At 44.7% G+C, this 57671-nt stretch carries 39 protein-coding genes, 1 tRNA gene and 2 pseudogenes (2 of these 42 running past the window's edge); 25 read left to right on the top strand and 17 right to left on the bottom strand.

The window, feature by feature from the left end:
* The 3 genes in view from ONT19_RS10315 to ONT19_RS10305 are tightly spaced (at most 14 nt apart) and all read left to right on the top strand, a layout consistent with a single transcriptional unit that may run on beyond the window.
* Positions 1-161: the final stretch of a RagB/SusD family nutrient uptake outer membrane protein gene (locus ONT19_RS10315; protein WP_264952509.1), read on the top strand. The gene continues 1429 nt to the left of window position 1, outside the view; 161 of the gene's 1590 nt are visible here — the last part of the coding sequence; its start codon lies beyond the left edge, outside the window; the stop codon is at positions 159-161.
* 14 nt (positions 162-175) lie between these two features.
* A complete protein-coding gene (locus ONT19_RS10310) occupies positions 176-1159 on the top strand; it encodes a zinc-binding metallopeptidase (protein ID WP_117693391.1) in 984 nt (327 codons plus the stop codon).
* 7 nt (positions 1160-1166) lie between these two features.
* Entirely contained in the window at positions 1167-2477 is a 1311-nt protein-coding gene (locus tag ONT19_RS10305; RefSeq protein WP_264952510.1) for a DUF4302 domain-containing protein, read from the top strand.
* A gap of 1179 nt (positions 2478-3656) precedes the next feature.
* Here the strand turns inward: ONT19_RS10305 and ONT19_RS10300 are convergent.
* Entirely contained in the window at positions 3657-4190 is a 534-nt protein-coding gene (locus tag ONT19_RS10300) for a porin family protein (protein ID WP_264952511.1), read from the bottom strand.
* Between the two features lie 367 nt (positions 4191-4557).
* Here ONT19_RS10300 and ONT19_RS10295 point away from each other — a divergent pair, with 367 nt between their 5' ends.
* Both ONT19_RS10295 and ONT19_RS10290 read left to right on the top strand, forming a co-directional pair.
* A complete protein-coding gene (locus tag ONT19_RS10295) occupies positions 4558-6690 on the top strand; it encodes a Tex family protein (protein ID WP_264952512.1) in 2133 nt (710 codons plus the stop codon).
* Between the two features lie 14 nt (positions 6691-6704).
* Complete coding sequence (locus ONT19_RS10290) at positions 6705-6989, top strand: hypothetical protein (RefSeq protein ID WP_119236557.1); 285 nt, start codon at positions 6705-6707, stop codon at positions 6987-6989.
* A 543-nt stretch (positions 6990-7532) separates the two neighbouring features.
* Here ONT19_RS10290 and ONT19_RS10285 read toward each other — a convergent pair.
* Positions 7533-7757: pseudogene (locus tag ONT19_RS10285) on the bottom strand (cell filamentation protein Fic); the annotation flags it as partial.
* A 457-nt stretch (positions 7758-8214) separates the two neighbouring features.
* On the opposite strand from ONT19_RS10285, the gene ONT19_RS10280 reads away from it, so the two are divergent.
* From ONT19_RS10280 to ONT19_RS10265, 4 genes are all read left to right on the top strand, one after another.
* Positions 8215-9753 carry a hypothetical protein gene (locus ONT19_RS10280; protein WP_264952513.1) on the top strand — a complete coding sequence of 513 codons (1539 nt, stop codon included), beginning with the start codon at positions 8215-8217 and terminating at the stop codon, positions 9751-9753.
* Positions 9754-9973: 220 nt separating this feature from the next.
* Positions 9974-10258, top strand: coding sequence for a helix-turn-helix domain-containing protein (locus tag ONT19_RS10275; RefSeq protein WP_006848509.1), 285 nt, complete (start codon positions 9974-9976; stop codon positions 10256-10258).
* 4 nt (positions 10259-10262) lie between these two features.
* On the top strand, positions 10263-11513 hold the full coding sequence (locus ONT19_RS10270; protein WP_006848508.1) for a DUF3987 domain-containing protein: 1251 nt from the start codon (positions 10263-10265) through the stop codon (positions 11511-11513).
* 98 nt (positions 11514-11611) lie between these two features.
* A complete protein-coding gene (locus tag ONT19_RS10265) occupies positions 11612-12493 on the top strand; it encodes a BT4734/BF3469 family protein (protein ID WP_264952515.1) in 882 nt (293 codons plus the stop codon).
* A 443-nt stretch (positions 12494-12936) separates the two neighbouring features.
* On the opposite strand, the gene ONT19_RS10260 is transcribed toward ONT19_RS10265, so the two are convergent.
* Both ONT19_RS10260 and ONT19_RS10255 read right to left on the bottom strand, forming a co-directional pair.
* Positions 12937-13290: a hypothetical protein gene (locus ONT19_RS10260; RefSeq protein WP_264952516.1), complete on the bottom strand. Its 354-nt coding sequence runs from the start codon at positions 13288-13290 to the stop codon at positions 12937-12939.
* Positions 13291-13630: 340 nt separating this feature from the next.
* A tRNA-Leu gene (locus ONT19_RS10255) sits at positions 13631-13715 on the bottom strand.
* A 183-nt stretch (positions 13716-13898) separates the two neighbouring features.
* Here ONT19_RS10255 and ONT19_RS10250 point away from each other — a divergent pair.
* Together ONT19_RS10250 and ONT19_RS10245 are read left to right on the top strand one after the other, a co-directional pair.
* Positions 13899-15014, top strand: a complete 1116-nt coding sequence (locus ONT19_RS10250; protein ID WP_264952518.1) for an SGNH/GDSL hydrolase family protein — start codon at positions 13899-13901, stop codon at positions 15012-15014.
* A 40-nt stretch (positions 15015-15054) separates the two neighbouring features.
* Entirely contained in the window at positions 15055-16332 is a 1278-nt protein-coding gene (locus ONT19_RS10245) for a histidine phosphatase family protein (RefSeq protein ID WP_264952519.1), read from the top strand.
* Between the two features lie 416 nt (positions 16333-16748).
* On the opposite strand, the gene ONT19_RS10240 is transcribed toward ONT19_RS10245, so the two are convergent.
* Positions 16749-19610, bottom strand: a complete 2862-nt coding sequence (locus tag ONT19_RS10240) for a DNA gyrase/topoisomerase IV subunit A (RefSeq protein WP_264952521.1) — start codon at positions 19608-19610, stop codon at positions 16749-16751.
* Positions 19611-19715: 105 nt separating this feature from the next.
* Here ONT19_RS10240 and ONT19_RS10235 point away from each other — a divergent pair, with 105 nt between their 5' ends.
* From ONT19_RS10235 to ONT19_RS10215, 5 genes are all read left to right on the top strand, one after another.
* Positions 19716-21278, top strand: coding sequence for a glycine--tRNA ligase (locus tag ONT19_RS10235; RefSeq protein ID WP_117693376.1), 1563 nt, complete (start codon positions 19716-19718; stop codon positions 21276-21278).
* Between the two features lie 18 nt (positions 21279-21296).
* On the top strand, positions 21297-21944 hold the full coding sequence (locus ONT19_RS10230; RefSeq protein WP_264952522.1) for an FKBP-type peptidyl-prolyl cis-trans isomerase: 648 nt from the start codon (positions 21297-21299) through the stop codon (positions 21942-21944).
* Between the two features lie 93 nt (positions 21945-22037).
* Positions 22038-23420: an MATE family efflux transporter gene (locus ONT19_RS10225; protein WP_264952523.1), complete on the top strand. Its 1383-nt coding sequence runs from the start codon at positions 22038-22040 to the stop codon at positions 23418-23420.
* A 227-nt stretch (positions 23421-23647) separates the two neighbouring features.
* Positions 23648-26470, top strand: coding sequence for a M16 family metallopeptidase (locus ONT19_RS10220; RefSeq protein ID WP_264952524.1), 2823 nt, complete (start codon positions 23648-23650; stop codon positions 26468-26470).
* A gap of 721 nt (positions 26471-27191) precedes the next feature.
* On the top strand, positions 27192-28067 hold the full coding sequence (locus ONT19_RS10215; RefSeq protein ID WP_264952525.1) for a DUF4923 family protein: 876 nt from the start codon (positions 27192-27194) through the stop codon (positions 28065-28067).
* Between the two features lie 125 nt (positions 28068-28192).
* Here ONT19_RS10215 and bglX read toward each other — a convergent pair whose 3' ends face one another.
* Complete coding sequence (gene bglX / locus ONT19_RS10210) at positions 28193-30562, bottom strand: beta-glucosidase BglX (RefSeq protein ID WP_117727499.1); 2370 nt, start codon at positions 30560-30562, stop codon at positions 28193-28195.
* Between the two features lie 254 nt (positions 30563-30816).
* On the opposite strand from bglX, the gene ONT19_RS10205 reads away from it, so the two are divergent.
* Entirely contained in the window at positions 30817-32505 is a 1689-nt protein-coding gene (locus ONT19_RS10205; protein WP_264952526.1) for a DUF6377 domain-containing protein, read from the top strand.
* A 274-nt stretch (positions 32506-32779) separates the two neighbouring features.
* On the opposite strand, the gene ONT19_RS10200 is transcribed toward ONT19_RS10205, so the two are convergent.
* The gene (locus tag ONT19_RS10200) at positions 32780-35044 is read right to left on the bottom strand and encodes a glycoside hydrolase family 3 C-terminal domain-containing protein (protein WP_264952527.1); all 2265 of its coding nucleotides are present in this window, start codon (positions 35042-35044) and stop codon (positions 32780-32782) included.
* A 554-nt stretch (positions 35045-35598) separates the two neighbouring features.
* Here ONT19_RS10200 and ONT19_RS10195 point away from each other — a divergent pair.
* The 5 genes from ONT19_RS10195 to ONT19_RS10175 all read left to right on the top strand — a co-directional run bounded on the left by ONT19_RS10195 (position 35599) and on the right by ONT19_RS10175 (position 44224).
* Complete coding sequence (locus ONT19_RS10195; protein WP_264952528.1) at positions 35599-38859, top strand: SusC/RagA family TonB-linked outer membrane protein; 3261 nt, start codon at positions 35599-35601, stop codon at positions 38857-38859.
* A 28-nt stretch (positions 38860-38887) separates the two neighbouring features.
* Positions 38888-40414: a RagB/SusD family nutrient uptake outer membrane protein gene (locus ONT19_RS10190; protein ID WP_118190271.1), complete on the top strand. Its 1527-nt coding sequence runs from the start codon at positions 38888-38890 to the stop codon at positions 40412-40414.
* A 72-nt stretch (positions 40415-40486) separates the two neighbouring features.
* On the top strand, positions 40487-41887 hold the full coding sequence (locus tag ONT19_RS10185; protein WP_200756222.1) for a hypothetical protein: 1401 nt from the start codon (positions 40487-40489) through the stop codon (positions 41885-41887).
* 93 nt (positions 41888-41980) lie between these two features.
* Positions 41981-43135, top strand: coding sequence for a family 16 glycosylhydrolase (locus tag ONT19_RS10180; RefSeq protein ID WP_264952529.1), 1155 nt, complete (start codon positions 41981-41983; stop codon positions 43133-43135).
* A 192-nt stretch (positions 43136-43327) separates the two neighbouring features.
* Positions 43328-44224, top strand: a complete 897-nt coding sequence (locus ONT19_RS10175) for a DMT family transporter (protein WP_264952530.1) — start codon at positions 43328-43330, stop codon at positions 44222-44224.
* Between the two features lie 143 nt (positions 44225-44367).
* Here ONT19_RS10175 and ONT19_RS10170 read toward each other — a convergent pair whose 3' ends face one another.
* From ONT19_RS10170 to ONT19_RS16400, 10 genes and pseudogenes are all read right to left on the bottom strand, one after another.
* Positions 44368-45114 carry a peptidylprolyl isomerase gene (locus ONT19_RS10170; RefSeq protein WP_022120299.1) on the bottom strand — a complete coding sequence of 249 codons (747 nt, stop codon included), beginning with the start codon at positions 45112-45114 and terminating at the stop codon, positions 44368-44370.
* 137 nt (positions 45115-45251) lie between these two features.
* Positions 45252-45611 (bottom strand): hypothetical protein, encoded by a 360-nt coding sequence (locus tag ONT19_RS10165; protein WP_118190275.1) that lies wholly within the window; start codon positions 45609-45611, stop codon positions 45252-45254.
* 154 nt (positions 45612-45765) lie between these two features.
* Entirely contained in the window at positions 45766-46620 is an 855-nt protein-coding gene (locus tag ONT19_RS10160; RefSeq protein ID WP_264952531.1) for an HAD family hydrolase, read from the bottom strand.
* A gap of 198 nt (positions 46621-46818) precedes the next feature.
* Entirely contained in the window at positions 46819-48714 is a 1896-nt protein-coding gene (gene dnaK / locus ONT19_RS10155) for a molecular chaperone DnaK (protein ID WP_264952532.1), read from the bottom strand.
* Positions 48715-49045: 331 nt separating this feature from the next.
* Positions 49046-50077 (bottom strand): recombinase RecA, encoded by a 1032-nt coding sequence (recA, locus tag ONT19_RS10150; RefSeq protein WP_117693342.1) that lies wholly within the window; start codon positions 50075-50077, stop codon positions 49046-49048.
* A gap of 21 nt (positions 50078-50098) precedes the next feature.
* Complete coding sequence (locus tag ONT19_RS10145) at positions 50099-51340, bottom strand: saccharopine dehydrogenase family protein (RefSeq protein WP_254970554.1); 1242 nt, start codon at positions 51338-51340, stop codon at positions 50099-50101.
* A 37-nt stretch (positions 51341-51377) separates the two neighbouring features.
* A complete protein-coding gene (locus ONT19_RS10140) occupies positions 51378-51986 on the bottom strand; it encodes a DUF6621 family protein (protein WP_117727511.1) in 609 nt (202 codons plus the stop codon).
* A 269-nt stretch (positions 51987-52255) separates the two neighbouring features.
* Positions 52256-52636 carry a fluoride efflux transporter CrcB gene (crcB, locus tag ONT19_RS10135; protein WP_264952533.1) on the bottom strand — a complete coding sequence of 127 codons (381 nt, stop codon included), beginning with the start codon at positions 52634-52636 and terminating at the stop codon, positions 52256-52258.
* Between the two features lie 57 nt (positions 52637-52693).
* Positions 52694-54283: an ATP-binding protein gene (locus ONT19_RS10130; protein WP_117693432.1), complete on the bottom strand. Its 1590-nt coding sequence runs from the start codon at positions 54281-54283 to the stop codon at positions 52694-52696.
* A 388-nt stretch (positions 54284-54671) separates the two neighbouring features.
* Positions 54672-54765, bottom strand: a pseudogene (locus ONT19_RS16400) (IS4 family transposase); the annotation flags it as partial.
* Positions 54766-54974: 209 nt separating this feature from the next.
* Here ONT19_RS16400 and ONT19_RS10120 point away from each other — a divergent pair.
* The 3 genes in view from ONT19_RS10120 to ONT19_RS10110 are tightly spaced (each overlapping or abutting the next) and all read left to right on the top strand, a layout consistent with a single transcriptional unit that may run on beyond the window.
* Positions 54975-56183, top strand: coding sequence for a site-specific integrase (locus tag ONT19_RS10120; protein ID WP_264952114.1), 1209 nt, complete (start codon positions 54975-54977; stop codon positions 56181-56183).
* Positions 56176-57180: a tyrosine-type recombinase/integrase gene (locus tag ONT19_RS10115; RefSeq protein ID WP_264952113.1), complete on the top strand. Its 1005-nt coding sequence runs from the start codon at positions 56176-56178 to the stop codon at positions 57178-57180. Before ONT19_RS10120 ends, ONT19_RS10115 begins: the two co-directional genes overlap by 8 nt.
* Positions 57164-57671: the start of a site-specific integrase gene (locus ONT19_RS10110; protein ID WP_264952112.1), read on the top strand. It continues 524 nt past the right edge of the window; the window shows 508 of its 1032 coding nt (coding positions 1-508); the start codon lies at positions 57164-57166; its stop codon lies off the right edge, out of view. The genes ONT19_RS10115 and ONT19_RS10110 overlap by 17 nt, the downstream gene beginning before the upstream one ends.

Below are 57671 nucleotides of genomic sequence, written 5' to 3'. Positions count from 1 at the left end.
TCCTTGACATCAAGCGCTATGGCATTGAGTTCAGCCATGATGTTGACGAAGAGTCTCCTATTGTATTCAAGGCTGGTGACTTGCGAGGTGCGATTCAATTGCCAGATGATGTAATTGAGGCAGGATTACCTGCAAATCCAAGAGAAGAGTCTAACAAATAAAAAATGAGTAAACTATGAAATATATAAAATTATTCATACTGATAGCGTCAGTCTCTCTGTTTGCTGCCTGCTCAGACGATAGTCTTGATTCTAAGAGTATTTTCGATACGCAGAATAAGGAAGAGCAGAATGACTTTGACAAGTGGCTCAAGACCAACTATGTGGATACCTATAATATCCGCTTTAACTATCGATATAGTGACAAGGAGACGGACAACAATTATAATCTTGCACCTGCCGATTTTAATAAGTCTAAGGCATTGGCTATTATGGTCAAGCATATTTGGCTGGATGCTTATAAGGAAGTGATGGGCGATCAGTTTATGAAGACCTATTCTCCTCGTGTGATGCAGTTGGTTGGCTCAGCAGCTTATGATTCTCAGTCTTCTATTGTGATGGGTACTGCTGAGGGTGGCTTGAAAGTAACTTTGTATAATGTAAATATTATCGATGTTGATAATCCAATCATAGATTCAGAAAATCCTTTCGTTGACAAGAAAAAAGGTACATACGATCTGAATTACTGGTTCTTCCATACAATGAATCATGAGTTCTGTCATATTCTGACTCAGAAAAAGAATTATTCTACTGAGTTCCAGACAGTTTCTGCCGGCAAGTATCAGACTTCAGGTTGGGTGAATGTAGAGGATAAAGATGCTCCATCCATGGGATTTGTATCCGGTTATGCCAGCGGTGAGTATAATGAGGACTTTGCTGAGATTTTTGCCCAATATGTAACCCATTCAGAAGCAGCATGGCAAAAAATACTGCGTGCAGGTATTGTATACGAAACAGATGAAAATGGCGAGTATGTGCTTGATGCAGACGGCAATCCTATAGTGAAGGATGCAAGTGGCTATAAAGCTATTATTCAGAAATTTAACATTCTCAAGGAATATTTTGCCAACACTTGGGGCATGGATATTACCAAGCTTCGTGAAGTTATCTTGCGTCGTACGGCAGAAGTAAAGGCAATGGATTTAGAAACATTAAAGTAAGACGGATATGAAAAAAATATATAATATATTATTTACGCTGATTGCGGTCTTGTCTTTCACATCTTGTTCCAACGACATAGATGAAGTGTTCGACAAACCTTCTGCAGAGCGAGTGAATGATGCAATAGCAGAGTATAAGACGGTTCTTACTTCTGCAGAGAATGGATGGCTGATGAAATATTATCCTAAGGCTAATACCAAGTATGGTGGATATAATCTGTTGTTGAAATTTGGAACAGATGGAAATGTTACTGCCATGAGCGATGCTTTGGGTGCAGACACGAAAGCCACATCACATTATAAATTGGAGCAGAGTGCTAGTATCGTTCTGTCTTTTGATGAGTACAATAAGGTGATTCATTTCTTCTCCGATCCAGCTAACCCTGATGGTATTGGTGATAATGGTAAGGGTATGGAAGGTGACTTGGAGTTCCGGGTGCTTACCGCCACTGCTGATTCTGTAGTCATGCTTGGCAAGAAGCGTGGTACAAAAATAGTGATGACTCCTATGGCGAAGGATGCCGATTGGGCTGAGACCATTAGTCATATAGATGATTTGGAGCAGGAGATGCAGTTCCCTAGATATACTTGCGAGGTGAATGATGTCAAGTATGTAGCTACATCAAGCTATCGTACCATTACTTTCACTAGTTCTAATGCCGAGGAAGGCTCTACAACGGAACCTTATATTGTTACAGACAAGGGGATTGAGTTTTATAAGCCAATAACTCTTAATGGCGTTACTATCAAGGGATTCAACTATAAAGGGGGCGATAACTATGAGTTTGAATCCACAGATGCCGCTGTAAAGATGTTCGGCGTAGTTCCTCCTATCAGTGAGCAGGTTATCAGTGGAGACTGGTTCTTCTCTGTAGCTAATATGGGTAGCTATACTCAGGCGTATTGGAATGCTGGTAACGAGGAGGTTTCTAAGCATTATTCTCCTTGCCTTTTTGCTGCTTTTACCACTTCTGCGTTTAATGACTATGCAGGACATTGGGGAATCTTTTTCAATGTGGCAGGCTATGCTTCGTTCATAGACATTACTCCTACTATCGTTGACGATGATCATATCTCATTTGCTTGTCCTGGCAAGTTTAATGCGAATGGTCAGTATTTCTATAGTTGGGGTCAGCTGTATATGATTTATGCACTGACTGGTGATGAGGGAAGTCATGCAGCCGGCGTGGCCAAGACTTATAAAATCGAGTTGCTGGAAGGTACATCGAAACAGCCTTCTTCTATAAAGTTGACTGATGAGAGTAATCCAAATAACTGGTTTGTCTTGACAACTAGTATGCCAGAATCTCTTTTTTAGAGTTCATCCATCATGAAATAAAATTATATACATAATGTTTAATAGGATTCTTTGTGAAAAGAATACATAAAATCTCTCGTCTGGGGGCGTGCTCATTTAAGCACGCCCCTTATTTGATTATTGCGCTCTTTAAATTTGTAGCATATGCACCTTGGAAGGTGCACATCTATGCGCAATATGCACCTTCCAAGGTGCATATTTATGTTTTTTCTTTCAAAGCTTCAAGCTTTTTGCTAAAAGTGTCCTTTACCCTTATTTCTAATAATTGCCAGAGATTTTTATCAGTATGTAGCGATTATTGTCTAGTTATGGAAGAATATTTTGCCGAGGAATAAGTTGGCTGTTAATCGGAAATAGTGTACTGGCGAATGAAGAACAGCTGACTAGCCGTACGCTCGCTAGTTGGCTGTTCTACTGCAACAGTCAGCGTAAATGCCTGTAAAAATGTTGTAAGTAAGGGATAAGGAAATACTCTTCACTCTTCACCTTTCCTTCGGAAACCCCAGTGTTTATCGGCGTTTCGAGGGGTGAAGAGTTTTTGGACACTCTTCACCCACTCTTCACCACTCTTCACCTTGGCTGGTTCGGCGGAGGGTGTGTCATAAGTTTATGATTCATCCTCTTCTTGTTGTTTGAAGAGCTAGGATATGTTGTTGGATGAGTAAGGATATGTTGTTGGAAGAGTAAGAATATGTTGTTGGAAGAGTAAGAATATGTTGTTGGAAGAGATTGGATATGTTGTTGAGGCAGTCTGTATCTTCGGTCGCACAACAGCTGTTGTGCGCTTGCATAACAGCTGATATGCGCATGCACAACAGGTGATGTGCATGCGATGGTCAACTGTTATGCGCCAAACTATTATCCAGACTTATGGCTCACCCTCCTCAGGGACGCCTGGCGGTTTTGCATCTCTCCTTAACACCTAGCGGTCTTGCGCTGCAGTTTACGCCTGTTGGTCTTTGGAATCGGTGAAGAGTGGTGAAGAGTGGGTGAAGAGTCGCTGCAAGCTCTTCACCCCTCGGAATGCCGATAAACACAGGGGGTTCCGAAGGAAAGGTGAAGAGTGAAGAGTAAAAGCGTGTTCGCTTGCAGATAAAAAATGGGGCGCAAGCTGTTTCCATGAAAGGAATCGCTTGCGCCCCTGATATTATTGCTTATGAGTAAATGAGCACCCTAAGATTAGAACTTGTAGATAGCACCAAATGAAATGTTGCTTGCATCTACGTTAAGTCCGAATGTTGATGAGTTGTCACCATGGTCAGGAGAATAACCTTTGTAACCGAGGAAACCTACCTTTGTGATGAAGTTTACGTGGTCTGAAAGCTTAACAGCCAAACCTGGCTTGATGCCTACCTCGTAATAATCGCCACCGCCTTTGCTGTAACTGCTGTAACCGATTGTACCCTCAACGAAGAGGTTAACCAACTTGGTTTCTACGGCTGTGTAACGTACGTAAGGAGCTACAGTGAATGTTGTAGATTCACCTACAGGAGAAAGCTTGCAAACATCGCCCTTCTTGATACCAATCTCGAGACCTGCTTCCCACTTGTTGTTGAATTCGTAGCCAATCTCAGGCATCAAGGTGTAAGCTGTCTTGCTGTCACCATCACCGATCTTGTTGCTGGAAATACCAGCTGTACCACCGATGTAAACCTGTGCGCTAGCGCAAACTGAAACGAGAGCCATAGCAAGGCTCAACATAATCTTCTTCATAATCAATCTTTTCTTTTAATTATTACTTTATTTTATCACTCTAATCAGGTAGCTTTTCAGCCCCTTTATTTATGATAGCAAAGCACATCCAGAATATGCTCTGCACTCTCTAATTCGGCAGCAAAGGTATAGGAAATAACTTGAAACTCAAAACGATTTCTCTGTTTTTCTTGCAAAACAAGCCGTATTGTTGATGTAAATCAATAAAAAGCAGGTGTGCTGAATGTATCTAAAGCTGTTTTTGAAGAATAGCTACGATTTTTTAGTGAAACCGCCAAATAATATGAGGGAATATTTGGGCAAACCAACTTTTTTCTCTATCTTTGCATGAACAAACAGTTTGAATCTTATTTTATAAATATCATAAATGAATCAATTTACAAAGCTGATAGCAGCCCAGCTCAATCTGAAGGAGCAGGCTGTAGAAAATACTTTGGCGCTGCTCGAAGAGGGCTGCACCATTCCGTTTATCTCGCGATACCGCAAGGAGAAAACCGGTAATATGGACGAGGTAAACATTGAAGCCATCGCACAGGCTAACGAGAAACTCTCTGAGATGGCGAAGAGAAAAGAGACTATCCTCAAAACCATCGAGGAACAGGGAAAACTCTCGGATGAACTGAAAAAACGCATCGAACAGTGCTGGGATGCCACCGAACTGGAAGACATCTATCTTCCTTATAAGCCAAAGCGCCGCACCCGTGCCCAGATAGCACGTGAGGCTGGCTTGGAGCCTCTGGCACAGCTGTTCCTCTTCCAGCGTGAGCGCAATCCGGAACAGGCTGCCAGGAAGTTTGTGGGCGATAAGGTGAAGGATGTGGAGGCTGCACTTCAGGGAGCCAAAGACATCATCGCCGAAACCGTAAGCGAAAATGAGCAGAGTCGCAATCAGATTCGCGGTGAGTTCAGACGCGGTGCCATCATCACTTCTAAGGTGGTAGCCAAGAAGAAGGATGAGGAAGAGGCGCAGCGCTTCTCCGACTATTTCGATTTCTCAGAACCATTGAAGAAATGTTCTTCGCACCGACTGCTGGCTATGCGTAGAGGCGAGGCGGCAGGATTCTTGCGTGTCAGCATCTCGGCTGATGATGAGCAGTGTCAGGATAAACTGAAGCGCCACTATGTACATGGTTTCGGTGAGTGCCAGACGCTGGTGGGTGAAGCGGTGGATGATGCCTTTAAGCGACTGCTGAAGCCTAGCATTGAAACCGAATTTGCTGCGCTCAGCAAGCAGAAGGCGGATGAGGAGGCTATTGTGGTCTTCGCCGAAAACCTGCGCCAGCTTCTGTTGGCGGCTCCTCTCGGACAGAAACGCGTGATGGCGGTTGACCCGGGTTTTGCCAATGGTTGCAAGACTTGCTGTCTTGATGCGCAGGGCAATCTGATTCATCATGAAATCGTTTATCCTCATCCTCCCCGCAACAAGAAGAGCGAGGCAACGGCTGCCATCCAGCGCATGGTTAAAATGTATCAGGTGGAGGCAATGGCTGTAGGTAACGGTACGGCAAGCCGCGAAACCAGCGACTGGCTGCATAGCATCGATTTCGTTCATCCGGTAGATATCTATGTGGTGAGCGAGGATGGCGCTTCTATCTATTCGGCTTCGAAGATTGCAAGAGATGAGTTCCCGGATGAGGATGTTACCGTGCGTGGTGCTGTGAGCATCGGACGAAGACTGATGGATCCGCTTGCAGAATTGGTGAAGATTGATCCGAAGAGCATCGGTGTGGGACAGTATCAGCATGATGTGGATCAGACTCAGCTGAAGAAGAGTCTGGATACAGTGGTAATGAGTTGTGTGAACTCGGTGGGTGTCAACCTGAATACCGCATCGCAGCATCTCCTGACCTATGTGAGCGGTTTGGGACCTACGCTTGCCAAGAATATCGTGGAATATCGCCGTGAGAATGGAGCCTTTGCTTCCCGTGCCCAGTTGAAGAAGGTGCCACGTCTGGGTCCTTCGGCCTTTGAGCAGTGTGCCGGCTTCCTCCGCATTCCAGGCGCTAAGAATCCTTTGGATAACAGTGCCGTTCATCCGGAGCGCTATGCGCTGGTAGAGCAGATGGCGAAAGATCAGGGCGTAACGGTGAAGCAGCTGGTAGAAGACAAGGCGCTGCAGAAGAAGATTGATATCAGAAAATATGTGAGTGCCGAGGTGGGTATGCCTACTTTGACCGATATCATGGCTGAGCTTGACAAGCCGGGCTTGGACCCTCGTGGTGAGGTGGAGAAGTTTGAGTTTGATGCCAGCATCAAGGAGATAGAGGATTTGCAGGTGGGCATGGTTGTGCCGGGCATTGTTACCAACATTACCAAGTTTGGTGCCTTTGTAGATATAGGTGTCCACAACGATGGTCTGGTTCATGTATCCCAGATGTCAAACCGTTACATTCAGGATCCTTCTGAGGTGGTAAAGCTTCATGAGCATGTGATGGTGAGAGTGGCAGAAGTAGATTTGAAGCGCAAGCGCATCGCCTTGTCGATGAAGGGCGTGAAATAGAAAGGATATTCAGAATGAATCAGAATAATAATGGTGATGCTCTCTCGGCAGGGGGCATCACTAGAGATTGTATAGAGTCGGCATATTGCTTTATTCATCAGAAGCTCAGGGTTTTTGAATTTTCCACCAATCCTACGCAGCGTGATGATATAGAGTATGCCATCGCCCAGTATGTAGAGGGCATGAATCCGCAGCTCTATCTTCTTCTTTCGCAAGGCAGAACGGAATTCCTTCTAGACCATGTGAATTTTGAAAAAGATATGCGCGAGGCACAGGAAAAACTGGAAGGGATGATGTAGGTATCTCTCTGTTTTAGGAGAAGGATAAACTGAGTCATGTTAATTTTAGTTGATGAGGGTGCGTCATAGACTTATGACACACTCTTTTTTTTATCCAGTTACATGCCAGTTACATGCTGGTTACATGCGTCAGGCACTGTTTTAAAGGGCTTTTGCATTGATTAAGGGCTATTTCGAGTTGCTCAGTTACATGCTTGTTACATGAGTTATGCCCAAGTAACGACCGAAAATAGCCGAATAACGACCGCAAACGACCGAAAATAGCCAAATAACGACTTAAAACGACTTAAAACGACTTAAAATAGCCGCAAACGACCGCAAACGACCGCAAATGACCACAAAAACGACCGCAAACGACCGCAATAACGACCGAAAACGACCGAGATAGTTCTGTCACTTGCCAAATTGTATTATTCATTATTAAGCAATCCTCTTATACCCTTATCAAAGTCCGAGTCTATGCGTTGTGTTTTATTAAAGATGTTATATTCTTCTTCCGCCTTCTTCTTCTTCTTGGCTTGTGCAGCCGATTTTCTCAATTGCACCATGCCGAGTGGTTATTTCCATTTTGGAAACAACCACGTCCTTATCCAACTCTCCCTCATCAAAGATGTTCTTTAAATGCTTGCTTATAGCAGGAACACCTACACCAAAGAGCTGTGCCATAGCCTTTTGCGTATACCAAAGAGTTTCGTCTTTTATGACAACTTGTACTTTGCCATCAGCATCGGGCATATTATAAAGAAGAAATTGTATCTCGTTACTCATAATTTATTACTTTAGATGCAAAGTAAGTGATTTATTTTTATAACAATGTGCCTATAGTGTAATCTTTAACAAGATATAACAAAAAGCGCTTGTGTTATAGCATGTAATAGTGTGAAAGTATGTAAAATGATGACTTGTTTTTGCCAACCGATTCAATTTAGTTTGGAATTATGTTGGCAAAATGTTGGCAATTTCTAGAATGAAAAAATCCTAACCGCTTATTATCAGGCAGTTAGGATTTTCTTTGGTGCGCCTGATAGCCACATTTTTGTGAAATCTTATGAAAATTAGAGAAATGTATAATTACCTGATTATAAGTGATATAGAAAAAATCATTGTTTCTTAATTTTACCTAAAGTTTTGTTAGAATACATAAAACTCGGCAAAAACTCGGCAAAAATGTTGGTGGGCGAATGTAAAATAATTACTTTTGCACTCGAATTTAAACAATGAGAGTATGGCAAATATAGATTTGAAACTATCTTCCAAGGAAGACAAGGTGACGCATCGCAGCGAAATCCTAATCCGTTTTTACCAAGGTCAAAAGATTGATTATCGTGTAAAGAGTGGCTTGTTTGTGGAGCCACGCCATTTCCGATATTTCGTTAATCGTAATGCAAGTAAGAAGCAAGGTGTGGTTGTTCCAGATAAGGTTACTTCTGTAACCAAGGAAGAAGCGAAAGCCAAGGGATATGCGATTACTACGAGAGGTGAAGTAGTAATCACAGATCGTCTTATTACTCCCGAAGTGAAGTTTGATAAAGAACAAGCTCGGTTGTTGGGGGAGTTGCAGACAACTATCATGGATGCTTTTGTTGCTGCAGACAAAAGTAATCTTAGTGAGGATTGGCTTGATAAGATAGTCTATCGTTTTCATCATCCTCTTGGTACAGGTAAAGTGAAAAGACAAAGAGGAAAGAAGCGAGTCTCTATGTATGAATTAGCAGAGGAGTACTTGGATAAGAAGCGTTTCTCCTATGACCATACCAAGGCTTTTCGAGTTTTAGTAAGAGACTTGGCACGATACGAAGCCTTCAAGAAGAAAGTGCTTCAAGAGAAATTTACTTGGAACATAGATAAGATGACTCGCAAGGATATTGAGGACTTTGAGGATTATCTGCGCAATGAGAAAACATTGTCAGAGAAGTATCCAAAGCAGTTTGAGAGCATCTTGGAGGAATATCCTGCAGAAATCAATGTGGTACATACAATGGTGAAGTTGCAAGACCGTGGAGAGAATACCATTGTGAAACTTAAAAAGAAATTCAAGGCGTTTATGCAATGGTTGTATGAAACGGAGAGAACAACCAATCGTCCTTTCGATGGAATTAAGATAGGCGTGGAGAAGTATGGTACACCTATTTATATAACAAAGGAAGAACGAAATCTTGTGGCTGAAACAGATATTCCTGCAATGTTTGAAAAACTGGATGATGAAGATAAGAAGGCATGTTCAAAACTTCCTTTAAGGACTTTGGAAACTCAGCGTGATATATTTGTGTTCCAGTGTTTGGTAGGTTGTCGTGTTGGTGATCTTACAAGATTGACTTCTCAGAACATCACTCAGGGAATCTTGGAGTATGTGCCGAGTAAGACGGCCGATGAGGATGCTCCGGTGAAGCCTCGTATTCCGTTAAATCCATGTGCTTTGAAATTGGTGAAGAAATATGAGGGCTTTGATAAGGATGGACGTTTATTCCCTTTCATCAGTCCACAGAAATACAATGATGCCATCAAGGCTATCCTGTTGATTTGTGGCATCACAAGAATCGTTCAGGTTCGTAACTCAACGACTGGGGAGAATGAAATGAAACGAATTTGTGATGTTGCCAGTTCTCACATGGCTCGCCGTACTTTCGTTGGTGCAGCTTATAAGGCTGTTCGTGACCCGAATATCGTTGGAAAGATGAGTGGTCATGTTGAGGGAAGTAGGGCATTCAATCGCTATCGCCAGATAGATGATGACATATTGAAGGAAACAATAAGTTGCATTTAGCCAAGGTTTTCTGAATCTTGTAGAACCGTACGATACAAAATCGTGCGGTTTTTTGTTTTTGCGAAAAATAATAAATTTTCAAATTTAACATAAAATGGGCTGTTTTGTCAGATATTTATTACGAAAGTGTTAAATATGAAGTTTAATTGTGCATCGCCCCCTTTATTCCTTTTTGTTTCGTACTTTTGCACCAGATTTCAAAAATAATTAAAGTAAAAAGATGCGTATTCAAGACATTTTAGCTACAGGCGCACCACTACAATTGGTGGTGGATGCGATGGATTTGAAGGAACTCTTCTTGAATTGGAAAGAGGAGATGGTGCAGAAACCTCAGAAGGAAGAGTCGCCTCTGTTGACACCAGCGGAGGTGACGGAGAAGTATCGTGTTTCCAAGGTCACTTTGTGGCGTTGGGACAAGATGGGATTGCTGGCTCCTATCAAGATGGGGCGCAAGTCATTCTATCGTCAGTCAGATATAGAGCGAGTATTTGATCTTAATAAATAGGTGTATGCTCAATATCAATCAACATTCGTTGGAGTCGCTGCCCAAGCAACTGCCAATATATGCCCTTCGATGGGAGGTGCAGAAGATTATCGAGCATTATGCAGAAGTGTTTCAATGTCCTAGGGACTTTATTATTTCTGCGGTGTTTGGTGTTGTTGGCACGATGTGTGGTAGGCATGTGACAATCTTTGATGGGAAGTATCGCAATCATCCCAATCTTTGGATTTGTCATGTTGCTCCAAGTGGTTCCAACAAGAGTTCGCCTATCAAGGCTCTGATGCAACCGATGAATCAAGAAGAAAGCAGACGCTATAAGGAGTTTCGGGAGAAATTCAAGGAATTCAAACGAAACACAGACGAGGAAGAACCGACTTTGAATCAGTTGACGGTTTCAGATGTGACTCCAGAAGGATTGTATAAAATCTTGGATGGCAGAGCGGAATCGAAAGATGGTCTTTTGCTCTATAGGGATGAAATCAAGGGCTTTATAGATGATATGGGACGATACCATAACAGTGGTGAGGTGAGCAATTACTTATCAATATGGGATGGAACCACTTTTCCTGTCACTCGCAAGACTCAGCCACCGATGTATATCGAGAATCCTTTCCTGTGCATCATGGGTGGAATCCAACCCGATGTATTCAGTGAGGCATTCAAGCGAGACTTGGCAGGTGTGGGCTTTGTGCAAAGATGGTTGTTCGCCTATCCCGATGAGATACAGAAGGCTCTTTATTCTGATTCAATATTGGATGCCAAGTATGAAACTGCATGGAATGAAATCTTTGAGAAGTTGTTGGCTATTAATGATATGGAACTTACGTTGAGCAATGAAGCAAAGCAAGTTTATATCGACTACTATAATGAGACAATATCTCGTACAGATGATGCTGATTCCTATTTGTCTTCGATGCTATCCAAGTTGAGAATCCATGTGTTGAAGTGGTGTGCCATTACTCACATCTTATCATGCTCGGATAATGCAGGAGGTGGGCAATACTTTGTTTTGCCAAGTTCTTTGGAGATAACTGCTGATGAGATGCGGTATAGTGTGGAGTGCATGCGCTACTTTGAGTATTGTGGAACCAGGGCTTTGAATCTTGTTGTGGGTGAAGGGCAGATAAAGAAACCTACCAAAGAACAGTTGATTAAGGATTTGGTTTCATTAGTCGGAATAGACAAAATGAATATCACGAAGTTTGCAGAAGGAATAGACGTAAGTCGTCAATATGTGAGCAAGGTGATAAAAAAGTAGACTAAGTTGCGTGGTTGCGGTAGCGATAGTATGTATCAATCTGTGAATCAGGGAGATAAATAAGAGCGCAACCGCAACCAAGAACAAATGTGATGATTATGAACATATTTCCAATAAATGTATCTGTTTATGATGGTGTGATGGATAATAAGGGAACCATCTCCTCTCTTGGAGATTTTCTGTTCTCGCAAGAACGTCAGTATGAGATTCTGATGCTTCGCCATCTGTCAAGCAAAGAAGAGCGTGATAGTTGGAAGCGAAAGTTGCCACAAGCCACGATAGGTGGAGTGTTTCAACCAACGAGGTCTATTCAGAACATCCAATATCGTTCTGGGTTGATATGTGTAGATATGGATGCCAAGGAGAATCCTGCCATATCTGATTGGAATGCAGTGAAGGAGCAACTTGCCGTGATACCTCAGATAGCTTATTGCTCATTGAGTGTTAGTGGCAACGGACTTTTTGCAGTTATTCCCTTGCGCTATCCAGAGAAGTATTTATTGCAATTCCGACAGTTGCAGCACGACTTCTATCGAATGGGGATAACCATAGATGCAGCTTGTAGTGACATCACAAGAATGAGGTGTGTCAGCTATGATGCGCATCCAATTATTAACGAGAATGCCATCCCATACGAAGGCATTTATATGGAGCCGCCAAAAGTGAGGCGGTATTTATCGTATAGGAACATCAGGGAGAACGACATCTTATCAGAAGTTGCTGCTTGTTGCAAGCAAATAGAACAGCGTGGCATTGACATAACAGATGGTTATGACCAATGGCTGAAAGTGGGTTGCTCACTTGCCACGTTGGGTGAGGATGGGCGAGACTTCTTTCATCTGTGTAGTCAACAGAGCATGGACTACAACGAATCGAAGACCGACAAGATGTTCTCTGATCTCTTGAAACGGAATTATCAAAATATCAACATCGGAACATTCTTCTGGCTATGCAAGCAGAATGGAATCCTGATGAAGTGAAAACTAAGATGAAAGAGTATGTGCCTTCATCAAACTAAACAAGTATCTGAGATTATTGCTCGAAGAAAGGCTGGATGGAACCTTATTAGATTCGAGCAATAATCTCAGGAAGTTGTGAGGCGGTCGTATGCTTGTTTATGGGATGTATTAAGGTCATTTTTTACCTTGCGCTTGCGCCGATAAAACGAAACATTTTTATAGCAGGGGGGAGCCTAATCCCCGGTTCGCACGCTAACCGGCTGAAAATTCGCATATTGCCCTAAGAAAAATGTTGCTCATTTTTGCGGCAAGCCGAGGGGATAGTTGTAGTATGATTGGTATGTATTATTAGTGATGTTTTTATATGCTAAAATCAAAGTTTAGTCTATCGCAAAGGGTGGAATGAGAAATAATCTGCATCTTCCAATGGTGGAAGTGCAGACTTTATATTTCTAAGACGGTGGTCATCCTTTTGATTTGTGGAAAATTCGGAATTCTTCTTTTCCTTTGGTTGTCTGGTAGGATAATATGTACTTCTGTTGTTGTAGCAATTTTAGTAAAGACTCATTCCAAGATGTTGCTTTTATGGTTGGTCGTTTGCCTTTATTGCTTAACTCAGCATATTGATTACCTAATGCAGTAAGAACTTTTTCTGTATTTTCTGGTTGGGCTGATATGATTAGAACTGCCAATTTTACTCTGTAAGATATTTTACAATTAGACTTTAGTAAATGAAGCAAATATTCTTCAGATAGATTGATGTCTTTGCTCTCTATAACAGCATTGATTATAATACCTTCTGATGCTGTCGCTTTCATTTTAGTTTCATCCGATACAATCTGAAGAATTACCCTCTTTTCTATTGTAGAGAATGTTGGAGAACTTAATAATGTCTCTAAGCAATGAGGGAAGGTAACCGACGATTATCTTAAAAGATGTAATATTACAAGATTCTGTCAAGCTAAAGAATATGTTTTTTCGTATAATGATAATTTTTCTTTTTAACTTAATTATCTGTAGTCAGAGTTTTTTGTCAAAATATCTGATTATCTTCGAGTTTTCTAAATAGTATAACGCTCGGAAAACTCGGCAAAAACTCGGCAATTTTTAAAACTAAAAAATCCTAACCGCTTATTATCAGGCAGTTAGGATTTTCTTTGGTGCGCCTGATAGGACTCGAACCTACACGGCCTGAACCACTAGATCCTAAGTCTAGCGCGTCTACCAATTTCGCCACAAGCGCATTCTTGGGTGCAAAGATACAATAATAATTTGAATAAAAAGAAGAAAAATGAAAAAAATGATGGTTTTACTTGCTTTTTACGAGAAATAATGGTAATTTTGCAAACAGATACTGTTCTATTTTTATTTTGCAAAAAAACGAAGGCTAGACAGTAAGGACAGATAAAAACTAAATAACAGGAATATGAAAAAAGTATGGGTTATGATGCTGGCTACATTGATGGTTTCTTCCACGATGATGGCTGGAAATGTGAAGAAATCAACTACTCTTCCTATTGAGGGAGAGATCGTAAAGGCTTCTCATCCGATGATTCAGTATGTTGGACGTGTGAGCTTTGCTAAGAATTCTGATGTAGCCAGTTTCAATTATCCGGGAACTACGATTGAGGCTAGTTTTCAAGGTTCTTCTCTGAAAATGCTGTGTCGCCCGAAGACTGGATATTTCATGGCACAGATTGATGGTTGCGAACCTTTCAAAGTGGGCTTTAATGCCGAACGCGATTCGGTTGTTACCCTGGCTGCGGCTTTGCCAAAGGGGGTGCATCATGCTAAGGTGATGTATGTGATAGAAGGCTTATTCCGCAAACCGGAATTCAGGGGATTCGTTCTTGATAAGGGATGTCAGCTCGTTGAGGCTCCGGCTCTCCCGGAACGGAAGATTGAATTTATCGGAAATTCAATCACCTGCGGTTATGGCGTAGAAAGTATCAACAAGTCTGATCCTTTTGAGGATGAAACGGAGAACCATTGGCTTACTTATGCCAATATCGTAAGTGACAGTCTGAAGGCTCAGCATACTTCTATCTCCCGTAGTGGTATCGGTGTATATCGTAATTATAATGGTCCGAAGACGGGTGATGCCGATAACATGCCTTGGCAATATGAATATACCTTATTTGACCAGCATGATGAAAAATGGGATTTTGCCAAGTATCAGCCTCAGTTAGTCTGTATCAATCTGGGTACGAACGATCTTTCTACCAAGAATTATGATATTCAACTCTACGAGAAGAATTATCGCATGTTTATTAAAACGGTACGTAGCAAGTATCCTCATGCAAAGATTGTGATGTTGACAGGTCCGATGCTCGGCGAGAAGGAGAGTAGCAAGCAGCGAACTGTACTTGATAGAATCTGTGCTGATGCCAATATAACTGATAAGAACATTTACCGTTTCGATTTCAGTTTCCAGAAAGGAGATTTAGGTTATGGCGCCAGCTGGCATCCTAGTATGTTGCAGCATCGGAAGATGGCAGCAGAATTGCTTCCGTTCCTGAGAAAACTGATGAATTGGAATTAAATGAGACTGTATGTTTCCCAAACAAAATTATATGATAACAATGAATACAAAGAATCTATTATTATTGGCATCTCTTACATTGGCGATGCCTCTGACAGCACAGACTCCGCAAGAGGATTTCAAGCGGGATATTACGCTTTCGGGTAGTAACTATGTAGCTTATCGTGGTCCGCAGAAGCAGTTGACTGCGGCTCCTAAAGGTTATAAGCCTTTCTATCTGAGCCATTATGGCCGGCATGGTTCCCGCTATATGATTGGCAAGAAGGCTTATGATGTGCCTTATTTCTCTCTGCTCAAAGCTAAGCAGGAGGGCAAACTGACAGCTAAGGGCGAGGAAACGCTGGCTAAGGTGAAGATGATTCGTGAGGAGGCGAAGGGGCGCGATGGCGAACTGACTCCGCTCGGAGCTCTCCAGCATCAGGGGATTACCAGAAGAATGATGGAGCGATTCCCTGAGATTTTTGCCGGTAATACGAATATTGAGGCCCGAAGTACTTTGGTAATCCGATGCATCCTCTCTATGGAGAACGGTTTGCAGCAGATGCTTCGCATGAATCCGAAACTTCATATCTTCCATGATGCCAGCGAGCATGATATGTATTATATGAACCAGGGCGACCGATATCTGGACAGCTTGAAGAACAGCGTGGGTATCAAGGTGGCACAGCAGGAATTTGCACAGAAGCATGTTAGCTATAGCCGTGTGATGCAGGAACTGTTCAACGACCCTGCCTGGGTGAAGCAGAATATCAACCAGAGTGACCTGAACAGAAAACTTTATGAGATGGCAAGCTCAATCCAAGGCACGGAACTGAGAGGCAAGGTTTCGCTCTATGACCTCTTTACGGAGGAGGAACTGTATCAGAACTGGCTGAATGCCAACATCTGGTGGCAGATGGCTTACGGCAACTCGCCTTATACGGGCAATGTGCAGCCGTTCTCCCAGCGCAATCTCTTGAGAAACATCATCCAGAAGGCGGATAGCTGCATCGCCTTGCCGCATCCGGGAGCTACATTGAGATATGGACACGATACGATGGTTACTCCGCTTACCTGTTTGCTGGATTTGAATGGATATGGCGAAGAGATAAAGGATCCGGAGAAGATTGCTACCCAGTGGTTTGATTATAAGATTACCCCGATGGCTACGAATTTGCAGTTCGTTTTTTATAGAAACAAGGCGAATGATGTGCTGGTGAAGGTGCTTTTGAATGAAGATGAGGCTACTTTGCCTATCAAGAGCGATGTGGCACCTTATTACCACTGGAATGACTTTAAGGAATACTGCCTGAAAAAGCTGGCGGGGTATAAAAGGTAAAAATGAAGGCTACTGACTGCTGGGGGACAGGCGATGGAATCGCCTGGAACGGGGGCAGGAGGGGGACTGGCTTCTTTTTTACTGAACGCGAAACGCTGAAGCGCTAAACGCTAAAGCGCGAAATGCAAATGGCTAGATAATAAAAAAGGGGCTTAAGCTTTTTGGGCTTAAGCTCCTTTTTTTATGATGGGCGCTTTCCTTGCGCTTTCTTTTGCGCTTTCCTTGCGCTTTCTTTTGCGCTTTCCTTGCGCTTTCTTTTGCGCTTTCCTTGCGCTTTCTTTTGCGCTTTCCTTGCGCTTTCTTTTGCGCTTTCCTTGCGCTTTCTTTTGCGCTTTCCTTGCGCTTTCTTTTGCGCTTTCCTTGCGCTTTCCTTGCGCTTTCTTTTGCGCTTTCTTTTTCGCTTTCTTAGCGCTTTTTTATTGCTTCGATAACCAGTCTTTATCCTTCTGGTCTTCTTCGAAATCTTTTTCAGAGAAGAGGTTGGTCTGACCGGTCAGTTCGTCAATCACCTGTTGCTCGCTTTTGCCAGCATCTGGATCAAGGTTTTTACCTTCATTCTCTGAGTCAGAACCATCCGGTTCCTCATCATTATCCTCAGAAGGAGGTTCTGGGAATCGGGTTGGTTCCAGTTCCTCAATACTTTCAATCTTCCATGTCGTGAGGCGCTTACCCTTTGCCTTGAAACTCTTCTGCGCAATGAACTGTTCGGCATCGATTTCTTCGGCAGGACGGATGGCATCCACACCGCCATAAGTAACCTTGATGCGTGGATAAACCGTATCGGTAAGCAAGATGAGCTTGCAGTTAGGGTTCTCGCCCATGAAATTCTGATGGCGCTTGGTGGCATCCATCGTGAATCGCTTGATGTATGGATATCCCTGATTGTCGGCATCGTAAAGGATAGCCGTCCATATCTTATGCTCATCCCATTTCTCTAAGCGGATGATGTTGTCCTCGTAGTGGTTGTTGACATCGAAATTGGTGATGTAGAATTCACCGTTGTCGAGTACTACCAAGATAGATTCATCATCATTGAATTCGCCCAGGAAGCGGCCGTTCTCATCGTAGTTGATGCGGTTTACGTCTGGGTCGAACCAAACCTTTCTGCCTCCTAACGTACTGTGGCCGTGACTCTTCAGACCGATGCGGCGAATGGTGCGCTTGGTAAGGAGATTACCTTTGGCAGCACGTCCCTTGATCAGAATGTCTGAGAAATCCTTCTCCAGGAAGATGCTCTGGCGCTTCTTCGTCAGGTCGGGCTCCATCGTACACTTGATGATTTCTGCCTCTCCATTCGGATTGGCGGTGAAGTAGATGACGCGGCTGCCAGGTGTGCCCTGGGTGATGTCATACAACTTGTCGCGGGTCATGGCGGTTACGTTGAATCGCTTGATGAAGTAATCGCCTTGTTTGCCGTCGCGGTAAACACAGTTGTAGATGGTGCGCTTGTCGTTCTTCTTGAATACCTGAACATGGAGGATATTCTTACCGACGAATATCTTGTCTGCTACCTTGGTGACTTTAAATTTGCCATCCTTATAGAAGATGATGATGTCATCGAGGTCGGAGCAGTTGCATACGAATTCATCCTTCTTCAAACCTGTACCAACGAAACCTTCCTGACGGTTGATATAGAGTTTCTGGTTAGCCTCTACCACCTTAGTCACCTCAATGGTATCGAAGTTTCTGATTTCTGTTTTGCGAGGATGGTTCTTTCCATACTTACCCTTGAGATATTCAAACCAGTTGATGGTAACATCGGTCATGTGAGCCAGGTCGTTCTCAATCTCAGCAAGTTCAGCCTTAATCTTCATCAGTAGTTCGTCTGCCTTATCCTTATTATATTTAAGGATTCGCTGCATCTTGATTTCCAGGAGTTTGAGAATGTCCTCGCGGGTAATTTCCCGATGGAAGGCATATTCTACCATACCCTTACCGTCTACTTCGGCAGTAAAGAGTTTGTCCTTGAATGGTTCGAGTTTAGAATCGATGAAGGCAACAACCTCATCCTGACTCTTACTCTGCTCAAACTTTCGCTCCTTGTAGATGCGTTCCTCAATGAAAATCCGTTCGAGAGAAGAGAAGAAGAGCTGTTCCTCCAATTCTCCCTTTCTGATCATCAGTTCCTTGCGCAGCAATCCCATAGTGCGGTCTACGCTGTGGCGCAACACATCGCTGATGGTGAGGAAAACAGGCTTGTTGTCTTCGATGACGCAGCAGTTGGGCGAGATATTGATTTCGCAATCGCTGAAAGCGTAGAGTGCATCCATCGTTTTATCTGATGAGGTACCTGGTGCCAGATGCACAAGAATCTCAACATTTGCCGAAGTAACATCATCTACCTTGCGTGCCTTAATCTTACCCTTTTCTACCGCTTTGGTGATAGAATCGATGAGGCTGCCTGTAGTCTTGCTGAATGGTATCTCGCTGATAACGAGTGTCTTGTTGTCGAGCTTGTCTATCTTGGCTCTTACCTTCAATGCACCCCCTCGCTGTCCATCATTGTATTTGCTTACATCAATGGCACCGCCTGTAGGGAAGTCGGGATAGAGCTGGAATGGCTCGCCCTTGAGATAGTGGACGGCAGCATCGCAAATTTCATTGAAATTATGTGGCAAAACCTTACTGCTCAATCCCACGGCAATACCCTCGGCACCTTGTGCCAGGAGCAAAGGGAATTTGGCAGGGAGCGTGATAGGCTCCTTGTTTCTGCCATCATAAGAGAGTTGCCAGTCGGTGGTTTTAGGATTGAAAACCACGTCGAGAGCAAACTTAGAGAGGCGTGCCTCGATATATCGGGGAGCTGCAGCACGGTCGCCCGTAAGAATGTTTCCCCAGTTACCCTGCGTATCGATGAGCAGGTCTTTCTGTCCCATCTGTACCAAAGCATCTCCGATAGACGCATCACCGTGAGGGTGAAACTGCATGGTATGTCCCACGATATTGGCAACCTTGTTGTATCTTCCGTCGTCCATGCGCTTCATAGAGTGGAGGATGCGTCGCTGTACCGGTTTCAAACCATCCTCAATATGAGGAACGGCACGTTCGAGGATCACATACGATGCATAGTCGAGGAACCAGTTCTGATACATTCCGCTGAGGTGATGTACAGCAGAAGCATCGAATCGGTTCACCGGCTTATAATCGGAATGTTCTTCGGTCGAAATCTCCTCGTTGGCATCTTCCGCAGCATCCTGTTCAGATTCTGCAGAAGAATTTTCCAAATTTGGCGATTTTTCCTCTTCAAGACCGTTTTTATCTTTAATTTCGTCGCTCATATATAGCTTTTAATACTTATTTTATTAATTTATGGCAAAAATACAACAATTTTTCGAGAAAAAAGAGTATCTTTGCCGAAAATTTGAAAAAAATAAGATTTAATCATGGCACAGGAAGATGTTTTTAAGAAAATTGTAAGCCATTGCAAGGAATATGGCTTCGTGTTCCCAAGTAGTGAAATTTATGATGGCTTGGCTGCCGTTTATGACTATGGTCAGAATGGTGTTGAGCTCAAAAACAATATTAAGCAGTACTGGTGGCAGAGTATGGTGTTGTTGCACGAGAACATTGTTGGTCTCGATGCAGCTATCTTCATGCACCCTACAGTATGGAAGGCATCTGGACACGTAGATGCTTTCAATGACCCATTGATTGATAACCGCGATTCAAAGAAGCGTTATCGTGCCGATGTGCTTATCGAGGATCACATGGCTAAGTATGAGGAGAAGATTGCCAAGGAGATTGCCAAGGCTCAGAAGCGCTTCGGCGATAGCTTCGATGAGGCTCAGTTCCGCGCTACCAACCCTCGCGTTCTGGAGAACCAGAAGAAGTTTGATGACCTCCATGCCCGCTATACTGAGGCTATGCAGGGTCCTAACCTCGAGATGCTGAAGCAGATTATCGAGGACGAGGGTATCGTTTGCCCTATCAGCGGTACCAAGAACTGGACAGACGTTCGTCAGTTCAACCTGATGTTCTCTACCCAGATGGGTGCGGCAAGCGATGCTACAAGCAAGGTATATCTGCGTCCTGAGACAGCTCAGGGTATCTTCGTAGATTATCTGAGCGTTCAGAAGACCGGCCGTATGAAGTTGCCATTCGGTATCTGCCAGATTGGTAAGGCATTCCGCAACGAGGTGGTTGCCCGTCAGTTCGTATTCCGTATGCGTGAGTTCGAGCAGATGGAGATGCAGTTCTTCTGCCAGCCTGGTACTGAGATGAAGTGGTTTGAATATTGGAAGAAGGTTCGTCTGGCTTGGCACGAGGCTCTCGGTATGGGTAATGAGAACTACCGTTACCACGACCACGAGAAGCTGGCTCACTATGCCAACGCTGCTACCGACATCGAGTTCAAGATGCCATTCGGTTTCAAGGAGGTAGAGGGTATCCACAGCCGTACCAATTTCGACCTTTCTCAGCACGAGAAGTACAGCGGCCGTTCTATCAAGTACTTCGATCCAGAGAAGAACGAGAGCTATGTACCTTACGATGTAGAGACATCTATCGGTGTAGACCGTATGTTCCTCAGCGTAATGTGCCACTCTTACTGCGAGGAGAAGCTTGAGAATGGCGAGACACGTGTTGTTTTGCGTTTGCCAGAGGCTTTGGCACCTGTTAAGTGTGCTGTGTTCCCATTGGATAAGAAGTATGGTTTGCCAGAGTTGGCTCACGAAATCGTTGACGAACTGAAGTTCCACTTCAATACTCACTATGGCGATCCTAAGGATTCTATCGGTAAGCGTTATCGCCGTCAGGATGCTATCGGTACTCCATTCTGTATCACTGTAGACCACGAGACTCCAAACGATCATAAGGTAACTCTGCGTTATCGTGATACCATGGAGCAGGAGCGCGTAGCTATCTCAGATCTTCGCAGCATCATCGAGGAGCGCGTAAGCATCACTAGCGTATTGAAGAAGCTTGGCAAGGAAATCAAGAACTTCTAATTAATCAAATACATTTAGATGAATCTTAAGAGTTTGAAATATTTCTTCTTCCTCATGATGGCAGTGATCACGCTGTCATCATGCAGCGAAGATGATGATAATGTCTCGGAATATGCCAACTGGCAGGAGCGTAACGAGCAGGCTTTTGCCGATACATTGGCTTATGCCAGAAAGATGGGTGAAGCTAACGGCTGGTACGTTTATAAGAACTGGACGTTCGAAAACCAGACTCCGAACAAAGATCAGAATGGTAATTTAGCGACCCTTACTTATAAGGATTGCGATAATATCATCGTTCATGTTCTGAAGAAGGGAGAGGGTACAACTTCTCCAATCCTTACCGATTCGGTACAGGTGAGCTATCGTGGTCGTTTCATTCCTACTGATAATTATAAGGAAGGTTACGTCTTCGACCAGAGTTTTACGGGTACTTTTGACGCAGCTACAGCTAATCCTACCCGTAGTGTAGCCGGTGGATTTATCGATGGCTTTACCACCGCATTGCTCAAGATGCATCCGGGCGATCATTGGCAGGTGTTCATTCCATACCAGCTGGCTTATGGAGCGAGCGGTAATTCTTCAATCCAAGGCTATTCAATGCTCCGTTTTGAGATGGTGCTCAAGAGTTATAAGAGAGCTTCTGGCAAGAAGTGGATTACTAAATAATAAGAATAAAGATTTAGAGAAAAGTATGTGCATATGTTTGAAATGATATATGCACATATTTTTTTGTATGAGCGATATACGAGAAATTAATTTATGCTTTATAGCAAGAAGACAGATTATTTGATGGAGTCGATTCGCCTGGGTAGGGAGATGGATCGGCGCGAGAAACTCAATCTTATTGTAGGGTTGAGTATACCTTCTATGCTGGCTCAGATTTCTACGGTGATGATGTTCTTCATCGATGCTTCTATGGTGGGCCATCTGGGAGCAGAGGCTTCTGCCAGTATCGGATTGATAGAGTCAACTACCTGGCTTATTGGTAGTTTGCTCAGTGCAGCGGCTACTGGATTTTCAGTACAGGTAGCTCATTTTATCGGAGCTAATGATTTTGTAAATGCCCGTCAGGTGTTTCGCCATGCGCTGATTTGCGGTGTGGCGTTCAGCATTTTTGTTTCTCTTCTCTGTGTCGGCATTCATTCTTATCTGCCTTATTGGCTGGGTGGAGGTGCTGATATTGCCACCAATTCCTCTCGCTATTTTCTGATATATGGTCTGGTACTTCCATTCGTTTTCCTTTATCATATATCCGAGATGATGCTGAAATCGGCGGGCAATATGCATACGCCTAGTGTGATGGCAGTATTGATCTGCATCTGCGATGTGGTGTTCAATTATCTGTTTATCTATATCCTGAAATTGGGTGTTGTGGGGGCTGCCTTAGGAACGGCGATGGCTTATGTCTGCATCTCTCTGCCTAATCTTTATATTGCAGGTTTCAAAAATAAGATACTGAATCTCCGTCAGGACCATGTCCGTTTCCGTTGGGTCAGGTCGTATGTTCATAATGCCTGTAAAATCAGCATTCCGATAGCCATACAGAACATATTGATGAGCGGGGCGCAGATAGTGAGTACCATGATTGTGGCACCTCTTGGCAATATAGCCATTGCTTCCCATTCTTTTGCTATTACTGCTGAGAGTCTTTGCTATATGCCGGGTTATGGTATTGGTGATGCGGCTACTACTCTGGTGGGACAGACGCATGGAGCAGGGCGAGTAGGTTTGTGCAAGAATTTTGCTTATATGACAGTAGGACTTGGAATGGCAGTGATGGCTGTGATGGGAGTGGTGATGTATGTCTTTGCTCCTGAGATGATTGGCGTTCTTTCTCCGGTAGAAAGTATCCGTGAGATGGGAACCATCTGTTTGCGTATCGAGGCTTTTGCTGAACCATTCTTTGCAGCCAGCATCGTGACCTACTGTGTTTGTGTAGGAGCGGGCGATACCAGAAAACCGGCGATGATCAATCTCGGTACCATGTGGCTGGTGCGCCTTACCCTGGCCTATGCTCTTTCCAAGAGCTATGGCTTGGAGGGAGTATGGATAGCGATGGCTACCGAACTCACATTCAGGGGAATCCTCTTCCTTATCCGCCTCTTCAGAGGTTCATGGATGAAGAGTTTTCATGTAGGTTAGGAATGGTTTTCTGCCTCCAATGTTAGTTTTAGGTTAAGATTTGCATACATCGGGAAGATATTCTCTAAAATGTTTGCAAATCTTTTTTATTTTTCTTAATTTTGCATCGCAGAAGGTAATCATGTTACTGGATATGTCGTTATATATTATGTGAACTTATTAAATAGCATGATATATATATAATAAGGTATATAGAAAACAATAAATATATAAATAATTAAAATCAGATGAAACTAAGAAAGATTTTTGCAGCAGTTGTGCTGTTCCTTTCTGCAGGTACAGCGATGGCACAGCAGATGCCAGCTATTCCGGTAGACAAGAATGTGAAGATAGGTCGTCTTGATAATGGATTGACTTACTACATTCGTCACAACAGTTATCCTGAGCATGTAGCCAGTTTCTACATCGCACAGAAAGTGGGTTCTATCAATGAGAATGATGACCAGCGCGGTTTGGCTCACCTCTTGGAGCACCTTGCCTTCAATGGTACCGACCATTTCAAGGGTAACTCTTTGCAGGACTATCTGCAGAGCATCGGTGTGCAGTATGGCCGTAATCTCAACGCCTATACAGCAGTAGAGAAGACAGTTTATTACTTCACAGATGTTCCTACTACCCGTACAACAGCGGTAGACTCATGTATGCTTATCCTCAAGGACTGGAGTAATGGTATCAGTCTTACTGAAGATGCTATCGAGAGCGAGCGTGATGTGGTACACAATGAATACCGTATGCGTATCGTAGGTCAGCAGCGCATGATAGAGCGTTCACTTCCTAAGCTCTATCAGGGCGAAAAGTATGGCTACCGTTTCCCTATCGGTTTGATGAGCGTTATCGATGGCTGTAAGCCAGAAACTCTCCGTGCTTACTACCGCAAATGGTATCGCCCAGACAATCAGGCTATTATCATCGTGGGTGATGTAGATGTAAATCATATCGAAGCTAAGATTAAGGAACTCTTCTCAGGTATCAAGGTACCTAAGAATGCCGCTAAGATAGAGAAGGTACAAGTATCTGATAATGATTCAGCCATCTATGTTATCGACAAAGATAAGGAGCAGCAGGTTGATCTCTTCCAGATTTATATGAAGCACAATGCTGTGCCTGATTCTCTGAAGAGCAACATGAGCTATCTCCTGAAGGGATACATGGATAACGTGATTTCTTCTATGATTGCTGCGCGTTATGCAGAGAAGTCATTGGAGCCAGACTGTCCATATCTCCAGGCAAATGCCGGTGATGGTTCATACCTGATTTCAAGCACTAAGGATGCTTTCACCCTTACCGGTGTTGCTAAGCCAGGAAAGATTAAGGAGGCTTATGCTGCTGTTCTCCGCGAGGCACAGCGTATGCATGAGTTCGGTTTCACAGCTACTGAGTATCAGCGTGCCAAGGATGAATTCATGAGCCAGGTTGACAAGGCGCTTGCCAACAAGGATAAGATGAAGAACGAGCAGTTTACCACCCAGTATGTGGATAACTTCACTTCTAACGAGCCTATTCCATCAGTAGAAGAGGAGAGCCAGATCTGGAAGATGGTAGTTCCAAACTTGCCTCTTGAGGTTATCAACAGCTATGCCAAGCAGTTGGTTTGCCAGAGCGATACTAACCTTGTATCATTGGTTATGATGCGCGAGCAGCCTGAGGCCGTTTATCCTACCGAGCAGGAACTCTCTGCCATCGTAAAGCAGGTACGTGCTGAGAAGCTCGAGGCTTATGTGGATAATGTTAAGCAGGAACCTCTCATCGCTCAGGCTCCTAAGGCTGGTAAGATTAAGAAGACTGTCGAGAACAAGAAGTTGGGCTTCAAGGAGTTGACTCTTTCTAATGGCGCTAAGGTGGTATTGAAGAAGACTGATTTCAAGGACAATGAGATTGCTTTCGCAGCTTCAGCCAATGTAGGCTATTCTACTTTCGGCAAGGAAGACTTCCTGAATGCTACATTTGCAGCAGATGTGCTCGATGCCAGTGGTCTTGGCGATTTCTCAAGCAATGAGCTTGATAAGGCTTTGGCTGGTAAGCAGGCTGGCGTTTCGTTCAGCTTGAGTCCTTTCAATCATGGTTTGAAGGGTAATTCTACTCCTAAGGACATCGAAACCCTGATGCAGCTCATCTATCTCAAGATGACCGCAGTAAGCAAGGATCAGAAGAGCTTCGACAATATGAAGAGTATGATGGCTACTGTTCTTGCCAACAAGAGCAACAACCCAGGCCTCGTATATCAGGATTCTGTACAGAGCACCCTCTATTTGGGTAGCAAACTTGCCCGTGTGCCAGAGGCAAGCGATATAAAGGATATCAACTACGACCGTATCCTGGAGATTGGTAAGCAGTTCTACGGCAATGCCAAGGACTTCACCTTCTATTTCGTAGGTAACTATGATGAGAAGACTCTCCTCCCACTCATCGAGCAGTATATTGCCAGTCTGCCAAACAATGGCTTCAAGCTGAAGAACAAGCAGATTCCTTATGCTACGGGTAAGGTAAGCAATATCTTTACCAAGGCAATGGAGAACCCACAGAACCAGGCAACAGAAATTTGGTATACCAAGGCTCCATTCACCTTGCAGTATATGGTTCTTGCTGATGTTTCAGCCCGCCTTTTGGAGATGAAGTATTTGCGTACTATCCGTGAGGAACTCAGCGCTGCTTATCATGCAGGTGCAAACTATGGTTTGCTTCGCGATTATGATAACAAGGCTGCCATCTCTATTACAGCCGTAGCTCAGCTGAACCCAGAGAAGTCGGATATCGCTATTCCTTACTTCTTCAAGGGTATGGATGAGACCATCGCCCAGCCAGATGCAGAAGACCTTCAGAAGGTGAAGGAGATTCTCCTGAAGCAGGCTGCTGTAAGCGAGAAGTCTAACGGTTATTGGCTTGGTGCATTGAGCACATACGAGCGTATGGGTGTTGATACTCATAGCGATTACAAGGAGATGGTGAAGAATCTGAAGGCATCTGAGATTTCAGACTTCCTGAAGAATGTCATCTTGAAGAGTGGTAATCACTTTGAAATCATCATGAAGGCAGTGAAGAACGAGAAGTAAATTCCGGACTTGATATAATAAAACGAAAAAATCCCGTTGTACAAGCCAGATGGCTGACAACGGGATTTTTACGTTTTTTTCTTTTCCCAAAATTTTTGAAACTCATCATTTAAGAGTCGTTTCGAAAAATCTCTCTTTAAAAAGAAAGGATGCGTCCTTATTATATATGTATAAGAGCACCATCTTTTCCTCCTTTACTTCATGTTTATGAAGAGTATTAACCTCTTCTCTTTGCCTTAGAAGCAAGAGCCTCACGGCGATCCTGAAGAATCTGTTGGCATCTATCGATAGCCTGATTCTGATTTTCTGAATTTACCTTAATTAAATCATTCATAACCTATTGATATTTGTTAACCGCTTGCAAAGATAGGGGTTTTCTACCTATTTCTAGGTATAAAATGCATGAAAATGCGTATTTTATTCGTTATTTTTTGATTTATGTCAAAAAAATGTGCAATCGTTTGGACAGTTCCCTCCCCCTAGAATGATAATTGGTATTTCCTGAACGTTTTTTCATTATCTTTTAAACGAATTGTCATCGCAATCGTCTATAATAACGTAAAAAGAGTAGAAATGATGAGTTTTTAGGGAGATTCATACGCGAAATAGGGATTTTTCTTATCATATTTCCGATTTTTTTGCGAACTTTGCACCCGAAAGGACAATAGGAAGTATTGGGTATTTATAAATAAGAGTGATAAAAATAAATATATAGAAAGTAATGAAAAAGGTATTTCTTTTGGCTGCCCTCGTGCTCGCATGCACAGCTGGCAGCAACGCAAGCGCTATGAACGAGGCAGCGCTCAATGCCTCAATGTCTGAGATGATGCCGGTTAAGAAAACGACTAAGAAGACAACAAAGAAGACTTCTAAGAAGACTACGACCAAGAAGACTTCTACAAAGAAAACAACTTCTGCAGCATCTAACACTACAGCAGCGACAACAACAACTGCAACAACTGCTGCAACAGCAACCAGCAATGCCGCCGCTTCTACCAGTACAACCAGCAATGCAGGCTCTGCCATAGCTGGTATCTTGGGTGCTGTGATGGGCGGAAGCTCTAACAGCAGCAGCTCTGCAGGTAGCAGCATTATCAATGGTATTCTGAATAATGTAATCGGTTCAGGTACCTTCAGCAAGAAGGATCTCTGTGCCCATACCTGGAAGTACAGCAAGCCAGGATGCGCCTTTACTTCAGAGAATCTCCTGGCACAGGCTGGCGGTGAGATTGCTGCCAACAAGGTAGAGGAGAAGTTGGGTGAGTATTACAGCAAGTTTGGTTTCAGCGGCTCAAATACCTATTTTACCTTCAATACGGATGGCACTTTCGCAGCCAAGATAGATGGCAAGTCATGGCAGGGCAATTATACTTTTGATGAGAAGACTCATGCCATTCAGATGAAGGGCTTGCTCTTGAGTATGTCGGGCTATGCTACGAAGACTACCAACGGCATCAGCCTGCTCTTCGACCAGAAGAAGTTGCTCAACCTCATCAAGACCATGAGTGCCCTCAAGGGTAGTTCTACCCTCAGCGCTATCGGTACTATCGCCAATAATTACGATGGTATGCGTGTAGGTTTCGAGATGACTAAGTAATCCTGAAGGATAGAATCCATAACTGAGCCTTCTGTTGAAGTGGGCTCAGTCAATAGGAATCGCCCTGTAAGAAGTAAAGCATCTTTCAAGCTATGCTTTGCTCTTTACAGGGCGATTTTTCTTGTTTATTTCACGTTCAGTTTCAATGTCTTTACATCCTTGCTGTTGGTTCCTATCATAATCTGGAAGTCGCCAGGTTCTATCACGTGCTTCAGATCTGCATTGTAGAACTTGAGCATATCTGGGGTGATATCAAAACTTACCTCCTTGCTCTCACCTGCTGCCAGATGGATGCGCTGGAAACCTTTCAGTTCCTTTACAGGGCGGGAGATGCTGGCTACCATGTCACGTATGTAGAGCTGCACAATCTCGTCGGCATCGCGGGAGCCATTGTTCTTAACGGTGACGCTAGCTGTAATCTTCTTGCCATCCTGCCATTCGGTAGCCTCCTCATTGCTGATGCCGGCCTCCTGGCTGCTCAGGCGGAAGTCGCTGTACGAAAAGTTGGTATAGCTCAAGCCGTAACCGAAAGGATAGAGCGGACCATTGCTTACATCCAGGCAGTTGCTGGCAAACTTGGCAAACTTCTCATTATCGTCTGCTACAGGGCGACCGGTGTTCTGATGGTTGTAGTAGAGAGGCTCCTGACCGGTGGTCTTAGGCATCGAAGTAGTGAGCTTACCCGATGGCGATTTGTCGCCAAAGATGACATCGCAGAGTGCATCGCCCATCTCTGAACCTCCAAACCATACATTCATGATGGCTGGTACATGGGCTTTCTCCCAAGTAAGAACCATAGGACGGCCTGCAAAGTTGAGGAGCACTACAGGCTTGCCCGTCTTCAGGAGTTCGGCAAGCAGTTCGCGCTGTACGTCCGGCATCTCCAGGTTGGTACGGCTACCGCATTCGCCACTCATCTCGGCACTTTCGCCCATAGCACATACTATTACATCTGCCTCTTTAGCTATCTTCAGCGCTTCAGCCTTCATCTCAGCCTCGTTGCCCCAGTTGATTGGGTTGCCGGATTCGCCGTTTTGCTGCAGCTCCTTATTGCGCCAGATATTGCTTCCCTGGGCATATAATAAGGTGGCTTTTCCGGCAAGGGCATGCTCCATTGCCTCCTTGATGGTGGTATATTTAGATGGTACCTGAGCCACGCTCCATGTACCGGCTATGTTGTTTCGGGTGTCGGCAAGCGGACCTATCAGGGCTATCTTTCCTTCCTTCTTCAGTGGCAGGATATTGCCTTCGTTCTTCAGAAGCACGAAGGTCTCTGCTGCTACATCGCGGGCTGCCTGACGGTTCTCTGCGGTATAAATCTCGCTCTTGCTGCGCTTGGTGTTGCAGTAGCGGTAAGGGTCGCTGAACAGCCCCAGTTTATATTTCGCTTCCAGGATGCGGCGGCAGGCGATATTCACATCCTCCTCGCTCACCTTTCCTTCTGCTATGCTCTTAGCCAGATGCTTTACGAAGGCGTTGGAGCACATGTCCATATCGGTACCCGCCTTCAGCGCCTGTTCTGATGCCTCCTTGATGTCTTTTGCCGTTCCGTGCTGCAGAATCTCGGCGATAGAAGCGTAATCGGTAACCACGAAACCGTTGAATCCCCATTGCTTTCTCAAGACATCGGTCATCATCCATTTGTTGGCTGTAGCAGGTATGTAGTCGATGAGATTGAATGAAGACATCACGCTGCCTACGCCAGCCTTCACCACTGCCTCGTAAGGTGGCAGATACTGGTTCATCATGCGCATGCGGCTCATATCTACCGTGTTATATTCCTTTCCGCTCTCAACGCCTCCGTACAGGGCAAAATGCTTCAGACAGGCCATGATGCGGTTGGCTCTCAGAATCTCTTCTGTGCGCATATCCACGCCCTGGTAGCCCTGAGTCATCGCTGCTCCCATCACGCCGCTCAGATAAGGATCCTCGCCATTTCCTTCGCTTATTCGTCCCCAGCGGGCATCGAGTGCGATGTCTACCATAGGAGAGAATGTCCAGTTGATACCGTCGGCACTGGCTTCCTTGGCCGATACTTCGCCTACCTTCTTCATCGCTTCGGTATCCCATGAGCAGGAGAGGGCGAGAGGGATAGGGAACATCGTCTCGTAACCATGAATTACGTCCATACCTACGAGCAGCGGGATGCCCAGACGGCTGTTCTTGATGGCGATTTCCTGCAGAGCCTTGATCTTGTCGAGCCCTTTGATGTTGAAAACTCCGCCCATGTTGCCCTGGGCGATATCGCTGCCTACCTGAGTATCAAGTGCGCCGCCGGTGGTGATGTCGCCAGCTACCATCAGGTTCAGCTGACCAATCTTTTCCTGTAGCGTCATCTTCGCCATCAGTTGGTCGATATACTCCTTCATGGGTAGAATCTTGCCTTTCTTGGTTGTGGCAGTTACTTTTTTCTTAGGGGCCGCGGTATGGGCGAAAGCAGGTGCTGCCATAGAACCAGCCAAAAGAAACGTGAGTGATAAAAGTGCTGTTCTCATTGTTTATTATGTTAATTGTTATTTTTATGTTTATCTTCTGCAAAGATAATAAAAAAGATGATACGATGCGCGATAGAAATGTTAAATTGTGGATGAAATTTTCTTTTTTTGAAAGAGATGTATCTGATAATGAGATGGATAAGAAAAATGGAGGATATATAAAAAGTGGATGCAGTATAGACAAAAATGCGAAGAAATCTACATTTCTTCTATATCAGATTTTGTCGTTTCCGATTTTTTTATTACTTTTGCACATGAAACCTCATGAAAATGAATCAATCTTAAACGGAATCAAGTTGATGTATCGCGTAAATGAATTATGGGGAAAGGCATTCTTCTTCCTGCTCTTTGTCTTGATGCCTCTTTCTCTTGCAGCAAAAACAACAGATAATATAGAGCAACTTTTTCAGAGTCTGGACAATGCCATTGCCCATTCGGCTGATTATGTGAAGGTACGTGAAGCCCGAATTTGCGATTGGGAGCAGAAACTGAAGACCGCCAGGCGCCTAAGCAGTAAGTATGATGCCTGCTTTGCGCTCTTTGAGGAATACCGCTCCTACAAGAACGACATGGCGCTGAAATACATCAATCAGTGTATGGAACTTGCTATCAGAATGGGCGATAAAAAGAAGGTGGAAAATGCCAAGGCGCTGCTTGCTTTCCAGGAATCGACCACGGGCGATTATGCCGAATCATACGACCTGCTGAAGTCTGTCAATATCGCTGATCTTGATGCTGAGGGCAAACGCAACTACCTCTGGGCTTGCCAGCATCTGTATGGCGAGATGGCATATTATTCCAACGTACCCTCTTTGAAGAAATATTATACCGGCAAGCGTAATGCCTATCAGGCTGCAATAGACAGCACATTCAGCCATGATGATGACCTTTATCTGCAGATGCAGGAGGTGAGGGCACGCGATGCGGGCAATATGAAAGAGGCTTTGCGATTGAGCGATAAGCGGCTGGCGATGACGAAACCGGGCACCCATCAGTATGCCATTGTACAGTTTTATCGCGGCTTGACCTACAATCAGTTTGGTGATAAAGAACAGTTCCTCCGCTGCCTCTTGCGTTCTGCTATCTGCGATGTCCAGTTGGCTGTGATGGACCAGGGGTCTCTCTGGGAAGTTGCCAATCTTCTCAACGCCGACCCGGGCGAGCAGAAGCGCTCTCATGAGTATATCAAGTTTGCCTGGCAGTCGGCTACCATTTTCAATACGCCTAGCCGCAGCCGCCAGATCATGCCTGTGCTCACGCAGATTGAGGAGGGCTATCAGAAAGAACTTTCTTCGAGCAACCAGCATCTGCGGCTCATGGTAGCGTGTTCAGCCTTGCTTCTCTTTGTGGTTATGCTCTTGCTCTACTATGTCAACAAGCAGCGCAAGCGCATTGCTGCGGCCCATCATAAGCTGAAGGAAACCAACCATGCCTTGCAGTTGGCAAATGAGCGTCTTAACGAGATGAACCATTCTCTCAACGAGAGTAACAAGATGAAGGAGGTATATATTGGTCGATTCCTGCGCCTTTGTGCCATCTATGTCGACAAGATAGAGACCATGCGCAAGCGAGTAGTGAAACTGGTGAAGGCTAGAGAACTCAACAAGTTGCTGGAGCAGATGCAGGCTGGCGAGGCCTACATGGGCGAGCTGTATGAGTATTTCGATTCCGCCTTCCTGAAGCTCTTCCCTGACTTTGTTGAGGAGTTCAATGCCCTCTTGAAGCCTGAAGAGCGTATCGTGCTCGAAGATGACAGCCGTCTTTCTACCACCCTCTGTATCTTTGCCCTTATCCGTCTGGGCATCGAGGACAGTTCTAAGATTGCCGAGTTCCTTCACTATTCTGTGAACACTATCTATAATTATCGCGCCAAAATCAAGAATAGTGCCATCTGTGACAGAGAAGAGTTCGAGCAGCGTGTGAAGCAGATTGGCATGAAATAAGCCTTTCTGGGCGTATGGCGCAAACTTGCGAAAATTCAGGAGTAAATGCTGCAGATACCCATGCGCCCTGTTTTAGGGCGTCAAGTGGGTTAATCTTCTGATAATCAGGATGTTGGCATTTTTTTTGAAATCCCCGTTCCTACGCGAGCTTGTCAATGGATGAAAAGCAGGGGAATACAATAAAAGTTTGTTACGGCGTTTCACCGTAACAAACTTTTATGCGTTATATTTATTTCCTCCCTCCGTTCAATTTCTCAGAATCGAATCATTCTTTTTAAAAAAGCTCGAAGGCTTTCTTGAGCTTCAGGTTATCGGCTGCATTACCAACAAGAGCCTCAAACTTTCCGGCTTCAGCCTTCCAGGATGAAGATGCCTCATCGTAGAAACTGAGGGCCTCTTTGCTGATGGTGATGCTGATATCCTTGCTCTCACCTGGCTGGAGATAAACCTTCTGGAATCCCTTCAGCTCCTTCTGAGGGCGGTCTACTGATGACTTGACATCGTGGATGTAGAGCTGAACCGTCTCGGCTCCGGCACGCTTACCTGTATTCTTTACGTTTACGGTAAAGGTGATTGTGCCGTCCTGCTTCATCTGCATCTTGTCGCTGCGGAGATTAGAGATGGCAAACTGGGTGTAGCTCAAGCCGTGACCGAATGCAAAGGTAGGCTTGATGCGCTCCTTATCGGTCCAGCGGTAACCTACATAGATGCCTTCCTTATATTCCTCATCAATGATGTTGCCCTTCGTGCTGGCTCCACCTTCCTGACGCCAGGTTCCCGGATAGGTATTGAGTGCATGAGCACCTGTTTCCTTCAGCGAGTTGACCCATGTAAACGGCAACTTGCCGCTAGGGTTTGCAACGCCTGTAAGGATGCTTGCAAGGGCTTCGCCGCTCTCCGAACCGATGAACCAGCCCTGTACGATGCCGGCAACCTTAGCCTTCCAAGGCATAGCTACCGCATTGCCCGAGATGTTGACATAAACGAAGTTTCTGTTTGCCTTAGCCAAAGCCTCGATCAGCTTATCCTGATGGTATGGCAGCTCATAATGCTTGCGGTCATGACCCTCACAGTCCTGGAAATCGCTCTTGTTCAGACCGCCAAACATGATGACATAGTCGGCAGTCTTGGCTTTCTCTACGGCTTCGGCTATCAGTTCAGCCTCGCTGCGCTTGTCTTCCAGGTTCTGGCCGGTTGTAACGCCATTGTAGTTGCCCGTTACATCGCCCACATATCCGCGGGCATAATCTACCTCGATGCCGTCCTTTCCCAAGCGCGTCTTCAGACCATCGAGAGGCGAAATCTCGCGCTGTACCTTGAGCGAAGAAGAGCCTCCGCCTACGGTCATCATCTTGATGGCATTCTCGCCCACTACCAGTACGCGCTTAGCCTTCTGGGTGTTGATAGGGAGCACATTGTTCCTGTTCTGGAGCAATACGATGCCTTCTTCTGCAATCTGTCTGGCAGCTGCATAATGGCTCTCGGAACAGAGGAAACCATGAGGGCGGTTCGGATTCATCGTGGTGCGATAGAAGAGGCGCAATACGCGGCGCACCTTATCGTCCAGCTCCTTCTGGGTGAACTTGCCTTCCTGTATGGCCTTCATGTAAGGCATGGAGAGATAATAGTTGTCGTAGGCATTGGTAGCGCCCATCGTAAGACCGTCTGTCCAGGTGCCGAACTCCATATCCAGCCCGTTCTTTACAGACTGCTCCAGGTCGTGGGCACCGCCCCAGTCGCTTACCACGACACCATCATACTTCCAGTCGCCCTTCAGAATCTTGTTCAGAGTCCACTGGTTGTGGCAGTTGTGCTCATTCTTATATAGGTTGTAGGCTCCCATGATACCCCATGTCTTACCCTTCTCAACAGCCGCCTTGAAAGCAGGGAGATAGATTTCGTGGAGAGCACGGTCGCTGACGATTACGTTCACCTGATGGCGGTATTCCTCATCGTTGTTCAGGCAATAGTGCTTTACGCAGGCTGATACGCCCTTAGACTGCAATCCCTGTATATACGGCACTACCATGATACTTGCCAGGAACGGATCTTCGCCCATATACTCGAAGTTGCGACCGTTGAGAGGCGTGCGATAGATATTGACGCCAGGACCCAGGATCATGTCCTTGCCGCGATACAGGGCTTCTTCGCCCAATGCTTCGCCATAGATGCGGCTCATCTGCGGATTCCATGATGCGGCAAGACAGGTGAGAGCAGGAAAAGCTACACAGGAGTCGTTGGTCTGACCAGCCTGTTCCCATTCATCCCACAATACGTCAGGACGCACACCGTGAGGTCCGTCATCCGTCCAGAAGTCAGGAAATCCCAAGCGTGGTACACCGGCTGATGAAAACTTGCTCTGAGCATGGATGATGCGTATCTTCTCTGCCAGCGTCATGCGGGAGATGGCATCATCGATGCGCTGCTCTACCGGCTTGGTCTGGTTGAGATAGACAGGCAATTGTCTGGTAGTCTGCTGTGCCTGAGACGGAGCGATGGCTGCCACAGACACGACACATGATAAAATGAACTGTTTCATAAGTTAATGAATATTTATTATGGTTTGTTTATTTCTTGCAGTTGTTTGTTATGCACACCGCCTCTCACGTTTTTTTGTGCGTTTAGGCGTATATGCTCATTCATCTGCAAAATTACTAAATAAATAATGAAAAAATGATGTGTGATAAGTGAAAAGTGGATGGATGTAAAAATGAAACTTTTGTAAGTTGTTGATAATGAGAAGTATAATGGATAATGTACGTTATTGAAAAGTGGCAGAGTGTGAACACTGAAATATACTGATATAACGTTTCAGGGGTGTTCTAGCCTCATTTTCTCCATTTTATCCCATCCACTTTCGTATAGTTATTAAAAATAGATAAGTATCTGAAAACTAACGGTATAAGTTACTTGAAGCAAGTATTTTTCCCACTTATCTGTTGAAGGGGCTAGGAATTATCAAAAAAACATATTATATTTGCAATCGGAAACACGGCTTAACGCATTTTAGGAAATGCACAGCCGCACAGTCTTATACATTATTATAATAGAGTGAACTAACAAACAGATATTTTTCTAAACTAATAATCGAATATGAAAACAAAAAGTCTATTGCTGGCGACTGCATTATTGATGTCGACGTCAGCGCTCGCACAGAAAAACACCTTCAAGGGTGTCGTGTTGGATGACCTGGGTGAACCCGTTATCGGAGCCACCGTACAGGTTAAAGGCGTCAAGGGTACCGGTGCAATTACCGACCTTGATGGTAACTTTGTCATTGATGCAGATGCTAACCAGACCTTGGTTATCACCTACATTGGCTACAAGGATGCTGAGATCCGTCCTTCAGCCAACATGAAGATTACTCTGAAACAAGACGACAAAGCTTTGGACGAAGTGGTTGTTGTAGGTTACGGTGTTCAGAAGAAGAGCGTGGTAACTGCTGCTATCGCTAAAGTGAGCACCGAAGATTTGGCTGGCAAGAGCCCAGTGCGTGTTGATAACGCATTGAAGGGTCTGGCTGCCGGTGTCAACGTAACCTCTTCTTCAGGTCAGCCTGGTGCATCTCCTAAGGTTCGTATTCGTGGTACAGGTACTATCAGCAATTCAGATCCTCTCTACATCGTAGACGGCATGCCTATCGAGGGTGGTCTCGACTATCTCAACCCTAGTGATATCGAGAGTATCGAGGTGTTGAAGGATGCTGCTTCGGGTGCTATCTATGGTGCCCGTGCTGCCAACGGTGTAATTCTCGTAACCACCAAGAAGGGTAAGATGGGCAAGGCACAGATCAGCTACAATTTCTCTTACGGCTGGCAGAGCGCATGGAAGAAGCGTGATGTAACAAGCGCCACTGACTACGCCATCCTTCAGAACGAGCGTGCAGTGAATGGTGGTCAGGCTCCTATCTATGCTGATCCATACAAACTGACTGACTCTAATGGCAATCCTATCAATGGATTTGGTACTGATTGGCAGGACTTGGTATTCAATGACAATGCCCCTGTACAGAACCATGAGGTAAGCATCAGTGGTGCATCCGATAAGATCAACTACTACCTCTCCATGGGCTACTACAAGCAGGAAGGTATCGTAGGTGGTAACTACGGACAGAGCAACTATGAGCGTCTCTCTATGCGTAGCAACAACATTTATAATGTATTGGATGCCAGCAAGGATCGCAACTTCCTCAACAAGCTCGATGTAACCGTCAACATGGCTTACACCCGTGTAAAGAGTACAGGTATCGATGCTAATAGTAATGGCTCTGTATTGGGTAGTGCCCTCTATCTTGCTCCAACATTGGCTCCTACGGTAACCAATAGCAATGTGGCGAAGAAGTATTATAATACCTACGAGGATCCTAATACATACGATGCAGATGGTAATATTACAGGTACTCGTGATACTTACGAGCTTCTTCGTGATGCCAATGGCAACTATTATACCATCCCAGGTATGGGAGGTACCTATCAGGAGATGAACAACCCTCTTGCCATGATGGCGCGCCCAGCAGCTAAGAACTGGTCACATAAGTTTGTGCCTAAGTTCTCTATCGACCTCCAGCTCTGGGATAACTTGAAGTATCATTTCACTTATAGTGCAGACCTCAGCTTCTGGGGTTCAGATAGCTACACCGCATCCAAGTATTACCTCTCTGGTAACGTCAAGGCTGAGCATACCCAGGCTTACAAGAGTTCTGACAAGGGTATCAACTGGCAGGTGGAGAATACTTTGACATATGATAAGACTATTGGCAAGCATAGTTTTGCTGTTGTCTTAGGTCAGAGTGCAATGAAGAATAAGAGTGATTATCTGAACGGCAGCCGTTGGAATCTTGTGAATGTAAACAAGCCTTCTATCGACTATGCTACTGGTAAATATAGCCAGACCATCGTGAAGGATGCTGAAGGTAACATCATCTCTGTAGGTGCTCCAACCATTGAGCATGCTGTATCAGGTGGCAATAATGTAGTGCATGCTATATCTTCTCTCTTCGGTCGATTGAGCTATAACTATGATGAGAAGTACATGCTTCAGGCTACAATCCGCCGAGATGGTTCAAGCCGTTTCGGACCATCTCATAAATATGGTACCTTCCCATCTGCCTCTATCGGATGGAATATTATGAACGAGAAATTCATGGAAAGTACTCGCGATTGGTTGAGCAACTTGAAGTTCCGTGCCAGCTGGGGTAAGAATGGTAATGATAACATCGGTGACTTCCGTTATACCGTATTGACCGCTATGGGCAACAACGTGCTCTTCGGAAAGAATGCAGTCAAGTTTAATGGTTCTAAGGCGAATGCCACAGCCAATGAAGACTTGAAGTGGGAGGAGAGTGAGCAGACTGATATCGGTTTCGACTTCGGTTTCTTCGGCAGTGCGCTGACATTCTCAGCTGACTATTATGTAAAGAAGACCAACGGTATGTTGATTACTATGCCTATCCCAAGCTACGTAGGTGAGACCAAGCCAATCGGTAACGTGGGTGACATGAAGAACTCAGGTCTTGAGTTTGAGCTCGGCTATAAGTGGCACATCTCTGATGCTCGCTTCAATGCCAAGGCTAATGTTACCTATCTGCACAATGAGTTGACCAACCTCGGTAATGATACAGGTTACATCGACCTCGATGGCTTCCTGGGTATCTCTGGTGGTGGCACTCGTGGATCTAACGGTCAGCCTTTCCCATACTTCTATGGTTATAAGACAGCTGGTGTGTTCCAGAATATGGCAGAGGTTCAGGCTTACGTCAACAAGGATGGCAATATGATTATGCCAGATGCCAAGCCAGGTGATGTACGTTTCGTAGATGTTAATGGCGATGGTGAGATTTCTCCAGACGACCGCACCAATATTGGTAATGGTACACCAAAGTGGACCTTCGGTTTCAACTTCAATGCAGAGTGGAAGGGCTTCGACCTCAACCTCTTCTTGCAGGGCGTAACGGGTAATAAGGTATTTGATGCAACCTATCGTACAGATGTGTTCTCTGGCAACTTCCCTACTTGGATGCTCGATCGATGGACTGGCGAGGGTACCTCCAATAAGTATCCTATTCTGAAGAATGGCGATGCTACCAACTGGCAGGTTTCAGACCTCTATCTTTGCGATGGCTCTTACTTGAGATTGAAGAATATCTCTTTGGGTTACACCTTGCCAAAGCAGCTTACACAGAAGTTGTCTATCAGTCACTTGCGTTTCTACGTGATGGCAGAGAACCTGATTACCTGGACCAAGTATTGGGGCTTTGACCCTGAAATCTCATCAGGTGGAACTTCTCTCGGTGTAGACTATGGTGTATATCCACAGGCTCGCACCTACACCATCGGCGTAAACCTTTCATTCTAAAATAAGAACCTTTAAAATAAAGACTATTATGAAGACAATAAAATATATAGCTTTAGGAGTGTTGGCAACCAGTATGACACTGGCAAACACATCTTGCAGCGACAGCTTCCTAGAGGTGGAGAACCCATCAGGTGAAAACCTCGAAGAATATTATACCACAGATGCCCATATCAATGAGGCTCTGAATGCGGCTTACGATCCTATCCACTGGCCAGACTGGGGATTGGGACAGTATAATGCTCTCAATATCGATGCCGAGATAATGGGCGATAACTTCTGGGTAGGCGGTTCTAACAAAACCGATCAACAGCACTGGCACATGCTTGCCAACTATGAGGCAAATGCCAGCAATACCCTTAGCTCACTTTGGACAGTGGACTACTCAGGCATCAAGCGTTGTAATGACCTCTTGAAGTATTTGGGCTGGGCAGAGGCAAACTTGAACGAGAAAAACAGGGCATCTTATGAGATGCAGGGTAGAGCCCTCCGTGTATATTTCTACAATAACTTGTGGCACTACTTCGGCAATATTCCTTTCTATCTGGAGAACTTGTCTGCTCCTTACACAGCCCCACAGCTCAAGGCTGATGAAGTATATGACAAATTGATAGTAGAGCTTGAGGCTGTAATTGACTCCAAGGTCCTGCCAATGCGTTGGGACGATGCCAACTGTGGAAGAATGTCGCAGGCCATGTGCTATATGATGTATGCCGAGATGGTGATGTATCAGAATGACAAGACTCGCTATCCTAAGGCTCTCCAGTATATGCAGGAGCTCATCGCCGACAAGAGTGACTATGATATAGTAGACGATTACGCCTCTATTTGGAAAGAAAGCGGCGAATGGTGCAAGGAGAGCATCTGGGAAGTAAACTATGAGGATGGTAACAACGAGCGTGGTTGGGATTCACCATTGGCTATTGGTGGTACAATATTGCCTACCTTGATTTCTCCAAACTCTTGGCCTGGTGGCGATGGTTGGAACCAAGGCGGTGACGGTTGGGGATTCCTACCTGTTCGTACCGAAACCTATGCTCTGTTTGCTGACAACGACAAGCGCCGTGATGCTACTGTATGGGACTGTCGTGGCGTGAAATATACCAAACGTTATGAGGATACTGGTCTTTGGCTGGCCAAGTATCGTCCGTTCACAGAGAACAATGCTGACGCAGGTTTCGATAATAACCTTAACTATAATAACAATCTCCGTGTATATCGCTTGGCTGAGGCTTACCTCAATGCTGCAGAGCTTTTGTTGGAGACAGGTGGCGATGCTAATCAGGCTAAGGATTATGTGAATAAGATTCGCAACCGTGCAGGAATCGCAGAGCTTGGAGCCGTAACTCTGGATGATGTTATCAATGAGCGCCGCTTGGAGTTTGTAGGTGAGGGTAAGCGTTACTTCGACTTGGTTCGTACAGGCAAGGCTGCCAGCGTATTGGTGCCAGACAGCTACGGCTATCGCACCAACTCCTGGACAGAATCCAAGAAGTATGTTCCTATCGCTCAGGCAGAGCTTGACTCTGATCCTGCTTTGGTTCAGAATAATTATTAAAACTTATTAAGGTAGAGGAACAATAGTTTCCTCTACCCCCTAATAAAATATTAACTTTAAGATTTCAGCAATATGAAAAAGATATTTCGAAATATGGCTTATGCTCTTCTGGGTGGATTGATGCTCAGCGCATGTTCTGCAGAGGAGTTCTCTGGTGCCAACGGTGAGTTGCCTAATGTAGCCGACTTTGCCGACAACTTCAAGATTGATGTAGACCAAGAGACCAACACAGCCAACTTTTCTTTTGGTGGTGCAGAGGGAGTAAGCCCGGTATGGGTGATAGATGGTGCCTATTCTTCTGCTTTCAACCTCTCTAAGTATTATCGCAAGAAGGGTACTTACGATGTGGAGTGCTTTGTGAAGAACCGTAATGGTATTAGCAAGGAGAGCGTCAAGAAGCATTTCACGGTGGAGAAAACCAAGATGAATGGCTTCGCAGGTTTCGTAGAGGACAGCGAGTTTAATCTCTTCAAGAGAATTACCTTCCCTGAAAAACCTTCTGCTGGCTATTATGCTCCAGGATGGACCCAAATTGCTGACCCGGTTTGTAGCTACAGCAAGGGATGCTATACATTGAAGCTCCCTAAGGCAACTACCGAACGTTGGCAAGCTCAGGTTCCTTTCAAAAACCTAGGTATCTCTACTAGCGCAGATAAGCATTATGACTTCTCTTGCATCATTACATCTGCCAAGGGACATAATGCCGTTAAAGTGAAACTTTGTGATTCTGGAGAAGGTGGTGACAATAACATCCTTTTCGATTCCAAGGATGCAAATACAAAATTGGAAGCAGGTGAGCCTAAGTGTATTTATGGTTCAGACCTCGAAGGCAAGGACATCAATAATTTGAAGATTGTATTCGACTTTGGTGGTAATGCTGCTGATGACGAAATCATGATAGAGAGCCTGGTACTGAAAGATCATGCCAACGATGATGGTACTGTGGTTCCTGTAGAATTGAAGGTGCCATTTGACTACAATACAGCGGGTAACCTTTGGAAGGATATTGATGCCAACAAGTCATTTACTGAGGAAACTTGGTATGGTGATGCTTCTTGGGCACAGATTGATGTAACTCCTGTTATCAAGCATGAGGGAAGCAAGCACATCATTATCGTGCCTTGTGAAACTCCTGCTGAGCTATGGCACGCACAGTGGAAAATGCTTGGTATTCCTGTATCTGCCAAAGCTGATAGCAAGATTGATTTCTCTTGCAAGGTTACCACTTCTGCTCCATTGCCAATGATGACATTGAAGCTTTGTGATGACGCTAATGATGGAAACCTCTTCTTCCAGGAGTCTACTGATGTTAAAGGCGAATACGTCTTCCGTTATGAGAACCAACCAAACAGTACGAAAGAAGCTGATGGCGGTCCTCAGGATATGAGCAAGATGAAACTCGTCATCGACCTTGCTGGTGCTCCTAAGGATGCCGAGGTAACCATCAGCGACATTGTTTTGATTGTGAAATAGGCTTTAGGTTTTATAGGTTTATATAGAATTATACAGGAGCTGCTCCTATAAATAAGTAAGTAGGAGTGGCTCCCTTTCTAAATTTTAAATGACATGAAATTCTTGAAAATATTTTCCTTCCTTCTCTCGCTTATGCTGCTTTCTTGCAGCAGCAGCTCTTCTGACGGCGATGGAGAGGTGACGATATCCTGCTCTCCTACGAGCATTGATGTTCCGGCTAAGGGCGGTACTTATAAAATCATGGTTGTGGCTTCTGAAGGAGGCTGGAAAGCGAGAGCATCCTTCCCTGGAGAAGGTCCTACGGCAAATGTATACCCTTGGTTTAAAGTGAGTGCCAGCGGTAATAACAAAGCTATGGGTATGGTAACTGTAGATGTGGAAGAGAATAAATCGTCTGTAGCTCTTGACGGAAGTGTCGAGATTTCATTAGAGGATAAGAAGGTATCGGTGTCTGTGCATCAGGCAGGAAAACAGGTTACTCCTATTGAAGGTGGCGAAATGGTGATTCCTGAGGGTTACAAACTGGTATGGAATGATGAATTTAATAAAGGCTCTGAATTGAATAGTACCGATTGGCGTCATGAGGTGCAGAAGTCGGGCTGGGTAAATAATGAATTTCAGAATTATGTGAATGGCTCTGCTGATGGCAAACGCGTAACAGAAATTGCTGATAACCGGCTTTACATCAACTGTTTCAAGGGCAGTAACGGCAAAATTTATTCGGGTCGCGTATATGCTCACGAAACCCAGGGCTGGCTTTACGGCATCTTCGAAGCGCGCATCAAATTGCCTAAAGGTAAGGGCACATGGCCTGCTTTCTGGATGATGCCTTGCAACAATGATTTCGGAGCAAATCCTTGGCCTAAATGTGGCGAGATTGATATTATGGAAGAGGTAGGCGTTAATCCTAACTATACTTCTTCTTCGCTCCATACTGAGAAGTTTAATCACGTGATGGGAACCCAGATTACCAAGGAGTGTCTGACTGCGGGTGCTGAAGACGGTTTCCACGTTTATCGCCTGGAGTGGACTCCTGATTATATCAAGACCTATGTGGATGGTAAGGAACTGCTCAATTTCAACAATGACGGTAAAAATGATGTGGGTTCATGGCCTTTCAATAAACCATTCTATGTCATCCTCAACCTGGCTTGGGGCGGTGATTGGGGCGGCATGAAGGGTGTTGACGAAAGCGCCCTCCCTGTTCAGATGGAAGTGGATTACGTGAGAGTATTCCAGAAAAAATAAGGCTTGATTTTTTTAACTATATAAATAATAAGGTCTTAGGAGAAGTCTTACCTGCACTTACTCCTAAGACTTTTTCTTTTGTTCCAATTTCGCTCTTTTTATTGTCTTTTTCTGCTTTTCTTGCTTACAATTTGCTCATTTCGAATAAAAGTTATAATTTTGCAGCATAATTTCAAAAATCAGGAAAATAGAATGAAACAGAATAATAGTAATTTATTATATCATCTTGTGGCTTTTGTCACCGTAGCCATCTGGGGAACCACCTTTGTATCTACCAAGGTGCTTATGCTGAACGGACTTTCACCAGCACAGATCTTTACGCTCCGTTTCAGTATCGCATACATGATGATGCTGATGGTGAATCATAAGCGGATGTTTGCTGATAGCTGGAAGGATGAGTTTAAAATGGCGATGCTGGGCATTACGGGCGGTTCACTCTATTTCCTGAGCGAGAACGAGGCGATGAATTATACCACAACAACCAATACTTCGCTCATCGTATGCTCCTGTCCGCTCTTTGCTACCTTGCTGGTTCGTCTGGTTTATCGCCATTCTTCGCGCATCAACATGATACAGCTGCTGGGCTCTCTGCTTGCTTTTGTAGGTATGATTATCGTGGTGCTGAATGGCAGATTCGTGCTGCATCTGTCGCCTGTAGGCGATGCCTTGGCGTTTACGGCATGTATGAGCTGGGCTGTCTATTCGCTCCTGATGAAATCGGTATCGGGCGATTATGGCGCAGCTTTTATTACCCGCAAGGTCTTCTTCTACGGTGTGCTTACCATCTTGCCTTATTATCTTATTATCCCTGGTTGGCCGGCATGGGATGTGTTTATGAAGCCTCAGGTGGTGGGTAATCTCTTGTTCCTGGGCTGTTTGGCATCCATGATATGTTTCCTTACCTGGAACTGGTGTATCTCTAAGTTGGGTGCCGTGAAAGCTACCAACTGGGTTTATTTCAATCCTATCACCACAATGATTTTCGCCTCTCTGGTATTAAACGAAAAGATTACTCCTTACTTCCTTGCAGGTGCCTGCTGCATTCTGGCAGGTATGTATATTGCGGATAGAATGACGAAGGCGGAATAAAAAATGACGAAGGAGGGATAAAAAGAGGGTGTGTCATAAGTCACATCCCATACGCCCTGAAAGTTCAGTTATATAATATTTATTTAGGTTTTTATTAGGCGTTCCGCCGGATTTACTGTCCGGCGGAGCGTTTTGGAGATTTCTTATTCCTCGATGACTGAAATCTGCATAGAAACATCCTCTTTTGGGCGATCGCCACGCAATGTTTCGCAGTTCTGAATCTTCTCTACGATGTCAAGTCCTTCCTCCACTTCACCGAAAACGGTGTATTGGTTATCGAGGAAAGGTGTTCCGCCTACTTCAGTGTAAGCCTTCTGCTGCTCCTCGGTAAACTTAGGATAGCCCTGCTCCTTGCAGCGCTTCTTGGTTTCATCCACCAGCTCATCCTGGAGTTTCATCAGACCTTCACGGTCGCGGTTGCGGCGGAAGTTCATAATTTCATCATGATGCTCCTTGGCAAGCTGGTTGAAGATGTTCTGCTCCATCTGCATGCCCATCTGCTTCTCCATCTGTTTCAGTTCATTCTGCTTATAGGTCTTTCCCCATACAATATAGAACTGGCTACCGCTGCTCTCTCGTTCTGGGTTTACCTCATCTCCCAAACGGGCTGCGCTCAAGGCACCACGCTTGTGGAAAAGTTGTGGATAAACGAACTCGGCAGGGATGGTATAGTCAGGACCACCTGTGCCCAGCATCTTGCCTTTAGGAGCGCCTTTGCTGTCTGGATCGCCGCCTTGAATCATAAAATCCTTGATGACACGATGGAAGAGAGTGCCATCGAAATATCCCTCCTTTGCCAACTTCAAGAAGTTGTCACGATGCTGAGGTGTCTCGTCGTAGAGGCGCACCTTGATGTCGCCCTCTGATGTCTTTATCAATACTTTTGCCATAATCGTTTAATTAAATGTTGAATGTTGAGTGTTGAATGTTGAGTGATGAATGTTGAGTGTTGAGTTATATCTTGCTTTTGGCTAGCATAGCCCATTGTGCAATTCAACATTCAACATTTAACAATCAACATTCAAAATTATTTATAATACTCATTCCACTCCTTCATAGCCTCCTGCCAGTCGGTCTGTTCACCGCTGGCTACGGCTTCCTTCTGTCTCTCTGCCTCATCGCGAGCCTTATCTCGGGCACGTTTTGCCTTCATTGCTTCAATGGTGGCATCGTCGAGAATCTGAATGGCGCCACGCTTGATGGCTGCCTGCAACTCCTCTTCTCCGAAAGCCTTGCCAGGCTCATTGAAGTCAGAGATATTGAATTCATAATCCACACGAAGGTCGTGGCGTATCATTTTCTGTTGTAAACGGTTGCCTGCGTTTTTGAGTCGCAGCAACTTGCCGATTTCCTTGATTTCTCCTGCTGAGTATTTGTTTCTTCCCATTAATATGATTTGATATTATTATTTTTGCGTGCAAAATTAAGCATAATCCTCGATAAAACCAAGAAAAGTTTCAAGGAATTCACAAAAGAGTCCCTTTATCCCTTTACTTTCTTGCCCTTTTTACTTTTTTACCTTTTTACCCTTTTACTTTAAATCACTTCCATGCCTTCTTCTGGTTCAGCTCTATCAGACGGTCGAATTCAAAGTCGGCTTTGATTTTATCCAATATCCTCTTTACGATGATATTCATCACGCTTCCTTTGCTGTAGTTGGCAGAGCACATGAAGTTTACCCGTCCCTCCTTGACAAGCTGGCAGGCAGTCTTCTGTTTATCCTCGTTATCATATACCGCAATCGAGTGGCCGCCATGTTCCTTTACCATCTTCATGCAAGGCACATCGGTTTCTCCATCTCCGAAGTATATCATTCGGGGGAAAGGGATAGGGCGCTTTTCGTCGGGGATATACTGGTTCACTCTTCTGTTGTCGCTCACCTGTTTGATACCCTTGTTGATTTTGAAGAGGAATTGCGTCTTGGTAGTATAGTCTACGGCTACGGCTGGCCAATAGGCGATTCCCTCCTTGTTGTAGAGAAAGGAGCAGGCGTAGATATTCTCAAATTCGTGGGCGATAGGTGTGCCCTCTATCATTTCCTTCAGTCCCGAGGAGTTGATGTAGTGCTTTACGTCCAGTCCGATACTGTTGCCATATTCATTCACGAACGAAAACCATTGTTTTACGCCGCGGAACAGTTCTACATCCTTGCCGAATTTCTGAAAAGATTCCCGGGTGAGCGAGATATTGTTCTTCTTGGCTTCGTCGAGCATCAGATACATATAGGTCAAAATGCCGTTGGCATCCTTACCCTCTGCAAACTTTCTGTTTTTCTCCCAGAACTCGTCTTTTGTCTTGCCTGTAGCCTGTATGAATCCAAACTCCTGCATATTGCCAGGCGACAGTGTGCCGTCGAAATCATAAACCAGCGCTACCTGTGGTCTCTTCTTTGCCATATCTCGTTCTCCTTTCTGTTATATTTACCCTAAACTGTCTATCTCTTTCGGGGATGTTTTTCCCCCTTAATTTGCAAATATATATAATTTTCAGTGAATTAGCAAACTATTGGGATATAAAAAATCATAATGAAACAAAAAAGGCGTACAAAAGCCATTTCTGAGCATTGTACGCCTTTATTATAATATTAGTCTGTATTACTTAACTTCCTCGAAGTCTGCATCCTGAACATCCTGAGCGCCATCATTGCCGCCCTGTGCCTGCTGACCACCCTGAGGACCTGCCTGCTGGCCGCCCTGATACATCTGCTGAGAAGCAGCCTGCATTACGGTGTTCAAGTTGTTGATAGCTGAATCGATAGCTGCAACATCACCAGCCTTGTGAGCATCCTTCAACTGCTGCAATGCCTGCTCGATACCTGGCTTCTTGTCTGCAGGAATCTTATCACCGTTATCCTTCAGGAAGTTCTCGGTGGTGAAGATCATGCTGTCAGCCTGGTTCATCTTGTCAATCTTCTCGCGCTCAGCCTTATCAGCAGCAGCGTTCTGCTCTGCCTCAGCCTTCATGCGGTTGATCTCGTCCTCGCTCAAGCCAGATGAAGCCTCGATGCGGATGCTCTGCTCCTTACCGGTAGCCTTATCCTTAGCTGATACGTTCAAGATACCGTTGGCATCGATATCGAAGGTAACCTCAATCTGAGGAACACCACGGCGAGCTGGAGCGATACCTGTCAGGTTGAACTGGCCGATGCTCTTGTTCTGAGCTGCCATTGGACGCTCACCCTGCAATACGTGGATGGTAACCTCTGTCTGGTTATCAGCTGCTGTAGAGAATACCTCGCTCTTCTTGCAAGGGATAGTTGTATTGGCATCGATGAGCTTAGTCATCACACCACCCATAGTCTCGATACCGAGAGTCAATGGAGTAACGTCGAGCAATACGATGTCACCAACACCCTCTTCCTTGTTCAGGATGGCACCCTGGATAGCTGCACCTACTGCAACAACCTCATCTGGGTTAACACCCTTAGAAGGCTCCTTGCCGAAGTAGTTCTTAACGAGTGTCTGAACGGCTGGGATACGGCTTGAACCACCAACCAGGATAACCTCGTCGATATCTGATGTAGAGAGCTTAGCGTCACGAACGGCATTCTGGCAAGGTACGAGACAAGCCTGAATCAGGTTGTGAGCCAACTGCTCGAACTGTGCACGGGTCAAAGTCTTAACCAAGTGCTTTGGCATACCGTCAACGGCTGTGATGTATGGCAAGTTGATTTCGGTAGATGTAGAGCTTGACAACTCAATCTTAGCCTTCTCAGCTGCTTCCTTCAAACGCTGCATAGCCATAGGGTCCTTGCAGAGATCTACGCCTTCCTCTGCCTTGAAGCCATCAGCCAACCAGTTGATGATTACCTGGTCGAAGTCATCACCACCCAGGTGAGTATCACCATTGGTAGAAAGTACCTCGAATACGCCGCCACCGAACTCCAGGATAGAGATATCGAATGTACCACCACCCAAGTCGAATACGGCAATCTTCATATCCTTGTTAGCCTTGTCAACACCATAAGCCAAAGCTGCGGCTGTAGGCTCATTTACGATACGCTGAACGTTCAAACCTGCAATCTGACCTGCCTCCTTAGTTGCCTGACGCTGAGAGTCAGAGAAGTAAGCAGGAACTGTGATAACAGCATCTGTAACCTCCTGTCCGAGATAATCCTCTGCAGTCTTCTTCATCTTCTGGAGAACCATTGCAGAAATCTCCTGTGGAGTATATTTACGACCCTCGATTTCAACACGTGGATAACCACCCTCGTTTACTACTGTGTAAGGCATTGCCTCAGCCTCTTTCTGGCTCTGAGCGTATGTCTCACCCATGAAACGCTTGATAGAATATACAGTGTTCTTAGGGTTTGTGATGGCCTGACGCTTAGCAGGATCACCTACCTTGCGGTCACCATCCTTAACGAAACCTACTACTGATGGAGTAGTACGCTTACCTTCACTGTTAGCGATTACAACTGGTTCGCTACCTTCGAAAACGGCAACACAACTGTTTGTGGTACCCAAGTCAATTCCAATTACTTTTCCCATAATTATATCTTTTTTTATTTTTATCGTTATTAATATGTTATTTATCTCATGAACTGCTGGCTAATGGAAGTCTGCCGAAGATATGCATCTGTCGGGAACCTCTCTATTCAGCGTTCACGCTTTCCGTCATAACAAAGCATGTGCCAAGGGATTGTAAGACTTAAAGTAGCTGACAAGGTGTCAGATAATGCTGACAAAATAAAAGGAATCAAGATATGTGAGGCGATAAAATGTCGCATTCTCCCTATCTTGATTCCTGTAATATGATTGAGAAATCTTTCTTTTCAGATAAAGCTCCTATATATAATAAGGTGTGAAACCTTATCTGGCTTTATTTCTGTTCCTTAGCAGCAAGTGCTTCGCGAACCTTAGCTTCCAGTTCATCGAGAAGTTCAGGGTTATCCTTGAGCAATGCCTTGCAGGCATCGGCACCCTGTCCGAGTTTAGAACCGCCATAGCTATACCAGCTGCCGCTCTTTTCGATGATATTGTTGGCTACAGCCAGACCGAATACCTCACCGGCACGGCTGATGCCTTCGCCAAACATGATGTCGAACTCAGCCTTGCGGAAAGGAGGAGCCACCTTGTTCTTTACTACCTTTACGCGAACCAGATTACCTACTACCTCATCGCCATCCTTGATGGCTGTTGCCTTGCGGATATCCAAACGCACTGATGCATAGAACTTCAATGCATTACCACCGGTGGTTGTCTCTGGGTTACCGAACATTACACCAATCTTCTCGCGCAACTGGTTGATGAAGATGCAGGTAGTGTTGGTCTTGCTGATGGTAGAAGTGAGCTTGCGGAGAGCCTGACTCATCAGTCGAGCCTGAAGACCTACCACATTGTCACCCATATCGCCTTCGATTTCCTTCTTAGGAGTCAAGGCGGCTACAGAGTCAACAACTACGATGTCTACAGCAGCAGAACTGATCAGCTGGTCTGCAATCTGCAATGCCTGCTCACCATTATCTGGTTGTGAAATCCACAAGTTATCAACATCAACGCCCAATTTAGCCGCATAGAAACGGTCGAAAGCGTGCTCTGCATCAATGAAAGCTGCGATACCGCCAGCCTTCTGAGCCTCTGCGATGGCATGGATAGCCAATGTTGTTTTACCGGAAGATTCCGGACCGTAAATCTCGATGATACGTCCCTTGGGATAACCGCCTACGCCCAGTGCATTGTCGAGAGCGATACTGCCTGTAGGGATAACTTCGATATTCTCAACGTGCTCATCTCCGAGTTTCATGATAGAGCCCTTACCGAAGTCCTTTTCTATCTTAGCCATGGCTGCCTGAAGAGCTTTCAGCTTGCCTTCATTGGGATTCAATTTTCCCTCTTGCATTTCTTTTGCCATATTCTTATTTTAATTTAAAGTTTAGTCGATTTCCAAATCGCCATCAAACACCTCGTGCCATGGCAATCCCTGCTTGTTCAACTGCTCCATGAATGGATCTGGGTCGAACTCCTCTACGTTCCATACGCCTGGTTTCTTCCAGATGCCCTTGAGGAACATCATGGCACCAATCATGGCTGGTACACCGGTGGTGTAGCTTACGCCCTGCATACCGGTTTCGTTGTAAGCCTCCTGGTGCTTGCAGTTGTTATAAACGTAATAGGTGCGCTCCTTGCCATCCTTCTTACCACGGATGCGGCAACCGATGGATGTTTCGCCATCATAGTTCTCGCCGAGATCCTGTGGGTTAGGCAATACGGCCTTGAGGAACTGCAATGGAACAATCTTCACCTTGGCAGTCTTGCCGGAACCATCTGCCAATGGAGCCTCGTACTCGATTTCGTCGATGCGGCTCATGCCGAGGTTCTGGATGCAGTCGAGGTAGGTGAGATACTGCTGACCGAAGGTCATCCAGAAGCGTGCCTCCTTGATGGTAGGGTAGTTCTTCACCAGGCTCTCCAACTCCTCGTGGTGCATCAGATAGCTCTCGCGAGGGCCGATGTTAGGGTAGGTGAGTGGCTTGTGGATAGAGAGAGGGTCGGTTTCAATCCATTCGCCATCCTTATACCAGAGTCCCTTCTGGGTAATTTCGCGGATATTGATTTCTGGGTTGAAGTTGGTTGCGAAAGCCTTGTGATGGTTACCGGCGTTGCAATCCACGATGTCGAGCACCTCAATCTCATCGAAGTGATGCTTGGCTGCATAAGCGGTGAAGATGCCAGATACACCTGGGTCGAAGCCGCAGCCGAGGATAGCGCACAGACCTGCCTGCTCGAACTTATCCTTGTAAGCCCACTGCCAAGAGTACTCGAAGTGAGCCTCGTCCTTAGGCTCATAGTTAGCGGTATCCATGTAGTTGCAACCGCAAGCCAGACAGGCATCCATGATAGTGAGATCCTGGTAAGGCAAAGCGAGGTTGATGACAAGCTCAGGCTTGTAGCTATTGAAGAGAGCCTTCAACTGCTCAACGTCGTCGGCATCCACCTCAGCTGTCTGAATATCCATCTTGTAGCCCTTGGCATGGATATCCTTAACCAGTTTATCGCATTTTGCCTTGCGACGGCTAGCAATCATAAACTCGGTGAAAACGTCCTGGTTCTGGACGATCTTGAAGGCAGCCACGGTAGCCACGCCACCTGCGCCTATCATAAGTACTCTACTCATTTATAATCTTGTTTTTTTATGTTTGTTATTTTTATGTTTATTTTATTTCATTTGCAGAGATTCCCAAGGCATTCATGAGCGAATATCCGAGAATCTCCTGTCTGAAGTTGCCGCCTGGCATGGGCTGCATGGCAAAGAGGGTGATGCGCTTGTCATCGTCATCTACCTTACGGAGTATCTCGCGGAGTCGGTCGTAAGCATCTCCATCCTCAGAATTTGGGATTACCATCACTCGCTTCACCTCCTTGGCGTTGCATACGGTGCGTGCCACATCTACAAGGAAGTCATCCTTGCCTACCATCTTCTCCTCTGTAGGATAAGAAGAGATGATGAACTCTCCGAGCTTATCATCCTTGAAAGCCTGAGCGTTCAGATCCTTCTCATAGTTGGCAGGGCGGAAGTTCTTCATCGCCATCGACTGCTTGTCGTGGATAAGCACAACCTGTGTCTCGTGCTCACCCTCTCTGAGACCTCCGTCAAGGGCAATGCAGACTGCCCATTGTGCCATATCGGCTGGTTGGATGCGACGGTTAATCATTCGTTCGAAGTTGACCGTCAGGTCGAAAGCCACTCGGTCGATATAGTCGGCATCAGCGATGATTACATTCTCGCTCCATTTTATATTGTTTGTATCTAATGTATTCATTGGTGCAAAAATTAAGCAAACGAGCATGATGAAAGCTTGCTTTCAAATTGTCGAATGCAGATTATTTCTGCAAATTTACGAATAAATTTCGTAATTAAGGCATTTTGGAAATATAAAATAATAAAAAAGATAGTATTTTCATCGTTTCTTCATTTGATGGAATACTATCTTCAGTATTTTATGTGATAATCCGGGCTCTTCTTCTTTCCATTCTCCGGTCTTCTTTCTCGGCAATTCGGGCTCTTCTTCTTTCTGTTCTCCGAAGTCTTTTATGCGATAATTTTCGCCAGATAATGTCCGGCGAGAACGGCGATAAGTCCCAGCGCCAGACTTCCGAAGAGATAGAGCATCATATAGACATAATTCTCTTCCTTCATCAGTCCTTCCCCCTCGCTCATAAAGGTAGAGAAGGTAGTGAATCCTCCGCAGAATCCCGTGGTGAGCAGCAGTTTGGCAGATGGCGACATCCATCCCCCTTCCCGCCAGTTCAATCCCGAGAGGAACCCGATGATGAGGCATCCCGCCACATTCACCGCCATCGTTCCGAAAGGAAAGGCAATCACCGTGCAGGATTGCACCATCTTTGAAATCCAATATCTCATGCCGCCCCCGAAGAAGCTGCCTATGCTTACTATCAATACTTCTTTCATCTCCTTATATAATATATGAACTGACCTAATTTGTTAAATGCGATTGGGGAGAGAGAGTCAGTTCTCGCCCCAATCATCTATTGTTCCTGTTTTTGATGAGAAACTGCATCCTATCTTGAATATCTTTCTCTTATCTGATAAATATTCCCGTGCATATCCCATATTTTCTATTTGCAGGAGTGCTTCTCTTGCGCATCCATCCCTCTTAAACTCAAATATATATATGTATAGAGGAGTTTCTATGATGCAGTCTACTCTTCCTTCGCTCTGTTCTTTTTCAATGAAGATGGTATAGGAGCTGATCATCCTCAATACCAGATAGAACGTATATTGGAAATAACGCTCCTTCTCACGTTCATCATCTTTTCTTCGCTGTGAATAAGGGATACTGGCGAAGAAAGAAACCATCAGTTGATGCAACTTTTCGCATTCTCCCTTTCCCAATGCTTCGATTACCTGTAGAACCCAGGAGTCAGGTGAAACCTTTGGCTTCAGATAATCTGCTGCCAGCAAACTGATGAATCCCCTTCTCACTTCATCGTTCGGAAAATCCAACAGATAGGAATTGGTATTCCTTGACCAACCCTTGATGGTCAGATATCCGCTTTGATATATCATTGGCAAAGGGCGTTCTATGGTTGCCTTATAGTCGTCGAAATCCTTGGTAGGATAATATTTTCCCACCAGTTCGTTGATGTTTTCATCGCTATGAGCTAGCAGGCGAACCAGATAGCTGGGTGAACCCGTTTGGAACCAATAGTCGTCGATGAGCATTTCCTTGAAGGCACGCAAGATGCTGAAAGGATTATATACGCCTCGCATCCTGCGACTGAAATGGTAGCCGTCAAACTGGCGTTTCAGTTTTATCAGTATTTCTTCCTTTGTAACATCATATTCCTCAGCCATTTCTGCGATTTGCTGTGAAAAGGTAGAGCGCAACTCGTCTTCAGTGATGCCGAGAAGCGTATCGAAGTGGGCAGAAAGGCTGATGTCTTCGGGTTGGTTGAAACCGCTGAATACGCTTACTTGCGAAAATTTGGTAACTCCTGTAAGCAGAACGAATTGCAGGTCTTTATCGGCAGCCTTGAATACACTGTAGAAACCTTTCAGAATTTCCCGATGCCTATCTTCCAATAGCCGCTCGTTGCCATCTGCATCGGTTGTTTTCAGTGTAGAATCCAATACGTCTAGCAGAGGCTTGTCGTATTCATCAATAAGGACAACGGCGCGAAGTCCTGTTTTTTCGTGGGCATTTCTCAGAACGCCAATGAATCTGTCGCCGAGGGTGGAAGCAAAGGGAGCTTTGCCGTAGATGGCTTCCTGCGATTCTACGAAATCAATCAGCGTATTCTCCAACTGACCTGCTTGTGTAAAGTCCTTGCCGTTGAAATCAAGGTGAAATACCGCATATTGTTTCCAGTCGGTTTCCAGGTTATCAATGGCTAAGCCCTTGAACAGTTCTTTTCTTCCTTGGAAATAGCATTCTAGAGTAGATACGAGAAGTGACTTTCCAAATCGTCTGGGACGACTCAGAAAGTAAATCTTGCCATTTTCTACCATATCATAAATCATCTGAGTCTTATCTATATAAAGATATCCTTCTGTGATGATTTTCTCAAAGCTCTGTATGCCTATCGGATATTTCATATTGTTCATACGCTTATTCCTTATTTTCTGCAAAATTACAAAAAATAACGATACAAGCAAGTTTTTTATGTACCTTTTCTTAATTTTTCCCTCTTTTTTTCTTTTAAGGGATAAAGAAGCAATCAAGAAGCAGGAAAGTTCCCTCTTCTTGATGAATCAGAATATGAAATAGAAATATGTTGAACACACTGCTGTCCCGTTTAGAAATCATCGGGCCTGAAAAGGCTAGGATATAGCCAATCCTCCGTCTCTTCTGTTGGAACAGCTTTGTTAAACAATTCATTTAAAGGAGTCTTGTCCGTAAGGAATAGACCCACGTTCTTTGAAATAGTGTGTAGCGATTGATCTATGTGCATCACTTTCTTTGCATAAGCTAAAAGCAAGTATGTGCATATGGCAATCCAGATTTGCAGATATATGGCATTCTCGGAAGTTCCATAAAAGGATTTGATGTGAAGGTGTTGCTTAATCCATTTAAAGTAATTATGTAAAGCTTCTCATAATTACTTTTATGACAAGAATATCATTATGTCAAGTTAGACAGATTTGACCTGTGAAAAATTGTTGATTATATGAATTTTACAGCAAAAACTTATCATAAATACTTCTCATAACGTTATATTACAGTATAGGGCATAAGCCCCAAAACTAAATATTATATATTATGCAAGAAGTAAAGATTCAAGTCCTAATGGATCGATGCATCAAGTACTTTGAAGACCATTGTTACACAGAGAATAGAATATCTGTGTATAAATGTCTATGGCGTAAAGGCATCGTCCACTACATGTCGGCTCACGACATTGAGAATTATTCCCCTTCTATTGGTGAAGAGTTCCTGTCAACCTGTCATCATTATGGTGAGATTCGTCACCAGGAGCGTGAAATGATTCGCAGTATTCAAGTCCTTGACGATATGCTTTCGTTAGGGCTTATACGTAAGCGTTGTTTCACTCCTGTTTTCCATACCCTCGATGGGAAGATTGGCATGGAGATGGAAAAACTCATCATCCATCTTACTTCTCTTCGTAGAAGTCTGGTGACTATAAATGACTATCGTTTGTATCTAAGCGAGTTCTTAACTCATCTCAATCTCAGTGGTGTCAACAGTGTGTCCGAGATTGCGGATAAACACATCTTGTCGTTTGTCTCGTCCCATCCGACCAACAAGGTAAACATAGTTTCTGCCCTGCGTGTCCTCTTTCGTTTCTGGAAAGCGGAGCATATTGTAGATGGAAGGTTTGATGGTCTGTTTGACACATATAAGCTGCGCAAGAAAGAGCGTATTCCTTCGTTTTACACAGCAGCAGAGGTAAATATAGTAGAGAACTCCGTGAATAGAAGCAGCGGCGTTGGCAAGAGAAACTATGCAATGTTATTACTTGCATCACGTTTGGGGTTGCGAGCTTCGGACATAGCCAACCTACAGTTCTCTAATATAGACTGGGACAACAATGTACTAACCCTTGTGATGCATAAGACCGGAAAGGTCATAGAGTTGCCATTGCTTGCGGATGTTGGTAATGCCATCATAGATTACTTGCAGCATGGAAGACCTCAGACAGTTTCACAGAATGTATTTCTTTCTTGCAAGGCACCTTATGTGCCAGCAACCAAAAGTATGGTATGCTCTGCAATAAACAACATCATCTGTAAATCCGGAATAGATGTATCGGCCAAGCATCATGGTCCACATTCTCTACGTCATTCTCTTGCAAGCGTCATGCTTGAGAAAGGCACGACGTTACCTGTCATATCCGAATCGCTAGGGCATCGCAGTACGGAAACAACTCTCACTTATCTTAAGATTGACATAAAGTCTTTGATAGAGTGTGCCATTCCTGTACCGCCAGTTCCAGATGCCTTTTACAAACAGAGAGGAGGTGCGTTCTATGGCTGAGCAATTTAAATATTCCAGCGTGTTAGCCTCATATATGAATCATCTTCTTGACATTAAAATATCTGCAGGAATCAGTGCGTTGCGTACCAGATGGATATTGAAAGAGATTGACGACTTTGCCAATGCAGAGTGCCTAAAGGATCCTCATATCAAAGAGGTGTTCTTCAAAAAGTGGAGAGCTACACGTGTGGCGGACTGTGACAGAACTTTATATTCCAAATGTTCCGTATGGTGTCAATTGACAAGACTGATGTGCAGGTGTGGCTGTGTATGCTTCATTCCACGAATGCCCAAGCAACCGAAGTCTGATTTTACTCCGTATATATTCACAAAGGAGCAGATTGGCGCAATCTTTTCTGCAGCGGACGAATATAGACTATATGACATACGCATGGGTACAGCTCTCATAGCCATGCCAGCTCTTCTTCGTTTACTATATAGTACAGGAATGCGTATATCTGAGGCTCTTTCCATCCGCAACAAACATGTTCATCTGGATGAAGGTTACATTCGCTTAGATAAAACCAAGAACGGAAGTGAAAGGATCGTACCTTTATGTGAGTCGATGAAGACGGTACTTACATCTTATATGGAGTATAGAAACAATATGCCCATCAAAGACATAGCTGCAGGAAATGGTTTTTTGTTTGTAAAATCGGACGGGACTAGCATCAAGGCTAATAGTGTATATCAGCATCTGCGCAAATTGCTGGACACATGCGGAATTCCCCATAAGGGGAATCATCATGGACCACGCGTTCACGACCTGCGACATACGAATGCAGTACATGCTCTTGTACAGATGGGGCACAAAGGAATGGACTTGTATGCCAGTTTGCCAATTCTCTCAACATGCCTGGGACATCACTCGCTGAAAGCGACAGAGCAGTATGTTCGCCTCACATGCAACATGTATCCAGAATTGGAAGAGCAATGTTCTGAAATCAACGCTTTTGTCTATCCAAAGATATGTAAAGCCTATGACTACGACGACTGACTTTGCCAAACATTTAAGCCGCTTTCTGGTAGAATACCTGCCTCATGAGCGTAATGTAAGCCCTAACACCATATCCTCCTATAGAGATGCATTTGTACAATTTATTGACTTCATGAAAGATATTAAAGGAATCACAGTTGAAAAATTGCAATTGAAACATCTCACGAGAGTAAGTGTAACCGAGTATCTCGAATGGCTACTTAACAAGCGAAAATGCTCTGCAGCGACACGTAACTATCGGCTTGCTGCCATTCATTCTTTTTGTCATTACTTGCAATATAGCGTCATAGAAATGATAGAAGAATGGCAAAAGATCCTAACTATTAAAGCCATAAAAACATCAGGGACAACACTTAACTACCTGACAATAGAAGGTATCAAGTTGTTGCTGGCTCAGCCTGATACATCAACTTGGAGAGGCCGAAGAAATCTCGCTTTACTCTCACTAATGTATGATACGGGAGCAAGAGTCTCTGAAATAGCAGATCTTA

Source organism: Segatella copri (genome assembly GCF_026015625.1).
Classification (GTDB): Bacteria; Bacteroidota; Bacteroidia; order Bacteroidales; family Bacteroidaceae; genus Prevotella; species Prevotella copri_H.
This window is presented reverse-complemented; position numbering and strand designations above follow the sequence as displayed.

What these genes read in the sequence shown, in the direction of transcription:
- ONT19_RS10310 (WP_117693391.1), top strand. Translation starts at nt 176, where the DNA reads ATGAAATATATAAAATTATTCATACTGATAGCGTCAGTCTCTCTGTTT.
- ONT19_RS10305 (WP_264952510.1), top strand. Translation starts at nt 1,167, where the DNA reads ATGAAAAAAATATATAATATATTATTTACGCTGATTGCGGTCTTGTCT.
- ONT19_RS10300 (WP_264952511.1), bottom strand. Translation starts at nt 4,190, where the DNA reads ATGAAGAAGATTATGTTGAGCCTTGCTATGGCTCTCGTTTCAGTTTGC.
- ONT19_RS10295 (WP_264952512.1), top strand. Translation starts at nt 4,558, where the DNA reads ATGAATCAATTTACAAAGCTGATAGCAGCCCAGCTCAATCTGAAGGAG.
- ONT19_RS10290 (WP_119236557.1), top strand. Translation starts at nt 6,705, where the DNA reads ATGAATCAGAATAATAATGGTGATGCTCTCTCGGCAGGGGGCATCACT.
- ONT19_RS10280 (WP_264952513.1), top strand. Translation starts at nt 8,215, where the DNA reads ATGGCAAATATAGATTTGAAACTATCTTCCAAGGAAGACAAGGTGACG.
- ONT19_RS10275 (WP_006848509.1), top strand. Translation starts at nt 9,974, where the DNA reads ATGCGTATTCAAGACATTTTAGCTACAGGCGCACCACTACAATTGGTG.
- ONT19_RS10270 (WP_006848508.1), top strand. Translation starts at nt 10,263, where the DNA reads ATGCTCAATATCAATCAACATTCGTTGGAGTCGCTGCCCAAGCAACTG.
- ONT19_RS10265 (WP_264952515.1), top strand. Translation starts at nt 11,612, where the DNA reads ATGAACATATTTCCAATAAATGTATCTGTTTATGATGGTGTGATGGAT.
- ONT19_RS10260 (WP_264952516.1), bottom strand. Translation starts at nt 13,290, where the DNA reads ATGAAAGCGACAGCATCAGAAGGTATTATAATCAATGCTGTTATAGAG.
- ONT19_RS10250 (WP_264952518.1), top strand. Translation starts at nt 13,899, where the DNA reads ATGAAAAAAGTATGGGTTATGATGCTGGCTACATTGATGGTTTCTTCC.
- ONT19_RS10245 (WP_264952519.1), top strand. Translation starts at nt 15,055, where the DNA reads ATGAATACAAAGAATCTATTATTATTGGCATCTCTTACATTGGCGATG.
- ONT19_RS10240 (WP_264952521.1), bottom strand. Translation starts at nt 19,610, where the DNA reads ATGAGCGACGAAATTAAAGATAAAAACGGTCTTGAAGAGGAAAAATCG.
- ONT19_RS10235 (WP_117693376.1), top strand. Translation starts at nt 19,716, where the DNA reads ATGGCACAGGAAGATGTTTTTAAGAAAATTGTAAGCCATTGCAAGGAA.
- ONT19_RS10230 (WP_264952522.1), top strand. Translation starts at nt 21,297, where the DNA reads ATGAATCTTAAGAGTTTGAAATATTTCTTCTTCCTCATGATGGCAGTG.
- ONT19_RS10225 (WP_264952523.1), top strand. Translation starts at nt 22,038, where the DNA reads ATGCTTTATAGCAAGAAGACAGATTATTTGATGGAGTCGATTCGCCTG.
- ONT19_RS10220 (WP_264952524.1), top strand. Translation starts at nt 23,648, where the DNA reads ATGAAACTAAGAAAGATTTTTGCAGCAGTTGTGCTGTTCCTTTCTGCA.
- ONT19_RS10215 (WP_264952525.1), top strand. Translation starts at nt 27,192, where the DNA reads ATGAAAAAGGTATTTCTTTTGGCTGCCCTCGTGCTCGCATGCACAGCT.
- bglX (WP_117727499.1), bottom strand. Translation starts at nt 30,562, where the DNA reads ATGAGAACAGCACTTTTATCACTCACGTTTCTTTTGGCTGGTTCTATG.
- ONT19_RS10205 (WP_264952526.1), top strand. Translation starts at nt 30,817, where the DNA reads ATGAAACCTCATGAAAATGAATCAATCTTAAACGGAATCAAGTTGATG.
- ONT19_RS10200 (WP_264952527.1), bottom strand. Translation starts at nt 35,044, where the DNA reads ATGAAACAGTTCATTTTATCATGTGTCGTGTCTGTGGCAGCCATCGCT.
- ONT19_RS10195 (WP_264952528.1), top strand. Translation starts at nt 35,599, where the DNA reads ATGAAAACAAAAAGTCTATTGCTGGCGACTGCATTATTGATGTCGACG.
- ONT19_RS10190 (WP_118190271.1), top strand. Translation starts at nt 38,888, where the DNA reads ATGAAGACAATAAAATATATAGCTTTAGGAGTGTTGGCAACCAGTATG.
- ONT19_RS10185 (WP_200756222.1), top strand. Translation starts at nt 40,487, where the DNA reads ATGAAAAAGATATTTCGAAATATGGCTTATGCTCTTCTGGGTGGATTG.
- ONT19_RS10180 (WP_264952529.1), top strand. Translation starts at nt 41,981, where the DNA reads ATGAAATTCTTGAAAATATTTTCCTTCCTTCTCTCGCTTATGCTGCTT.
- ONT19_RS10175 (WP_264952530.1), top strand. Translation starts at nt 43,328, where the DNA reads ATGAAACAGAATAATAGTAATTTATTATATCATCTTGTGGCTTTTGTC.
- ONT19_RS10170 (WP_022120299.1), bottom strand. Translation starts at nt 45,114, where the DNA reads ATGGCAAAAGTATTGATAAAGACATCAGAGGGCGACATCAAGGTGCGC.
- ONT19_RS10165 (WP_118190275.1), bottom strand. Translation starts at nt 45,611, where the DNA reads ATGGGAAGAAACAAATACTCAGCAGGAGAAATCAAGGAAATCGGCAAG.
- ONT19_RS10160 (WP_264952531.1), bottom strand. Translation starts at nt 46,620, where the DNA reads ATGGCAAAGAAGAGACCACAGGTAGCGCTGGTTTATGATTTCGACGGC.
- dnaK (WP_264952532.1), bottom strand. Translation starts at nt 48,714, where the DNA reads ATGGGAAAAGTAATTGGAATTGACTTGGGTACCACAAACAGTTGTGTT.
- recA (WP_117693342.1), bottom strand. Translation starts at nt 50,077, where the DNA reads ATGGCAAAAGAAATGCAAGAGGGAAAATTGAATCCCAATGAAGGCAAG.
- ONT19_RS10145 (WP_254970554.1), bottom strand. Translation starts at nt 51,340, where the DNA reads ATGAGTAGAGTACTTATGATAGGCGCAGGTGGCGTGGCTACCGTGGCT.
- ONT19_RS10140 (WP_117727511.1), bottom strand. Translation starts at nt 51,986, where the DNA reads ATGAATACATTAGATACAAACAATATAAAATGGAGCGAGAATGTAATC.
- crcB (WP_264952533.1), bottom strand. Translation starts at nt 52,636, where the DNA reads ATGAAAGAAGTATTGATAGTAAGCATAGGCAGCTTCTTCGGGGGCGGC.
- ONT19_RS10130 (WP_117693432.1), bottom strand. Translation starts at nt 54,283, where the DNA reads ATGAAATATCCGATAGGCATACAGAGCTTTGAGAAAATCATCACAGAA.
- ONT19_RS10120 (WP_264952114.1), top strand. Translation starts at nt 54,975, where the DNA reads ATGGATCGATGCATCAAGTACTTTGAAGACCATTGTTACACAGAGAAT.
- ONT19_RS10115 (WP_264952113.1), top strand. Translation starts at nt 56,176, where the DNA reads ATGGCTGAGCAATTTAAATATTCCAGCGTGTTAGCCTCATATATGAAT.